We start from the raw sequence: 57,671 nt of genomic DNA, 5'->3' as shown, positions 1-57,671 counted from the left end.
AGTCCTTTTTTCTCATTGACAGGGATTTGTAAGACACCGGGTAACTGATATTCGACGGGATCTTCAATGGTGATGATTTTGTCGGTGCCGTGATTAATCTCAGAAATAATGCCGTACAGCGTGGTGGTTTTACCGCTGCCGGTTGGCCCTGTTACCAACAACATGCCATAAGGTTCTTCGGCTAATAATCGAAACCGGGCCATAATATCGGGAGCAAAACCCAATATTTCTAAACTCAGTCCCTGAGCTTCTTCACTTAATGCTTGTCTGTCTAAAACCCGTAAAACCGCATCTTCACCCAACACACTGGGCATAATCGACACACGTAAATCAATTTCTCTCCCCAATGCCATCACTTTAAAGCGACCATCCTGGGGGATGCGACGCTCAGCGATATCCAGATCAGACATGACTTTGACACGGGAAATCACTTGCTCTGCCTGAGCCAGTCCCTGAATGCCACCAACATGACTCAATACACCATCAATACGGTATTTCACTTTTAGCCCGTTTTGATCCGTTTCCAGATGTACATCACTGGCACCGGCTTTTAACGCATCATATAAAGTCGAGCGTACAAACTTCACAATCGGGCTGGTATCTTCGCTGATTGAGCGTAAGGAGATATCTTCTATACCCTGCTCATCCTCATTATGCTCAGCATGGTGCTCTGATACCTCATCACCTAAAGCACGCATATTGGCTTCATGATGAGAAAGATAGACGTTTAAATCTTCGGTCTGCGCCAAGGCCCAGGTGGCAGGCTCATTCACCAGCAGATCCAGCTTGGAATACAAATTGGCTTCAAATGGATTTGCGTGAACCAGATATAAGGCGTCATGTTTATCACGCACCGCCAGGCAGCCGATTTTCTCCGCCTGCGTAAACGGCACCACATCAAAATCAGGCTGCAAGTGATAGAGCTGAGAAATCGTCAACACCGGATAACGCACCAATAATCCCAGCGCTTGCACAAACACATCAGGTGTTAACTCACTGATCTCTTCCAAGACTTTGAGTAAAGGCTGCTTGCTTTGTTGTGCCAGTTGTTTCGCCTGATTCAGCTGCTCAACGGTCAGTGCTTCCACAACAAGCTCAGTTTGCCCAGGCGTGATGTCATGATAGGCCGTATTCATTGAATACTCCCTGCCAATTCAAAAATCGGCATATACATCAGCACCACGACTAAGCCCACCACCAGACCAATAATGATCATCAAAGCCGGTTCAAGTAATTTAGTAAACCATTCGACCGCACGGGCAATTTCATCATCGTAGAACACGCCAATGCGTTCCATCATGTCGCCCATTTGTCCGGTACGCTCCCCCACCCGTAACATACGGACAGAAATCGAGGTGGTCATGCCATGTAATTCCATGGCGTTAGATAAAGGTTTACCTTCTTTCACATCATTAGCCACCAAGGCTAATTTGCTGCGTAATAAAGGCTGTAATAACGAGGACACCATCTGCATAGCCGTAATCAATGGGATACCACCACGCAGTAACATACTTAATGTTCGGTAAAAACGGGCAAGCTGGTAGATTCGCAGCGTTTCGCCAAGTTTAGGAATTTGCCAGACTTTCGCCATAATAAAACGACGTACAAACGACCGCGTCAGCACATAACTCATTACAGCAATACTGGCGATAAACACCATAAACGCTTCACGTCCATGGCTGTGTAATAACTGGCCCCAGCTCAGTAATAACTGTGATAACCAAGGCAGATCCGCATTGGTGCTTTCATAAATCACACTGAATTTGGGTACGACATACCCCAGTAAAAACAACACCACCAAGCCGCCGACTACCAGTAATAAAACTGGATAAATGGCTGCAGAGACAATTTTCTTTTTCATTGCATCGACTTGGGATTGATACGCCACATGTCGACTTAATGCCGTTGTCATATCCCCCGTACGTTCACTAGAACGAATCAGGGCTATATATAAAGGAGTAAATACCTCTGGCACTTTTTCCAGAGCTGCAGATAAGGGTTGTCCATCAAATAAAGCGGCTTTGATTTGATTTAATACCGCTTTTGATTCGGCATGAGTTTCTTTCTCAGCTAAGGCTTCTATGGCCTCAACCAGACTAAGTCCGGACTCAAGCAATGCCAGTAATTCCTGGCTGAACAGCATCACATTGAATTTGGTTTTTTTTAATTGAGGCAAACCAAGAGACAATGCCCCACTTTTCTGTTGATTGATTGAAAGTACGTGATGGCCTTGTCTTTCTGCCAGATAACGTGCCTGATTAGCATTACCGGCTTCTATCTCTATCAGCCTGACAGCACCATCATGGATGACTTTCATCGTAAAAATCATAAAGTCAGATACCTAACGCCAGCTCACAATGTCTGCCGCCGTGTCTTTACCACCGCTGGCACCATCGCTGCCTAATGACCACAAGTCATAGTCTGCATACTGACTATGTGTACCCGGCATCTGATAAAAATACGGGTTATCCCAAGGATCGTTTGGCACATCTTTTTTAAGATATGGCCCTTGCCATTTACGTTCATTATTGGGTGGTGTATTGAGTGCAGCCAGTCCCTGCTCTGTTGTTGGATAATGGCCAACATCCAAACGATATTGATCCAGAGCTTTACCTAATGCCTCAATCTGAGCACGGGCCGTTTTCACTTCGGACTTACCAATTTGAGCAAAATACTTCGGTCCAACATAACCGGCTAACAAACCGATAATGACCATAACGACTAATAATTCCAGCAAGGTAAATCCGGCTTGATGGTGTTTCTGTTTTAAATAAATAACAACGTCTGGCATAACAATAATCTCAGCGGGTGACCTGTAAGAAAAAAAGAGGATGTACCCAATGGGTACACCCTCTCCATTCACTTTTATGCAAACACTTCAATGTCAGATGCGCTTAATGAAGTCACACCTGTCAAAGTAGCAAATTGCACAGCAGCACCAGAGCCACTGCCATCCGCGTCATAGCTCAATGCACCCGTTGATGTGTCGAATAACAAGAAGTCATTCGCATCACCAGCAGCTGCACCTACGCTACAAACCAGATTATCAGCAGTGAAACTACCTGCTGTTAGAGACGTAAACTGATCGATATTGAGTGCGATTTTATCTACCCCACTCAAGAAATCAGTAATGGTATCGATGCCAGTCAAATTAAATGCAGTATCTACATAAGTTTGAACTTCATCGTCATCGCCAGTCACGACTTGCTCATGGACCTGACCAAACACGAAAGTATCCGCGCCATCACCACCAGTCAGCGTATCGTTACCATCGTTACCGACGAAAACATCATCCTGCGTTGTACCGATAAAGGTATTGTCATTACCATTACCTTCAAAACGCAGACCATTTGCAGTTACACCAGAAGCATCAACAACGACATTATCGATGGTACCGCCATTGTTACCCAGGCTATTGTCTAAGTCATCGACAGTACCGTTGGCAGCAAAATAGTAGTGGTCATTCAACATTTGCAATGCATCATTTTCCACATTCAGTTGGTCAACTGTGCCACCCACTTGAACCACTTCCATTCCTTGGAAATTAGCGTCATTTAAAACGATAGTGCCATTAGCTTTTGTATCTGCACCAACACCCGTGGTAATACGTAATGTATCAACACCATCACCACCCACGATCAGATCGTGTTTAGCACCAGTGGCAATCCATTCTTTATTACCATCGTCAGCCGCAGAGGTTGTACCTGAATTACCTGAACCGAAACCACCGATAAGGAAGATATCATCACCTTCTTCACCGTACAGGCTATCGGCACCACTTTGACCAGCTAAGACATCATTGCCGCCACCGCCATAGTAAGTGTCGTCACCAGAATGCATGGTGCCGTAATCCACACCTTCACTACCGTAAACGGTTTCAGAAGCACCGGCTGTTTCGTTACCACCATCTACACGGGTAAAGCTACCTTCTTCACCTTCGCTAGCATCGTAGATGATGTCGACGTTGTGGAACATATTGGCAACAGAATATTCATCTGCAGAAAATCCTGCATAGTCATATTCCACTTCACTGGCACCAACGATATCGTCTTCTGGTTCGAATTCAGCTTCTTCATATTCAAAAGCAATCGTCACAGATTCAGATTCACCGCCTGCTGTACCGAAGATATGTGTACCTGGATTTATCTCACCTAGGCTTAATGACTCACCGTTTGCTTCCAATTGTTCAGAAGACAAGGTGATATTGACACCATCACTTAACTCAATGCGTTCGATGCCACTGAAGCCAATTGACTCCGAGAAGTCACCACTTTCGGTGAACTCAATCGTGTCAGCTGCGTTATAACCGGCAATTGTAGTTGCAGCTGTATTGATTTCAGATGAACCCGGACGAGTCACAATATTCAGACGAACATCCGTTTCTGTCTGCTCTGCAATCTCATCACTGTCCAATGCGACGAATTGACCCGTTACATTGTCATAAACGATAAAGCCAGCGTCACCATTACCTTCTTCGGCTTCTTGTACATCAGTGTATCTAGCAGTATTACCGTCATTATCAAGTGCAGATGTAGAGCCAGCCATACTTACTGCTGGGGCTTCGTCATCGTCATCGTCATCGTCATCTTCTTCAAGCTCATCAGATTCCTCGACGTCTTCTTCGTCTTCAGCCATATAATCATCAGCATCAGATAATACAAAGGTATCGTTTCCAGCACCGCCTAGTAATAAGTCCTCCGATGTAGCGAAATACACATTACCATCAACTGTTTCATCACCAGCAGTACTCTCGCCACCTTCGATATAATCACTACCTTCACCACCGCTAATAATATCGTCACCAGTACCGGCTATGATGGTGTCATCTCCTAAACCACCCAAAATGATGTCATCACCTGAGCCACCATTAATATTGTCATTCCCAGAACCGCCCAGAATGATATCGTCACCCGCGTCACCGAACAATAGATCATTACCATTGCCACCGAGAAGCACATCATCTCCTGCATTGCCGTGGACAATATCATTGCCATCGCCGGAATAAATGAAATCATTACCACCAGCACCATTTATGATGTTAGTCAGATCATTACCAATAACAACATCATCATCACCGGTACCGGTATACAACACCTCTGTCGAATTAAAAACTTTAATCGCCATAAGAAATATCCTTTTTTATTAATTAACTGAGTAAACAAGGTGGTTAGTAACCACCTTGTTTACATCAAAATTAGCACTCATGAAATTAAGGTATTGTCGCGCCTGGAGGTGCATAACCAGGAATGGCAATTTCTTTAAATGTTGTTTCTTCCTGTGCGGTTTGGCGTAACCGTATTGCTCCGTTTTCAACCCAATCTTCTGGGTTTGTGCTGTCACATGCTGCTTCTATGTAGGTGAAACCAGAGTAGGCATTTGTGGAACCATCATCATCGAAATACACCGTATCGGCTGTAAAATCGACCCAATTACTATTGACCACAGCATCTTGTGTCGCCAAAGTTGTACTTGCGGTATCCGTGGCGTCTATAGATGAATTTTCACCAGTAATAGCCGCTGTGACACTATTTTTAGTCGGTAAATCAAGATAGTTAGTCCCATTCACCGCCTTATTGGCTAAGGTGTCGTACTTTAATGATCTATGTTGAACAGAAGTATAAGTTCGACCTACACGATATACAGGAGATGTATTTCCTGTAGTACTAAAGATGGTATATCCCACATTTACCGTGCCTGAATCAGCAAAACCGCCGCGAGCAATATCATTTACTTCAAAGTATTGAGTACCAGATTTAGTAGAGTCGTGATCAGCATTAGTCATACTGGCGATTTGAGTGCCAAAAATACACATGCTTGATGTCGCGTCATCCCGCCATACCAAGTCAAGAAGCGTTCCGATACTTCCTGTTCCACCCGTAGTTTTAGGAATCGTATTTGAACGATAAGCAACCAAGGTGTACCCAGAGACTGGTGAGACCGTAATATCAACAGGCTTTGTAACAAAACAGGTATTGTTTTTTGACGACGATGGCTGATTAGCGCCTGCGATCGGATATGACCCAAAGTTACCTTTTGCTTCATCAGCAGTAGTCGGTGGTTCGACTCGTCCATCGTTATAACAATTGGTATACGCTGAACTGGCAAACCCAGTATCGGGTAACGCGACCAAACCTAATGCATTCGCCTGCGTAGCAGTAAATCCTAATGCTGCAAGCATAGTGAGTTTTAACGTGCTGTGTTTCATAACTGTCTCCTTACGAGCTACAATAAACAGGCATTTGTGGCTGCCTGTATCACCCCTTCATTTCAAACGTCACTAAATTTGCCAATTTCTACGTTTGAATATGAATCCTTTCTGGCAGTCACAAATGTCTGCCTAATCTATGAAAATCGGTTTTTCTATTTCCTAATCAAACTGCCAATTAAAGCTTAGCCATGCTGCTCTAGGCGCACCCGGAGCGATAAAGTTCGTGCTCAGCCAATCATTCGAATTATGATTGTAATTATCTGGTCCTCTAGCACCATAAACACTCGGCGAAAATGGATTACGTCCCAAACGACCCGCAGAATAATATTCTTTGTCAAAGATATTATTAATCAGCAGGCTTGCCGTCATATTGGGCGTAAACTTATAACTGGTCTGAAAGTTAAACGTAGCAAAGCCGGGTAACTCGCCTTTATTGCTCATTGGGCGGCGCGGCACCTTTTTCCCACCAAGCTCCCGATATTGGACTTGCCCTACTTCATGATCGTTATTTTCATTACCACGCACATAACTGCCTGAGTGCATCACTGCACTAAAACCGACTAACCATTTGGGGGTGACTTCATAATTGATGGTGGCATTAACATTATGACGAGAGACGCCGGGCATGGTATCGCCCTTGTCAACCGTAATAATCGAATTGCCGATACCTGGCTGATAAATGGCTGTGCCATTATCGTCGCTAATCATGATGAACTGATTTTCAAAGGTCGCTTCGGTCAGCGCATAGTTAACGCTAAAGCCCCACTTGCCTTTTTGGCCTGATAAACCAGCTTCAATACCACGACGGCGAGTATCACCAATCGTGTCATAAAAACCCGCCCCCCCCCCTACAGCAACAAAGTAGATGTCGTCTTTTAGGTCTGTTTGGTATGCACCGAGATTCCATTGCAAATTCTCACCGATAATGCCTCTAACCCCAATATCGTAAGACGTGGCTTTGATTTGAGGTAAATACGGATCACCTGACAGCGTATTAGGCAGATAACAAGTTCTTTTTTCTAAGACACTTTTGGGTACTTCATACATACCACCCTGACCATCCTCATAGTAAACACCGGTTGGCGTATGGTCAGATGCACAGCCTAACTCTATGACACTAGGAACACGCGTACCTTGTGACCAGTTGGCATACACATTAAGTGTTTCTTTTGCTTGCCAAGTGGCACCAATCGAAGGGTTAAACGAATAGTAACTAAACTCTTCTGTTTCAGGTTTTTCTACTGTGTCATCCAAACGGTAACGTTTAAAGTTGGTCTCAACGCCCGTGCAATCACCATCAGGGCAGACATTGTATTGATCAGGCTCGCCAATTAAGTCGGTAACGGAATAATTGGCTCCATAACGTCCAAACCGTGTGGCAATCTTATTTTTTGTTTTGGTATCGTTGTAACGCCCTGAGAAATTAAAGTTCCAATTCTCAACGGGATTCCAGGTTTCACTGAAGTAGATACTTTTGGTCGTATTGGTGCCACTGAAATTACTATTCTCCAGCGGATCAAAAGCCGCTAAAAATTGTGGGTGAGCACTATCTGGATCTAAATACGCTTCACGGTTTAAAGTGAAAAAGCCTAATCGTTGGCTATTGCGATATTCGGCACTGGCATCGTCAATCGAGATTCCGACCATAAACTTATGTTTATCGAGGTTCCAGTTAAACTGGATAGAAGCACCATCAGTACTTTGAGTAATTTGATTATCAGTGATAATTGCCGTCGGTGTACCCTTTACATAGCCAGATTGATTTAAGCCAGCACCATCTATAAGAACAGGATTTCCTGTATCAGGGTCGGTGATTTCGTATTTATCAACAGACGCACGAGTTGTCAGACAATCTGTTTCATTTACAGCTGCTGCTAGCATGACGTAGTTTTTATAGACAACACCATTTTCTGTCGTAAAAAAGTAATTTTGATCGGAATTAATAACTCCAGAAGGCTCACTGGTAATGCGTTCTAAATCACTTTTAAAATCAACCCGGTACGAGTTCTCACCATAATATTCAGCGCTTTCCCCACCACTAACATTGTATGACTGGCCATCTCGATTATAAGTATTTGATTCTTTGAAATTTTTGTTTTCCTGGTAAACTCCTTTGTAAGCATTCAGAAAATCATCTGGTAACTCTGTGTTTTTATTATTTGCATATTTTGCTTCAAAATCTGCCTTGCTCAAGGAAAAGGAATCATCGTATAAAAAAATCGAACCATCGTTATCAAAGGTAAATTCATCTCTGACTCCCGGCTCATAATTGTCAATAGAAACGACATAATAATCGGGTAAACCATATTGATTGTCATCGCTGCTATTAAATAAGCAGGTGTAGTTTTCACCATCAGCAGGTAAGCGCTTTGCAACTAGCTCATCATCCCAATCAGTAACCACATCAGATCCGATCTGATGCCTATCACTATTCCGACGATAAACCTGTGCTGTGACACTAAACGTATCATTTACCTGATAAGCACCTGAGAGTTGAAATTGCTGTAAGTCATTATCTGTTTTGTCAGGTGAGGTAAAGACACTTTCACTGTCGTCTTCGTACTCTTCAACAGGGCTTAAGCCATTACCCACCAGTTTTGTTTTGACGATTAAGGTACTGAGGTTCATGTCTAGCTTTTCACCACGATAGCTGGCCTTACCAAAGACTTGGTTGACTTTGCTAGGGGAGTTATCACGCCAACCATTTTCATCATGGAAGCTACCGGCACCATAAAAAGCGATAGTGCCGTTATTCCAGCCTTTATCGACTTGTAATTGTTTTCTATCAAACGAGCCCGCTAAAAGTTGAACATCGCTTTTTGTATAGTTAAAACCGTCTTTGGTTTTAACCGTAAATGCACCACCTAATGTGTTCAAACCAAAGATAGGATTTGAGCCTGGAAACACATCCACACTCGAAATCGCATTCATTGGGATCATGTCCCAGTTGACGACATCACCAAAAGGTTCGTTAACACGGATACCATCAAAAAAGACACTCAATCCCTGAGGCGTACCTATTTGTGGTCCCGCCGTAAAACCACGATATTGGATATCCATCTGAAAGGGATTACCTTGGTAATCATTAACTGTGACACCTTGTAGCTTCTGATTAAACAAATCGGTCATGCTTAAGGCATGGGCTTCTTTGATGTCTTCTGCTGTTAAACTTTGCACATTGCCGGGGATTTCGTCTTTGGTGAGCCCAAGCCCAGGTAGTGGTCCAACTTCATAAAATCGTTGTGCTCTGACTTTAACCGTATCCAGAATTAAGCGGTCATCACCAAGAGCAGGTAATTTCTCCTGACCTGGCACCAGAAAATAGCCACCGTCGGTATCAGGTATAACCATCAGGTCGGAGCCTTTTAATAATTGTTCAAAGCCTTCTTCTAAACTGTAGCTACCTTGTAACCCTTGTGTGGTTTTGCCCTGGGTGAGGCTGGGGTCAAACGAGAATGTAAAGCCGTTGATACCGGTATAAGTCGATAACGCTTTGGAGAGTGGGCCAGCGGGAATATTGTAATCACGGTTAGCTTTTTCTGTTTCATTGCCTTTTTCGTTGTCAGCGAGTTGTGCTGTATCGGCAGAAAGCGGCGGTAGATAGAAAAAGGCCAATATCGCCATGATGATGGTGAATTTAATAAAGCTGTTGTCACTGGAAATTGTACGATTCAACATAGTTAACCTTGGATAATTAAGTGATTCTTAATTACTAGGTCAATTAAGGATTAAAAAGGGGACACGATTTTTTTAATTAATGTTGTTTTTTGCTGATTTTTGCCCAGAAACGAGTTCGCCATTCAATTTCTATTGGTCTTGTTTTTTCTAATACATGCAGGATGTGGTCAGGGTCATTAATTTGAAATGAGCCTGAGACATAAATGTCATCACATGACTCATCACAGGTGATCACACCTGTTCGATAACGTTTTAGATAACTAATAAACTCGCTGAGCGGCATATTGTCGGCGTAGATAACGCCGTGTATCCAGGCATTGGCATTGTCATCTAATGGGGATGGCGCCTCTATACCTGTCGAATCAAAACGCGTTTGTTGACCTTTTTCGATGATCAGGTTTTGCTGTGGGTCATCTTTGGGTAAGACATCAACCGCACTATCAATAACACCTAAATAGCTATAGTCGGCGTGCTGACGTACCACAAACTCAGTACCCAACGCATGAAGTTGCCCCTGTGCAGTTTGAACCAAGAAAGGTCTTTGAGCTGAATCTTTAGCCGTCTTAATATAAATTTCGCCTCGGTATAATTTCACCAAACGCTGAGTATCATTAAAGGCTAAATCGACAGCACTATCCGTGTTAAGCATGAGTTGGCTGCCGTCAGCTAATTGAATTGTTCTTTGCTCACCGGTAGCTGTTTTAATGTCAGCTAAGACGGCTTGCCATGGGGCATATTTATACGTTACGCCACCAATTGGAACGAGCGTGAGCAACAGGCCAAGATGTTTGGCAAATTCACGTCTATCCATTGTTGCTGATCGACCAAGTACCTGTTTGCCCAAATCAGGTGGTATTTTCTGTAAGGTCATACCGAGATTTTCAGCACGCTGCCAAGCAAGTTCGTGCAGATGATTTTCATTTCGCCACGCGAGTAATGTTTGTTGTTCTTGTGTTGTTAAATCGTCGTCTTGTACTTTGACTAGCCACATGACGACTTCTTTAATGACATGTTCTGGAATATTGACTGAATTTGAGGACATCGTTAAACAGCGAAAGTGAGACAGTGGGTGAAGGCAAGTGCCATATAGCGTTTAACGGTACGCTCTGTAACATTTAACTTGGCAGCAATGTCTTTATAACGCATGCCGTCAAGTTGTGACAGTAGAAAAGTCTCTCTGACATGATCTGGCAATGTAGTGAGCATTTCGTCAATTTCTTGCAAGGTTTCTAATAAGAGTAATCGTTCTTCGCTGCTTGGCGTAATAGCCTCAGGCAGTTGGCTGATGGCTTCTATATAGGCCTGTTCTAAAGATTTTCGACGGTAAAAATTAACCATCAAGTCATGGGCAATCTTAGTTAAGTAGGCTCGCGGTTCGATAATATCTTCCGGCATGTCTTTCTGTAATACTTTGACGAACGTATCTTGCGTCAAATCAGCGGCATCATGATGCGAGGCCAATTTTTTACATAGCCAGCTATAGATCCAACTATGGTGATTTTCATAGGTTTGACTAAACGATTGAATAGTTGAGGTAGCCATAATTAACTTGCATCACTCCATATCAAAGCAACACTTAAGATGTGTGCGGTTTCAGAGAGAATATTTACTTGCCTCTTAACACTATTTTTATTTGTTGTATTCAAGTCTCTCTCCAACTTATTTTGATGTGTCAGGCCGGTTTAATCATCACAAAATAGCGGGTATAGCGTTCTATTCGTATTGATAAGACTTCACTGGTGCTGGTTAAGGCGGCATTTATATCATTGACTGGGAACGCGCCAGATATAGTTAAATCAGCAACAGCAGGATCACAACGTATGATGCCTGAGTGGTAACGTGATAGATGATCAACAAAGTCAGCCAATGACATTTTATCGGCGATAATAAACCCGTTTATCCATGCCATCGATGCCCTATCTATGAGCTTCTTCTGCTGAGAAAAGGCCGTATTGAATGTGACCAATTCACCCGCATTGACCACAACGTTATTATCTAAATCATCACAAGGTCTGACTTCTACCGCATCCTGATACACACTGACAGAGCTGTGTTTAGACTTAAGTCGAGTGCTAAATTTAGTGCCTAGTGCTGTTACCGTACCGTGAGCAGTCACTACACTAAAAGGACGATAATTCCGGTCTTGCTCCTGTGCCGTTTCAATGTAGATTTCACCCTGCAGTAACCTGATTGTTCTAGCTCGGTCACTAAAGTCAATAGCTATCTTGGTATCAGTATTTAAAACAACTAGACTGCCATCGTCTAAGGTGATGTGTTTAATTTCACCTACTGCCGTTGAATAATCTGACATTAATAGATTCCAAGGCTTTTGTTTATAGCCATACCACCCTGCCGTTCCAGCAGCCAGCATAAGACTGAGGGTTTTAATGACTTGGCGACGTTCCTGTGATTTGATGTCTTTGGTATCAGTCGGACGATTTAATACGGTGATACTGGTTTTTGAATCGAGCCCCATAAAACAGTTGGTGACCGCTTCAACTTGTTCCCATACGTGTCTGTTTTCTGGGGAGGCATTTAGCCATCTTTGCCATTCTTTCCGGTCTGCATCTGTGGCTTCACCGGAAGTCAGCTCAACAAACCAGTTGGTCGCTTCATAGATAGCATCTTTATTAGAACGGGCCATGAAAAATTTTTTAACTATTCATGTTTAAACAATGCAACAATGCCTTAGCAATGTACTGTCTAACCGAGCTGACTGAAACCGATAATCTCGATGCAATTTCTGCGTGTGAAAGTCCTTCGAGCTGACACCATAAAAAGGCGCTGCGAACCCGATCAGGCAAGCCATCGAGCATTTCATCTATCTTGGCCAGCGTCTCCACCATAATATTGAGTGACTCAGGTGAAGGGACTTCGACTTCTGGCATATTCTCTAAAGCGTCAAGATAGGCTCTTTCAATGTCCCTGCGCCGAACATGATTGACCATCAGCCCATGGGCCACAGTGGTGAGATAGGCACGAGGCTCTTTGATACTGGTTAGATCGTCTTTTTGCAAAATTTTTGAAAAGGTATCTTGCATCAAGTCAGCTGCATCAAAGCTGCAACCGAGTTTTTTTCTCAGCCAACCTAATAACCAGCTATTGTGCACACGATAAAGATCAGTGACGATGGAGTCACGCGTTGCATTAAGATTACCCAGAATACTGACGTCTGATTCGTGGTGTAGGGCTATGTCACTCAATTGCCTGCTCCCCTTTTACATAAGCTGCCGGATTGTGCCTGCCTTATGTTTTGTCGAGGTTTGCAGTAACATGGCTAATCACAAGTTCTGGGTAAACTCTGCGTGCATGTTCACAAAATTTCACATAAGGTAACGTAAATTTACTACGCATTACCTTGAGTAAATATAGGAAAAAATCCTAAATTTACAAAGATTAATCCATTTATAAAAAATGAAAGCCTGCTTAGCCGCATCGGGAGGTTTTTACCCTGACTTTTTAAATATTAACTATTTTTCATTTTTTTAATCTGAATACAAAACTCAAGTATGGAGGTGATGAATGATGCTTTTCGATTTGCGGATAAATACAGCGATGATGAAGCAAACGACTTCTTGTACAATAGCCTCCTTTCATTCTTCAGACATTCAAGCAATCTAGCGAGCCTACTATGAAAATTCAAAGCCACTTTGTCGATCTTGATACACCTACTGGCGTTATGCGTACTTATATTCACCGTCCGGTTGGTGAAGGTAGCTACCCGGTGATTTTGTTCTACTCTGAAATTTTCCAACAGACTGGCCCGATTGAACGTGCAGCAAGACTGATGGCAAGCCATGGTTATGCTGTATTAGTGCCCGAAGTTTTCCATGAGCTGAACCCTATCGGCACCGTATTGGGTTATGACGACGCTGGTCGTGATAAGGGTAATGCGGATAAAGAAGCGAAAGATGTTCAGGGTTATGACTCTGATAATGTCGCCATGATTGAGTTTGTAAAAACCCAACCTTGGTGCAATGGGCATATTGGTGCCATGGGTTATTGCATTGGTGGTCACCTGGCTTTCCGTGCAGCTTTACAACCTGAAGTGAAAGGCACAGCATGTTTCTACGCGACGGATTTACATATCCAAAAAATTCCAAACAAACCCGGCCAACACAGTATGGAGCGCCTTGATGACATTAAAGGCGAGTTATTAATGATTTGGGGTAAACAGGATAATCATGTACCTGCTGATGGTTTGTTAAAAATCTATCAGGAATTAAAAGCGACAGATATTACCTTCACTTGGCATGAGTTTAATGCTGAACATGCCTTTATGCGTGATGAAGGTGATGGTGGTCGTTATGATGCACAAACCGCACAAATCGGCTATCAACTGGCGTTAAATCTGTTCAGCAGAACACTTCGCTAATCAGCTTTTCTATTTAGCCTGAAAGGGAGTCAGTGGCAGCATTGACTCCCTTTTTTTATTGTCCGAAGATTGAGAAAATCATCTGACTGAAATACTGGCAATGCCCCACTCTTGTTATGCTAAGCTCAAATTTTTTTAATTGCATGGGAACGCCTTTGTCATGTCCAACCCTTCAGGTTTAGCCTTTGCCCATTTACTCAACGGTGAGGGTGGAAGTACCCGTCTCAATGTGAATGATCTGCCGCAATGGCAGGCTGAAGACGGCATTCTCTGGCTGCATTTTGACTACACGCATCCTGATGCTGAACGTTGGCTGCTTGAACAATCCGGATTGGATGGTGTGATCGCTAATGCCCTATTAGAAGAAGAAACACGACCACGTACCACCTCCATTAATGATGGTTTGCTGATGTCGTTGCGGGGGATTAATCATTATCAAGATGCCCGCTCGGACGATATGATTTCGATTCGGGTGTGGATTGATCCCCGTATTATCGTTACCACTCGTCGTGAAATGTCCTCTTCGGCTGCGGAATTGGATAAATTACTGAGCAGAGGCATTGGCCCTAAGAACAGTGCAGAGTTTCTCATCAAGTTAGTGGATCTGACCGTTGATGGTATGTCAGAAACCATTGCCGGTTTCGAAGATACGATTGCCGATTATGAAGATGCTGTCTTAGTGGATGATACGGAAAACCTGCACAACGATATTGCCAATTTACGTCGTCAGGTAATTAAAATGCACCGGTATTTAGCCCCGGAAAGAGATGCCCTGGCTCGTCTGACTCTGGAAAAGATATCCTGGTTATCGGATTATGATCGTCTTCAAATCCATGAAATCAGTGATACCCTCATTCGTTATATTGAAAACCTGGATGCGGTGCGTGAACGTGCCGTACTGGTTCAGGAAGAGCTGCACAGTAAAACGTCTGAACAACTTAATTCGCGTATGTATGTGTTATCGGTGATTGCAGCCGTGTTTCTTCCCTTGGGCTTTGTGACGGGATTATTAGGTATTAATGTGGGTGGTATCCCTGGTGCCAATGACAGTCATGCCTTTACTGATGTGATCGTGATTCTCTGTGTAGTGGCCGTATTGTTATTATTTTTGTTTCGTTGGAAAAAATGGTTTTAGATGTGCTTTAAACGGTGAATCAATCACTTATCTGCATTGCTGTTAAAGTCACCAAATAAATATAACAATTTCTTTATTTTTTTCGAGCAAATCTGAAAAAGATGTTGTAGAATGCCACGCTTTCTTGGGGTGCTTAGCTCAGCTGGGAGAGCATCGCCCTTACAAGGCGAGGGTCGGGGGTTCGAACCCCTCAGCACCCACCAAGAAAAATTCCTCTTTGCATAATCAGTACTTGTTTCCCAATAAAATATTGTGCATTGTTAGCGCTTGGCGACTCAATCCAAGGTGCTGAAATGGACTTCACTCCGCTCTACACGTCATTACTGTCTTTCTGGTATTTCATTCCTTTATTTTTCTGTCTGGCTATCCTGCGTTCAGCCTGGTTCAAAGGTCTCATGGGTGAGTTCCTGGTCAATGTCATCGCCCGATGGCAACTCGATAAACAGCATTATCATTTAATCAAAAACGTGACCCTGCCCACCGAAGATGGCACCACTCAGATTGATCACATTATCGTCTCGGTTTATGGCGTTTTTGTGTTGGAAACAAAAAATACTCACGGCTGGATATTCGGTAATGCCTCTCAAAAAAACTGGACTCAGCAAATCTATAAGCAAAAATATACTTTTCAGAATCCACTGCATCAAAATCACAAACACATCAAAACACTTCAGACTTTACTCGACTTAACAGACCAACAAGTCTTTTCTGTGATCGTTTTCATTGGTGACAGTGAGTTTAAAACGCCCATGCCAGACAATGTCACTTATGGTCTGGGTTATGTCCGCTATATCAAGTCTAAAACCAATCCAGTTCTCAACCTGGCAGCGAAACAAAACCTCATATCAAAGATTGAGTCGGGGCGGCTTTCACCCAGCCTGAAAACAAACAGAGAGCATGTGGCCCATGTTAAACAGTTAGTTGAGATTAAGCTGACGGAGCCACCGATATGTTCACGCTGTGGTCATAAGATGGTGAAACGTCAAAGCAAAAAAGGTGACAATGCGAGCCAGTTTTTCTGGGGCTGTAGTCAATATCCGAAATGTCGTAATATCAACGCTATGTAACCCTATTCCCTATTACTAAGGACACGAAAATGAAATGGCGCGGTAACCGAAGAAGTAGTAATATTGATGACCGTCGAAGCCAGCGTGTTTCAGGGATTCGTGGTGGTTCAGGCGGTATTATTCGATTATTACCTGCCGTCTTTAGATTACTCGGCTTCAAAGGCACCGCATTATTGCTAATTGGCATTGTTGTATTAGCGGCATTGACAGGAAATTTACCTGTACTGTTATCCCTTCTCGGTATGCCCTCTTCGGCACCTACTGTCTCCTCATCCGAACCTTTACAGGAAACAGCTGAAGAAAAAGAACGTGTCGAGTTTGTTTCTGTCGTTCTGGCGGATACCGAAGATACCTGGTCAGCTATCTTTAAAGAAAATGCTCAACGTTACACCCCACCCAAACTGATTTTGTTTCGTGGCGAGGTGAACTCGGCTTGTGGTTCTGCACACTCAGCGATGGGGCCGTTTTATTGTCCTGCTGATCAACAGGTTTACATCGATCTGAGTTTTTATGACCAGCTAAAAAATCAGTTCAAAGCCCCTGGCGATTTCGCCCAGGCTTATGTTATTGCCCATGAGGTGGGTCATCACATCCAGACCTTATTAGGCATTTCGCAACAAGTAAACGCCGCTCGTAGCAAAATGAGTCAGGTGGAATGGAATAAGCTCTCTGTCAAACAAGAATTACAGGCCGATTGCTTTGCCGGTATCTGGGCACACTATGCCAATGAATCAAGACAGCTGCTGGAAGCCGGTGATCTGGAGGAAGGCCTAACGGCAGCGAGTGCTATCGGGGATGATACTTTACAAAAACAAGCCACTGGGGTTGTTAGACCCGATGCCTTTACCCATGGTAGCTCGGCACAACGGGTTAAATGGTTTAAAACCGGTTATGACACGGGTAATGTTGAAGCATGTGATACATTTATCAATAGATAAAAACAAGATTAGATCATCACGCTTAGGTTATGATTTATATAAATTTATGAAGCGATTCACTGCTTTTTATTAGTGTATATGTTTCAATTGGAAAAATTTTATAAATGTCTTTAGGGAGAAGCATATTGAAACAACGAATGCTGTTATGGATAGTAGCTACACGTAATAGTTTTGTTTCATTACTGCCGTTGACATTTCTACGGGTGACATTGGATTTACTTATTTATCTGCCATGGCCTGCCTACCAACAATTGATGAGCTCGCTGTTTGGTGCTTCATGGAAAAACCCACTACTCAGTATCAGTGAGCTGACCTTTAGCTTTTTTGCCCTGGCTTTGACAGCCATTATTTCAGTGCAATTGGTTTACAGACTTAATAGTAATAGTAACAGCAACAGCGAAAGCGATATGCCGACACCATTAATGGTCGCTATCAGTGCGGCTATTAATTACATTATCGTGACTAGCTTGCTTGGATATTCTGCTATCGAATTCAGTATGGAGTCGATGCTACTGGCGGTCATTTTAGGAATTGCAACAGCTGAAATGATCTGTTGGTTAACCCATAAACGACTGCTGGATTTATTACACTTATCCGTCGAATCAGACACCGCCTTTTATAACGCCATGCGCCTGACCCCGACCATTGTTATTGTCGGGGTTTTCTTTTTTGTAGTGGCAGCATTTATCAACTTGTTACCTGATTTTCCTGATGTATACGATGGCCTCACGCATTGGGCTCAGGCTGAGGGTTATGGCGCTTGGATATTAAGCACGCTGACGGTATTGGTTAATCAGGGTTTATGGTTTATTGGCGTTCATGGTGGTATCGCTATTCAGTCTTACCATGACGGGGCGTTTTTTATTCATGATGTTACAGCTATCAGTGCTGATTGGGTGACACGGCCTGTTTATGACAGTTTTGTTTTGATAGGTGGCTCAGGTGCAACACTAGGCTTAGTGATTGCTATTTTGATCACGACACGCCGTGGCATGCAAAATAAAGTCGCCAAAATTTCGATCATCCCTAGTCTGTTTAACATCAATGATATTCTCATTTACGGTTTACCCATTGTTCTCAACCCACGCTATTTAATTCCCTTTTTTATGGTGCCTTTGTCTTTAATGGCTATCTCATTACTGGCTTTTCAATCAGGCTTGGTGCATGTAGTGAACCCAGGCAGTGTGACCTGGACGACACCGCCCATTTTGTCTGCGTGGTTACTGACTGAGTCATGGTATGGGGTCGCACTACAATTGTTGACAATCAGTATCAGTACACTGCTCTATTTACCTTTTGTTCGCAAAGCCGAGATATACAGACATCAGCAAGAGCAATTGGCTTTTGAAGAGGCCACTAACACCATTATTCATAATGGCCAAACCAAACAACAAATTATCAGCAGGCAAGACAAGGTTGGAATGATTGCCAGAGATCTGGTCTATGACTTGCGTCAAGCAATTTACCATGATGAATTAACGGTTGTTTACCAACCCAAACATCATCGTGCAGGTCATATTGTTGGGGTTGAAGCACTGGTTCGCTGGACGCATCCAAGATATGGTTTTGTGTCTCCGGCGATGCTAGTCATGTTGGCTGAAGATAGTGGTGATATTAATAAATTAGGTCGTTGGGTATTCGAACACTGCTGTATCGCTAAGGCGAAATGGAATGCTTTAGGCCACCAGAACCTGACAATGGCCATCAATATCTCTCCACTGCAACTGAGTGATAATGCTTTACCGACTTTTTTATCGGGCTGTGTCACTAAATACGGACTTCATCCTGAAGAAATTGAGCTGGAAATTACCGAGTCATCAGAAATTTCTGATTCACAGCAAGTTGAGAAAATATTACAAGAAATCAGTGATATAGGTATTCACCTAGCTATGGATGATTTTGGCATGGGGTATTCCTCACTGTTACATATGCGTCGCTTTAAAGTAAATGCGATTAAGATTGATGGATCGATTACACGTGATGTTTTAACCAATTCAACTAACGCCGATATCATTCGCACCATCAGTGCTTTAGGTAAAGCTCAAAAAGTCTCTGTGGTAGCAGAATACGTGGAAACAAAAGATCAACGTGAAGCCTTGCTTGAGATGGGCTGTGATATCTTTCAAGGCTATTATCATAGTCCACCACTCAAACCTGAAGATTGCCCTGGGTATTTTTTATCTCATCGCCATGAAGGTGCTGAATAAATGACAAATGCTGCTGATACGGTGATGACGCTTTATCACTGGAATATTCTGATTCTGCCAAGTGGTGAGGAAATTTTTGTTGGGCTGCGTCAACGTCCTGAAACCGTGCCTCCATTCAAGCCTGCTGATGAAGAAGATAAGCTGCTTCCGTTTACTTTACGTAACAGCAGTCCGATTACTGAATTTAATCCGGCACGAGGCATAGGTTATACCGAATCTGGCCGACGTTATGTGGTTATCGGACCGGCCAGCGATCCAACCGGCATGATTCGTTTGAGTGTCGATCAAATGATGCCAGCTGAACAAATCAACTGGAAATATCCATTCAGCGACTGACATCCCTGTCAGTCAGAACACTATTAAATCTGCTTTTCTATCGTATAGATCTGCTTTTTATTATCGGTTACTTCTGCTTTCAACAAACCATGCCCTGCTTTCCCGGCTGGCAGCATAAAACGCATGCTGGGATCTTCACTAATCGATATGCCAGTATCAATGGTCATCAACACCTTACCTTCCAGCGTAATCTGCATTTTTTCGACATAATGTGCCGGAATATAACCACGGGTTTTTAAGTCCATTTGCAGGCCGCTATTGTTAGGATGACTGATGACCACCTGAACTGGTTTCGCCTCATCAGGGTCTCCATCACGATAACGAATCTGCATTTTGCCCAGTCTCGCCATGGCTGCGACCTGATCTTTTGCTGCTGGCGCACTACAACCACCCGAAGCTTTTACAAAACGCTTCACCATGTGCAGGCTGCCATCGTTCATCTCTGCTATGGCTCGAATATAGGTGTATTGATCCACGCGCATACGGGTAGAAATATCCACCGTTTCTAATGCAGGCGACAAATGGAAGTTAGCTGAATACGGCATTGGGTTATTATCAATAAATACATGCAGATTTTTGATATAAGAACTGGCGGTTTGCGGTTTCTTTGAATAGAGATGGATTGGCACTATCGCCGCGTCTTCAGCTCTTTTTGGTGCTTCGATCACTAACCAGTCATCGGCATCTTCTAAAATCGTTTTATTTTCAAAATAGATTTCTTTAAGGGTTTGCCATTGCTCCTGAGGCTCATCAGCGGCCATGCACAAAGCTGGCAACAAAAATAAGCTCAATAAAGCAGCAAGCCCGATATTTTTAAATAATGTGTTCATTCGGTTATTCCCATTCCAGTTCAGTAAAAGCGGCTGTGATATTGCGTTTATGATAGTCGTCGAATAACAGCCACTTACCCTTCTCACTCAGGCCGACAGATTCGGTTGCTTCGTTAATGGTTCCCATATCATTAATGATGGCTCTGATTTGCTGACGAATCGTTGAGAAATAATGTTCTTCAACATCAAAAGCGTGTTGCCAGTCCTGATATTGAGCAGGACCATGACCGGGAATAACGGCGTTTAATTGCATGGCTTTCAGCTTTTCGATCGTGGCCAGCCAACCATTAATACTGCCATCAAGGGCAGGAATACGTTTGACGAATAATAGATCGCCGGTCCACAAGGTCTTGGTGTTTTTATCCAGCACGGTCAGGTCATTATCCGTATGTGAGGTGGGATAACTGTTTAGTACCAGTTCTCGCCCACCTAAATCGATGGTGAGAGGTTTATCCACACTGACCAGTCGTGTTGGTTCAATAAACTCTGTGCCTTTGTAATATTCCCCCAGAATGTCGCTGAAGCGTGTTTCATAGAATGCTTTTCGGGCTTCGATAGCGGCTGGCATTTTGTCATTACCAATAAAAGTAGCTCCGGTGTCTTTAAATGCCGCATTGCCGAGAAAATGATCGGGATGGGCATGGGTATTAATGACATAACAGATTGGCAAATCACTTTTTTCACGAATGGCTTCAAATAACGCTTTACCCTCAAGATAACTGCCACCGCTATCCACTACGGCAATACACTTGTCACCGACAATGAAACCGGTATTCGCGATTTCGCCTTTATTATGTTGATTGGCATCCTCTTGTGCTCCCTGATGGTAAAAAATACCATCTGAGACTTGTTTTAACCGATAGTCATCCGCATAAACGTTCACTGCCAGCATGCTGCTGAGTACGATACTGATGCCGCTTATATAAGCTTTTGTTTTGTTTTTCATTTCTCTCCCCTTCAATTAGGGTGCCTTCGTTATCTCAAGATTTGGGTTTTATTGTATTTTTAACTTCTGAGATGACATTTGCTGGGAAACCACCTTGTTCAGCATGACGCAAGATTAAGTCTTTATTTTCTGCCTTGTAAACACAATAGATTTTGTTATCGGTGACATAACTTTCCACCCACTCTATCTCAGGCCCCATTTCTCGCAAAACAGAACAGGATTTATCGCTTATCTGGTCAAGTTCATTGACTGTTAGCTCACCTGCCCCTGGAATCTCGCGTTCGATAATGTACTTATTCATGATTTCACCTCATTAAACATGACCGGTCGTCTTTATTTAGGTTTAAAAAAATTCAACGTTTAGTGTTGAATAAAATAATCATCAAGTAATAGCGTCAAGCAACGTTTTAATGCTTGCGTCGACTTTTCGATTTTCATCTGTAGTAATGCGCCTTGCCATTGATCAAATAACAGTTTTGCCATTACCTCTGGTGTAATATCCTGACGAAGAATACCGCTCTGCTGTGCTTCACCCAAGCCCTGTTCGAGTAATTGGCAATAGTCACTCACCGCAGCTAACAATGTTTGTCGGCATAGTTCACTGGCACTGCTGATTTCCCCCATCATATCGCCTAATAGGCAGCCACCACTGTAATCTGACTGCTCCAGATCCTCGATAAGTGATTCAAAGTAGGCTTTGATAGCCTCGTGACCATTTAAGTCTGTTTTGTTCAGGAAAGATTGTAGGCGTGAAATAAAGGGGGCGATGTAGTGACGAATGGCTTCTGCTGTGAAGTTTTCTTTACTTTCAAAGTAGCTATAGAACGAGCCTTTGGGCACCTGAACGGTATCTAATATCAATTTGATACCGGTGCCGTGATAACCATTTCGCATCAGTAACTCAATCCCCTGATTGAGGATTTGTTCTTTTTTAATCTGTTTTTGTGTGCTCATAACCGCATAATGCGACCGGTCGTCTTTGCTTGTCAATCATTGATTATAGCGATTTACTTTTCGCTTCGGCACTCTCTGGCTTGCAAGCGTGCATAGGCTTCCGCTTCATGATGGATATCACTAATCAAACCGCGATGTAATGCAACCGAAATGGCATCCTGATTATGAAAACGAGCTCCTTGTTTAAACAATAAATCCAGTAAGTCGCGTGCAGGCATATCTAAGTATTTCGATAATTCCTGGGCTTCTTTGGAGAGCTTGTCCAGTACTTCAGGATGTTGCTGTTGCACATTCAGCGTCGCCAGGTTATCAATGATGGCCAACTCTCTTATCGTTTCATCACTGAGCCCGTTATCCTGAACAAATCGCAGGCTGGTTAACCCTGTTAATTGGTGAAATGTATTTTGAACAAGATTTAAATCGGCATTCCTTCCGGCTAACGCGACTTTTAACCATTTCAGGCGATGCCGGGCGAGAACAATCATGCTTTTTTCTGTTTCTCTACTCATGCTAATTGCTCCGAGTCAAAACACACTTCCTTGTTATCACATAAAAGCTGTCTCTGACAAACCTTGATCGTATTTTTTCAGTCACGAAAAACAGCCGGTTTCTCTCATTTTCTATTAGAATCAATAACTCACTATGTGAATAATCATTTAGGGGATAACTCAGATGAAATACGTTTATTGCCTGATAATGTTATGCCTGACCTCATCACTAGCCACAGCGGATGACCTTGAACGAAATACAATCACCAGTTGTGCTTACCAGGCTGGAACAGCCTATGAAATACAAAAAATCAGACAAACTGAGGGCGATGACTGGACCACATTTGAGAATAAAATCAAGTCGATTTATAAAGATACACAAGGACGTGATGATCTTTTAGCGATAGGAAGACGCGTCTATATCTACCCTGTTGAAACCTCTGTCGATAAAGTGCATGAGGAGCTGTTTCAGGCCTGTGTAAAACGCCAGCAAGGCACTGAACCATTAATTTAACTAATGGGGATGTTTGCGTGTAGACCAATACACCATTTTTTCTAATAATTGATCGAGCTTAATAGGCTTTGTCATGTAATCAGTCATACCTGCTCGCAAACATTTTTCATCGTCCCCTTTCATGGCATTAGCCGTTAAAGCAATGATTGGTATATCCTGACAGTGCTTACCCAACTTACCTTCTCGGATTTGTTTACTAGTGGTATAGCCGTCCATCACAGGCATTTGACAGTCCATCAAAATCAACTGTACTGGATTATAAGCGTCAAGTTGAGTGAGTAATTGACTTGCTTGAACACCATTTTCAGCTGAAGTGAATTGCACATTTAACCGAGTCAGGAAAAATTCCAGTACAGATCGGTTAGTAATGTCGTCATCTACAATCAAAACATGGGCACCATCTAGCTCAGATTCTGTGAATGATGCTTGTTGGTGAACTTCTGTTTTTGTTAATGTCGGCGCTGTCTCTTTCAGCCGTTTTAGTTTGATAGTGAAACAAAAACAAGAGCCTTTACCCGGCTCACTTTTAACAGTGATATTGCCACCCATTAATTCACACAGTTTTTTAGAGATCACCAAGCCCAGCCCAGTACCGCCAAAACTTTTTGATGAACTATTGTCAATTTGTTCAAAGGGCTCAAACAGACGATTTATCTGATTGGCATTAATACCAATACCACTATCAATCACCTGGCAGGATAGCGTCATATCATTATCAGATTGCTCAACAAGACTGGCCATGACCTGAATATGACCATGCTGGGTAAATTTATCTGCATTGCTTAATAGATTGCGTAGGATCTGTTCTAGGCGGGTAGCATCACCTTCGACCACTAAATCCTTGTTCCAGTCCAGCGACAGATGATAGTTTTTATCCGTTTTTGTGCTGCGTAAACTAAAGGTTTCAAACACATCTTCAAATAGCTTTGTCAGATTAAATATGTCATCACGAATGTGGACTTTTTTAGCTTCAAGTTTGGAAAAATCAAGAATGTCATTGATGATATTGAGCAACAAGTCGGCACTTTTGCTGGCTAATTCGATGTGCCGTTGCTGAGTTGCCGTAAGCTCACTGTGGGTTAATATATCCAGCATACCAATCACACCGGCTATGGGACTGCGTAACTCATGTGTCATATTCGCCATAAAAGCTGATTTGGCTTTGCTGGCCTGCTCTAGTCGCTGACTGGACAAACGAAGTTCAATAAGCGACTCCACCTGATAGGCAAACATCTGCAGGCGCTTTAATTCTTGTTCACTTAATGTCCTGACTTTGTGATCAATGATACATAGGGTGCCCAGCAGATATTGATGATTATTAAATCTGTATCGCAGTGGAACCCCAGCATAGAAAACAATGTGTGGTGGACCTGTGACCAGAGGATTGTCCCTGAACCGTTCATCTGCATCTGTATTTTCAACGACCAATGGGGTTTTATGATAAATGGCATGGCCACAAAAAGAGATGTCACGTCCCGTTTCGCAAACATCCAGACCTTGTATCGATTTAAACCACTGGCGGGATTCATCAATTAGAGATATCGCCACGATTGGGATGTCAAAAACATCGGCGACCAATCGAGTGAGATTATCAAAAACTGCTTCAGGTTCTGAATCCAGAAGCTCAAGAGAAAATAAAGCGTCTAAACGTTCTCGTTCATCGCCAGGTATTTTCGGTGCTTCCATTGTCTGCGCCCCCGCCAAGTTACCTCCCGCTTTGACACTAAATTACTATAGTAAAATCAATCGGGTAGAAAAACTGATATAGAGCCATCATAGCAGAATCTGTAGGCAAAAAAACCGGCTGATGTGCTGATTCACATTCTGTCATCAGCATAGGCCGTTTTTCAGTGAAGTGAATCGTTTTCTTAGTGAGACTCCGTTACTATGACGTTTGTCATCATTGGGTTGTCAACATGGATATCGTTTACATTTTATTGTTAGTTCTATTGCATGCAGGTCCAGCGGCTTATAGTGTTTTTCATATTTTGCTTTACAAACGTGACAGCCGAGCCGCACTTGGTTGGATAATGTCTTGCTTGTTTATTCCCTATGGTGGTCCCATCGCTTATTTTTTCTTTGGTGTGAACCGGGTTCGCAGCCGTGCCACCAGTATCAAGCGTCGTTTATTCAAAATTCCGTTTGAGTCAGGTTATGCCAAACGTTCAATACGACATATTAACGGCTACGGACTGGATAGCATTGGCGAAAGAATCACCGGTACGAAGCTCAGTGCCGGTAATGATGTCAGCATTTTTCATAATGGTGATAAAGCCTACCCTGTTATGATTGAGGCCATCAACTCAGCTCAACAACGTATTTTATTAACCACCTATATTCTCAAAACTGATAAAACAGGTACCGAATTTATTGACGCGCTTTCTGCTGCCGTCAAACGTGGTGTTGAAGTCAAAGTGATCATTGATGGCATTGGAGAGTGGTATTCCTGGCAAAAACCGTCAAAGCGCTTAAAAGCGTTGGGCATAGAAGTCGCGAAATTCACACCACCCCGTCTTCTGCCCCCCAATATCTATATCAATATGCGTAATCACCGCAAACTGATGATTATTGACAACACTATCGCGTTTGCCGGTGGCATGAATATTAGTGATGATCATCGTCAACTGGCGCTGCAACCCAGACGTATCACCGATATTCACTTTAGTTTTAAAGGTCCCGTTGTAAAAGATTTAATTCGTATTTTTTATGATGACTGGTTAATTGCCAGTGAAACAAAAATGGATTGTCTGTTCCCGACACCGGCTCCTCAGCCAAACAGCTACCACTGTCGCGTGATTCCGGAAGATCCTGATGAAGCGATGGATGCCTTATCGTTAACGATTCAGAGCGTAATTTCAGCGGCAAAAAACACCGTGGATATTATGACGCCCTACTTTATCCCCAGCCGCGAAATCATCGCATCATTACAATCAGCATCGATGCGTGGTGTTCGGGTTCGCATCGTGTTGCCAGCAAAAAATAATCTCATCTATATTCATTGGGCTAACCGAAATATGCTGACTGAGCTATTGTTGTGGAATGTAGAGGTCTTTTATCAACCGGCGCCGTTCTGTCATAGCAAACTGCTATGTGTCGATGATCACTATTCTCTGGTGGGCTCGGCTAATCTGGATCCTCGCAGTCTGCGGCTAAACTACGAATTAGGCATTGAGATTTTCTCGCACACCTTAAATAAAGAATTAAGCCAACACTTTGATAACATCATTGCGAAAAGTGAAGCGGTCAGTGATCAAGATCTGGCAAACCGTAGCGTGCCTGTTAGACTACGCGACTCATTTATGAGCTTGTTATCCCCTTATTTGTAAACGATAACCTAGTGCAACCGTCTGGAGAACCCAATGATTACCTCATTTATTTTAATTCAAACTGAACGTACGAAAATTACCCAAGTTGCTGAAACACTGGCGGATGTGGATGGTATCAGTGAAGTGTATTCTGTCAGCGGCAATTACGACCTGGTCGCCATTGCCCGGGTTAAGGATAATGATGAACTGGCCACCTTAGTCACCAACAAAATTGTCGATATCGAAGCGATTACGAAAACTGAGACCATGTTGGCTTTTCGCGTTTATAGCAAACATGATCTCGACTCAATGTTTTCAATCGGACTCTAGGTTACTTCGCTGACATTGAACCTGTGACGGCAGGCTCAGTGTCAGCTTTATTATTTTTCACGATCACCGTACAAGTCATACCCGCAACTAGCAGCGTCTGTTCGGGAACATCATCTAAAGCGATACGCACCGGTATACGTTGCTCCAGACGAACCCAGTTGAAAGTGGGATTCACATCCGCTACCAGATCACGACTCTCCGGATTATCACTGTCATAAATGCCTCTGGCAATACTCTCAACATGACCACTGAGTATTACCCCATTCATCAGTTCAATATCGACGGGATCATTCACTTTGAGTAAAGCCAGTTTTGTCTCTTCAAAATAGCCGTATACCCAGAAAGAATGTTTGTCGATTAATGCCATCATCGCCTGTCCTGTGTGTGCATAATCACCTACGTAGACATTTAAGTTTGTTATATAACCATCTGTTTTTGCATAAACTTTTGTTCTTTCCAAATCCAGTTTAGCCGCATTCAACTTCGCCACTGCCGAATGGTAATCGGCTAGTGCTGCCGAGGATTGGTGATCCGCATCAATCTTACTTTCACGGGAAACCGTGCGTTTATCCATGGCCTGACGGCGTTTGGCCTGGGCCTGATACATTTCCAGAAGTGTTTTTTTGTTTGCAACCACTGCTTCTGCATTTTTGACGGCTAAGGCATAACGCTCCGCATCTACTGCCATCAGCAAATCCCCTTTTTTCACTTCCTGATTATCTTTGACAGCGACTTCAGTAACGATACCTGACACGTCTGGTGCGACATTAATAATCTCGGCACGCACACGCCCGTCACGTGTCCAGGGTGAATGCATATACTTCTGCCATAAGCTGTAGGCCAGAAAACTGGCGGCCAGAAAAAAACATAAGGTGACAAGATAACTTATAAACTTCTTCATGCTATTGATAGACCATAAAAGCAGTGAAACAAAATAAACAGACAAACACACTCAGTTTAAACAGTGCCGGATGCCAGACATAACGGTAGACACCTAAACGGGCAAACAGCATATCCAATAACCACATCAGCATTAAACTCAAAACAAACAGGCCAGTGATGGCAGGAAAGATCACACCAGAGATACTCCACTCACGCATCACATCCATCATGACTTCACTCCAGCAGGTAAAGGCTCAGCAAACAGGTAGTTATCAAGCAAGACGTTTCTAATAAAGTGCAGATAGCTCAATATCTGTTTAGGAATAGATTCATCAAAATGCACAATGTCTGAGGTATATGGCTGCAACCAGGCCATCATTTTCTCCAGATGCCCTAAAGCACTTATCCTGTGATTGGCAGTAGGTCTTTCAAACACCGTTATCAACGCTTTATTTAATCCCTGTTTATACCATTTCCAATCGTCATTCAGCCCACCTGATGATGAAAGTCGTTGTTCAACATCATCGATCTCCATCAATGCATGGCCGACTATCTGCACTGAGAAGCAGGTTTTTAATAATGTTTTATATTGTTGTGGTGAGTCACCGGCAAAGCCATAGGACTGACTTAATAAGTCCCGTGTCTGGCTCTCAAATTGATGGCGACGTTGAGAACGCTGACGGTTGAATAAAGCCATTATTTGATGACGCATTTCCTTATTCAGTCGTTGCCAGACGAAACGATTATCAGCAGGAATAATAACGGTCAAAATCACAGCCACCATACTCTGAGCCAGTATCAAGGCAATATAGTTATTTAAGGTCGCCGCTGTATCGTAAACCGCTTGGTTGAGCGGAATAGCACCTAAACAAAAGAAGATAAGTAGGCCCATGCCATAACCGGTATATTTTGGTTTAGTGGAAAGATAAAGTCCCACTATCAAGGGAACAGCAAGAGCAAAACACAACAAAGCAAAACCATCCAAATGCGGTAGCAGAAGCAAATTAATAAGTGTGCCACTCAGCGCTGCCAATATGGTTCCCAGGGTGATCTGTTTGGCTGATCTGGCCGGGTTTGGTGTTGTGGTCACAATGGCAGAAATCGCAATGGCGACCATCGCGAATGTACTACCACTTGGCCAAGCAGTTTCAATCCAAAATGTGCCAAATAACAAAACGATAAGACTGGTTCTTAATCCAGTTATCAGTGCACCAACAGGGTTCATTTTGGTACTGAATGTCACACGCTGTCGTTCGTAATGATGTTGCTCAGCCGCCAGCGTGGACTGTGTTTCACAATACAATCGCATTTCATCAAACAAACGAAAAATTAACTCACAGGCCGTGTCAAAATCCCGCTGATCTGCTTCACTGATATGACCAGGAAGAAACTGTCGCTCTTCACGAATTTTCTGTCTCAGTTGTGCTTGACGGGAAAAAATTTCATTTGCCAGATCAGCAGCCTGTTGCGAGGTCAACGTGGCATGACGAACAGGCAGCAATGTCTGTTTGACCGTCTTTAAACAGCGTTCAATAGCCACCATTACCGACGTTGGTGCATCCTGTCTGATACGATTCAAAAGCATATGCAAGCCTGCATAACGGGTCGTTAACTGCATAAACTCCTGGTTTAAACGCGCCAACCTTTGTTTACGTAACTTGGTAGAATAATCTTCTATACTACTGACATACCTAAGGTTTTCCAAACCTACAGACTGCGTTGCAAACAGCATCATTTTGTTTTCATACATTGTCTGCTGCTCGGGGTTTTCCAGACTGGTAACAATAAAATCAGCAAAGTCACCAAAACGCTGGCTGACCGCTTTTTGAATTGCCTGACCCGATGTTTGTGGAAATAGGGTGGCACTGATCACCGTGGCAATGAATATACCAAGGCTAATTTCCAGTACTCGCCACACCGCTAACATAAAGGCCATATCTGGGCTTTGTATGGCCGGAATGCCAATCAATGTGGCTGTATAGCCCGCCAGCACAAAAGCATAGGAACGATAATCCCGAAATGCCATTGCCCCAGCAGCACAAAGACCAATCCACACAGCTACAGCTAACAGAAACAACACACGCTCCTGAGCGACTAATGCAACCAGAATGAGCATCACAACACAACCAATCAAGGTGCCTAGAAAGCGAAATAATCCCTTGACCAGCACCTGCCCGCTCTGTGGCTGCATGACAATAACCACGGTGATACAGGCCACGGCAGGTTGTGGTAACTCCAGTCGCATGGCAAGCCATAAAGTCAGAAATAAAGCGACCAAACCCTGAATAATAAAATTCCAGGTCAGTCCATCTTCATTTAACCACTGTTTTGCTGCCTGTTTTAGCGTCAACACGCTGCTGGAAGCCATTAAGGTTTTTCCTGATACCGAAGTGCAGCTTGTTTTGGACCATCATCCTCTGTGGTCAGCCCTCCGCCTAATGCAATAATGAGGTCAGCCCGATATTGCAGCACCTGCGCATTTATTTGTTGAGAAAAAAGCTGTTGCTGTAACCAGGCCAGTTTGGCCTCCAGTACGGGTAAATAATCCGTCAGCCCCACTTCATAGGCGTCATTTGCATGTAGATATGCCTGATGTGATGCCTTAACAGCAGAGGCCAGTGTTGCTGATTGTGTCAGCGAACTTTTCAGTGAGACGGCACTATCTGCAATTTGCTGCATCGCCTCAGTTAAGGTTTTTTTATACAAAGCCACTGTCATATCATAACTGGCCGTTGCTTCAGATAACTCACCTCTAATTCTGCCTGCATCAAAAATCGGCAGAGAGATGGCTGGTCCTGCATCGTAGGTCAGTTTGTCATGACTAAAAACACTTAATACGCTTCCGTTAACAGCCATGAAACCGATAGCAGCGGAAAGATTAATATTCGGATAAAAGGCAGTATGAGCAATATCAATATGTTTATTCGCACTGAACACTAACCAGCGGCTTGCCACCACATCCGGCCTATGCCCAAGTAATTCAGCTGGTATATGACTGGGTAAAGACACCTCTTCTGTTCTCTTTAAGTGTGGTGGTTTTAGACTGTCAGCAAACGCTGGACCTTTACCTAATAAGGCCGCAATTGCATGTTTGGCTATCACAATATGATCCTTAACTGCTTCAAGTTTTGCCTCGGCGTCAGCAAGCTGCGTTTCAGCCTGATGTACCGCAACTTCGGTATTCAAGCCCATTTTCAGCTGTGCTTTTATCACATCAAGCTTCTCTTGATAGGTGTTCACAGCCTGCTGAGCCAGTTCCAGCTCATCGTGATTCAGTGACAGTTGAATATATGAAGACATTAATGCGGATTCGATATTCAGCTTCGCTATCTGGCTTTTTGCCGTTTGCTTTTTAATCTCACTTAATGCCACTTCACTTTGCAGTGAGTTTTTATTCCAAATATCAGGATCATAGTGGAGGCTGAGTAAGCCTGTATTATTCCAACTGGTGGTACCGCCCAACTCGCCCGGACCATAGAAATAATCCGTCGGCCAACGTTTACGGTTAATTTGAGCTTCAGCATCCATTGTTGGCGATAAAGCAGCATCGGTCTGTGCCGCTAATGACGTCGCCAGCCGAATCCTTGCCTGTGCTTCCTGCACCGATGGGCTCTGGCTGACGGCAAGCTGCATTAACTGATTAAGTTGTTCATCCTGAAAACATTGCCACCACTGATCTGTCGGCCACGCCGCATCTTCTTGTATTTCTTGCACATGTTCGCTTAATTGGAAGGTGTTATCTACCGGCACGTCACTCTGCGGCACAATACCCTCAGAGCTGATGCAAGCAGACAAAAGTAGCAACATCGTGTAAGGGAAAAGAAGAAATAACGTTTTCACAATCGACTCAAAATACGCTTTAAATGACAAATGGTTGGCTATTTTATTTCTTATCAAACTACCAATAAACAGTATTTAATGTTAATAATTGTTACAAAATTCGTAACAATAGGTGATAAATGGATACCATTGAATCAATGAAAACCTTTTTACAGGTAAATGAAAGCGGCAGTTTTACTAAGGCAGCAGAAAGACTGGAAACCAGCTCAGCTAACGTGTCACGTGCCATATCTGCCTTAGAACAGCACCTTAGCACTCGTTTATTACACAGAACTACGCGTCGAATCGCATTAACTGAAGCCGGCCAACGCTACCTGCTGCGATGTGAACAGATATTAGCGAATGTGGAAGAAGCGGAAGCGGAAGCACGGGATGCTCAGATGAATCCGGTTGGACGACTTAGACTTCATGCAATGCCGGCCTTGGCAAACAAATATCTTGTTAAAGCCGTTAGCGCGTATAGAGAGCTTTATCCGGCTGTTTCCTTTGATATCACACTGGCAAACCGTATTCCTGAGTTGATTGAGGAAGGTATTGATGTCTCGATCATCATGGCGCCACAACTGCCTGACTCCAGTCTGATAGCAAAAGTGATTGGTCAGACCTACAGCATATTGTGTGCCTCCCCAGCGTATTTAGCCGAGCACGGCATGCCTACAAACCCGGCTGACTTAGAGCAACATCAGGGTATAAAAATGGCTTCTAGCGTGCTGCCATTAGATTACTGGGAACTAACCTCAGCCATTGGCGACGCCAGCGTTGATATTAAAAATTCGCCCTTTCAAGTCAATGTAGGCAGCACCGTCAAACAAGCGATTATGCATGGTATGGGAATAGGGATGATTCCTATATTCAGTGTCGTTGATGAGTTAGCATCAGGTTCATTGATACGGGTATTACCTGACTATCGAGGCACGTTATTTAATGTCTATGCTCTCTACCCATCGCGGGCTTATCTGGATGCAAAAACCAGTAGTTGGGTCGATTTTTTAAGTCTTCACTTGCCCGATGAGCTCGCCAGGGATTCTGAACGTCTGACAGAATGAAAAGACGGCTCCAGTTTGAAACCGTCCTCACTCAAATTTATGCTGCTTTCAATAAGCTCGATTTCAGTTGCTGACACCACTGATTGAGTCGACTTTCCGTCAGTTCTGGCTGACAGTCTTCATCCAAAGCTAAGCCAACAAAAAACTGCTTATCAGCCGTCAAGGCTTTTGAGGCATTAAACTCATACCCCTCCACAGGCCAGTGACCAATAACTTTAGCCCCTCTAGCCAGCACTTTATCGTGCAACATACCCATTGCGTCCTGAAACCACTCGGCGTAGGCAAATTGATCACCCATTCCGAGAAAGGCCACGGTTTTACTGGAGAAGTCGACTTCATCAATCTCGTCCCAGACATCCTGCCAGTCTGCCTGCACCTCACCATAATCCCAGGTAGGGATAGCAAAGATGATATTGTCAAAAAACTCCAGCGCAGCCAGTCCGACATCTTTTACATCAAATAGCTCAACCTGATCTTCACCCAGGATTTTGGCTATTTTTACTGCTGCGTCTGAGGTATTGCCTGTGGTTGAACCATAAATAACTGCAATCATTACTCACCTATTTGTATTTAATTAACATATGCAAATGATATTCATTATTATTTAATAATTCAACTGACAATGTCACACTGGTAAGATGAATGCCTCACAAGACCTATAATTGTGGACTTGTTTTTCCCGCATTACGTTTATCAAGCGCTTCCTGCTTTAACTCGCCTACCCACTCCATAGCAGCCTCATACGCCTCAACCCAGCCTGGCACATCAACCATCGTTGCTGTGATATTGGTAGCGGGTTGGTCATCGATTGTGCCAAATTGAAAGCTCATCCAGCTTGCACACTCATCCAGACTTTTTACTTCAGGGTTTCTGAAATCATTCACTTGATAACGGCTACCCTCTTTGTTGAATACCAGCCCCATAATGGTGTCTGCATTCAATGTTCGTGGTGGGGTGATTTGTGAACTGGATGCGCCCAAACAATTGAGTTTGCCCTGCGGAAAAATCCAGTCCAGTGGTCCGGCATTATCAAATGGCTGCCCATATTGCTCAATAAGTGATTGACGATAATCAGCGACCGTGACGGGATTAACATGATTTTCAGAGACACGATAAATGGCAACTAAACGACCTGCTTTTGGTAAGGGCGTAAATATCAACTTAAAGCTATCTGCACGACGCTGACCTTGCTCGGTTTCCTCAATATTGGCAGATAAGCTATGAATAAAACTTGGTGTTTTATATGTCTTCGCGCCATCACTGTAGGTGTAATACTGCTTTTCTTCTTCAATCGCACTGGCATTGACACCGTAATTGAGCAGAGCACTTTTTGCATCATCAAGCGTCATGCCAAGCTGTAAGCCGGCCATATCGACATCATCTGCCAATGCAGAACAGCTAAACAATATAGCTGCAAAATACGGGATGAAGGTTTTCATATTCTTTTCCTCTATGGGATCTATAAGACTGGGCTGACGATATAAAGCAATTTATTGTTAAACACAATATCCCTTGTATCATAACCCTGTTATAGGCATAAAACGTTACAGTGATGAAGCAGATTATTGTGCCTGATACAAACCTTGAAATTCAGTCATGGTGAAGACAGCCAGGATATTGTGCTCATCATCGATGATTTTCATACATTGGCCCTTCTGTACCACGTATGCTCAATAAAACAACCGTATCCTCATCGCACCACACGTTCTATGCCGCTCAGGCTAGCTAATCTTATATACAAACAATGTTGACTCTGAACGACAAAAGTATGGTTAACCGCACAATGGCTTTTAGTACAGTAGGATCGTTGGCTTTGTAAAGTCGGTACTTTTACTCATAATAAACATCAGGGCTGCCATCACAACCCTGATTTTATTTTTATCTAGTTTTTACGATGATGTACCAGCAGATATAAAGCCGGTAATACGATCAGGGTAAGTAAGGTGGATGACACAATACCGCCTATGACCACCGTTGCTAATGGTCGTTGTATCTCTGCACCGGTACCCGTATTCAGTGCCATAGGAACAAAACCAAGACTAGCGACTAAAGCAGTCATCATGACCGGACGCAATCGTAACATCGCCCCCTCCACAATCGCTTTATAGAGATCGCCGTTTTGGTGCCAATGATCACGAATAAATGACAACATCACCAAACCATTTAATACCGCAATACCGGACAGGGCAATAAAACCGACAGCCGCTGAAATCGATAGAGGCATATCCCTTAACAATAAAGCCACAATGCCACCGGTTAAGGCCAACGGTACTCCGGTGAAGATAATAGCGGCATCCTTAACAGAACCCAGCATGGTCACCAATAACAATAAAATGCCAAATAAGGTGACAGGTACTACGATAGCCAGCCGTTGACTGGCTGAGGCTAGCTGTTCAAAGGTACCACCAAACTCCAGCCAATAACCATCAGGTAATGTCAGTTGCTGCTCAAGTTTTTGCTGAGCTTCCTGCACAAAAGACCCCAGATCACGATCTCTGACATTAGCTGTGACCACAACACGACGTTTCGCATTTTCACGCGAGATTTGGCTTGGCACATCAACAAGTTTAATGGTTGCTATCTCCGATAGCGGCACATAACGACCAGAAGGCAAAGACACGGGTAACTCAGAGAGTGCCCCCATATCCTGTCGTCGTTCATCAGCTAATCGAATAACCAGTTTAAAGCGTCGATCGCCTTCATAGATTAACCCCGCATCCTGACCACCAATCGCGGTGGACAGCATAGTCTGCAAGTCATCCACACTGAGGCCATAACGCGATAGCGCCAGGCGTTTGGGTTCTACTGAGACCATGGGTAAACCACTGACTTGTTCCAGTCTGGCATCCGCTTGGCCTGGTATCTCTTTGATAATAGTTAAAATCGATTGTGCTGATTGTTTAAGCTGTTCCAGATCATCACCAAACACTTTTATGGCCACATCCGCCCTGACACCTGAGATCAACTCGTTAAAACGCATCTCAATGGGTTGGGTGAATTCATAGTTATTGCCAGGCAAGTCCTTCGCAGCTGTCTCGATTTGCTTGATAAGCGCTGACTTTGGCAATGCCGGATTAGGCCAGTCTTTTCTTGGCTTTAATATTAGAAAGGTATCAGCCACATTCGGTGGCATAGGGTCGGTCGCTACTTCAGGCGTACCGATTTTGGCGTAGACCTTATCCACCTGTGGAAACTGTTTCAGCCGATGTTCCAGTACTTCCTGCATGTCTATCGATTGCTGCAGACTGGTACCGGTGGTGCGTAAGGCATGTAAGGCAATATCGCCTTCATTGAGCTGAGGAATAAACTCTGTACCCATTTTTGATGCCAACATCAGTGAACAGGCTACCAACACAAACGCAGCAACTATCACCAACCAACGTAACTTCAGACTCCATATCAACAGCGGCCGGTAAATCGATTTGCTGGCAGAAATAATCAGACTTTCACTTTCTTTGACTTTGCCTTTCATAAACACAGCCACAGCGGCAGGCACAATGGTCAGTGACATCATCATTGCTGCCAGCAAAGCCAGCACGACTGTCGCTGCCATGGGTTCAAACATCTTGCCTTCCACCCCAGTCAAGGTGAATAAAGGGATGTAAACCAGTGTAATAATCAACATGCCAAATAAGCTGGGTCGAATTACTTCATTGCTCGCATCAAACACAACCGCCAGCCGTTCATTTAATGGTAAAACTGCATCACGACCAGACTGAGCCAGTGATAAACGCCGCACACTGTTTTCCACAATAATCACTGCACCATCGACAATCAGGCCAAAATCCAGTGCGCCCAGACTCATCAGGTTGGCAGAAATACCAGCCTGAACCATGCCAGTTATGGTTGCCAACATGGCAAGTGGAATCACGGCGGCAGTGATAAATGCAGCGCGAATGTTACCCAGTAATAAAAACAACACCACAATGACCAATAATGCGCCTTCCAATAAATTTTTCTGAACGGTGGCAATCGCTTTATCGACTAGTGTAGTTCTGTCATATACCGCTTCGGCAATAACGCCGTCAGGTAGCGTCAACTGAATCTGGTTTAACTCAGCAGCAACCCGTTTGGCGACCTCACGTGAGTTCTCCCCTATCAGCATCATCGCCGTGCCCATCACCGTTTCCTGACCATTCTGGGTAGCAGCCCCTGTTCTTAGCGTTTTACCGATAGCGACATCAGCAATATCCATAATCTTGATTGGCGTGCCTGACATCTGCTTCACCACGACCTGCTCGATATCATCGATGGTTTGTAACTGTCCTGGAGAACGCACCAGTAATTGCTGTCCATAACGCTCGATATAACCGGCACCACGATTACTATTGTTTGCTTTTAATGCCTGTTGGATGTCGCCAAAGCTGATACCAAACTCCAGCATTTTTTGTGGATCAGGTTGGATATGGTATTGCTTAGCATAGCCGCCTATCGTATTGACCTCGGTAATCCCTGGTACACGCGTTAACCGGGGCTGAATAATCCAGTCCTGTATTTCACGTAACGCCGTCATATCATAGGGTTGACCATTGGCTTGTCGGGCTTTTGGTTGAGCAGAAACGGTATAAACAAAAATCTCACCCAATCCGGAGGCAATCGGCCCCATTTCGGGCTCCAAGCCATCAGGCAGTTCACTTTTGATACTAGCCAGACGGTTATTTAGCAGATTTCGGGCGAAATATAAATCCGTCCCCTCTTTAAATACGACGGTGACCTGCGATAGACCATAACGAGAAATCGATCGTGTATACGACAACTGAGGAATACCCGCCAGCGCACGCTCAACGGGGTAGGTAATACGCTGCTCGGTTTCTAACGGCGAATACCCCTCAGCTTTGGTATTAATCTGTACCTGCACATTGGTGATATCCGGTACCGCATCAATAGGTAAATGCTGGTAACTCCAAGCACCAGCTGCCATTAGTAAGATAATTAATGACAACATAAGACCACGTCGCTCAATAGAGAAACGTAAAATTGAAGCAATCATAACGTCTCCTTGAGTTTAGTGACTGTGCTCAGCGCCGTCTTTTTCAAGATCGGCTTTTATCAGATAACTGTTTTCAGTCACTATTTCTTGACCCGCATTCAAACCTTCCAGCACTTCGGCATACTGATTGTCCTGAATCCCCAGCGCTACTGGGAGTGGTTTATAAACGTCCCCTTCTTTAATGAAAACAACGGTTTTATTTTCATATTGCTGCAAAGCGGATAGCGGTACCCTTAGATTCACTTCACGTTTATCAATGAGGACTTGAGCACCGACCAGCAAGCCCGGAAACCAGTTGTCATCAGGATTTTTGAATTTCACCCTGGCAATTCTGAATGGCTCGCCACTGGTATTGGGCAAAAGCTGGGAAATGACAGAACGGGTTTGCATATCATCACTCTGTAAAACAACCGTCTGCTTTGAGTTAATCAGACTCGCCTGAGAAGGAAACACTTTGAGCTCAGCCCATAAAGTGGACGTATCAGTAATCGTAAACAGTGTCTGCTCAGAAACGACTTCACCGGCATTGGCATGTTTTGCTATTACGCTGCCAGACAATGGTGCGGTGACATTATAGGTTTGCAAGCTGCTATTGGATTCTACACTGGCTAATACCTGACCTTTTTTCACCGTATCCCCATACTCAACATACACACGGGTAATACGACCGGCAAATCGCGCCGTCACATGGCTGGTGTGTTCAGGAGACAGGGTCACGATACCGTATAGGGTCATTGTTTTACTGATATCACCGCCACTGGCAACTGCGGTGGAGATGGAATTTAATGACGCCATGTCCTCGTCAATATGTGCAACTTCTTCCTCATGATGATTCGGATGTTCATGCTCATCATCGGCAACAACGGCCTTAACAGATAGCATGTTCACTATAAAAAATACGATTAACATTAAAAAATAAGGAAGGCTTATATCTCGCTTATTCATGATTTCTTCCCTCAAAATTTTGTCCAATTAACAACGGCTCTGCAGTCAGTTGTTCAATTTCTGCCGTGAGCAATAAAGCATCGGCTGACGTCTCTATCAGCGCACGCTTGGCATTGAGTAGCTCTTGTCTTGCGGTGAGGAAATCGAGATAGCTGTATAGGCCTCGCTGGTAAGCTGTTTTGGTCTGAGTTAAGGCATCGGTCAGTTGTGGAATGATGGATTGCTGCAAGGTCGTTGCCGCATTAATCGCCTGCTCCCGGGCCGTATATGCCTGATACAGTTGTGAATGTATGCGCAGCAGAAAGTCTTGTTGGTGATAAGTTATTTCATTTCTTGCTGCCAGAGCTGATTTCACTGCTGACTCAGCACGTTTTTCTGCAAATAACGGCATAGAAAATCCGGCTACCAAGGCAGATTCATCCATATCAGCACTGCGCCGAAGCCCAACGGACCAATCGATATCAGCCTGCTGTTGCGTTTTTGCCAGCCGGATTTCAGACTCTTTTAAGCGAGTTTCAGCAGCAAAAAATTCCAGCGAGGGATTATTTTTGACCAGCTCAAACAGAGACTCAAATGACCTGCTGCTACCGTAATCAAACAGAGAGCCGGAAACTTGATTAAAGTCTGGCTGCATCTGCCCCCATAAATTGGCTAAAGCCATTTTGTGGGCATGCATGCGTTGCTCGACGCGTCTGACATTTAACCTCGCCTGCTCAACCGCTGCCACCGCTCGGGCATAATCGGCCTTAGGCGCAATCGCTGTCCTGACACGTTTATTCACTTCGTCAGCCGTGGCTTGAGCAAGTGAGACTTCTTCTTCAGCCAGCTGTATCCGCTGTTTATCAATCAGTAACTGAATATAGTTTTTGGTGACTGTACTCAGTAAGTCAAGCGAAGCAATCTGCTGTTTAATACGACTCAATGCCAGCTTTTGATCAACGACGCTGACTCTGGCTTGTTTTTTTCCACCAAGCTCCAGTACAGAAGATAAAGACACCGTCAGTTCTGCTGATTGAGTGCCACTTAGCTGACCTGTACCAGCGACGTTTTCCAGTTCAGCCCCTACACGATAAGCTGGTGATAGCTGCGCTGTTTCACGTTCCGCCTGCAAGCCTTGTTCACGAAGTGGAAAGACGTTAAGTGACGGATTTTGATTTAAGGTTTTTTTAATTGCTTCAGCTAGTGTCAATGTAGTGTTTGTTGCAGCATGGGCCTGAAACGACACAATAAACAGACTGAAAGCACAATAGAGGCACACCCGCAGTAGAGGCGTTTGCCCATATGTATAAATGAGTTTCATGATATAGATCCTGAAATAAATACTCTTTCATCACGAATAGGTGATGAGCGAAAGTGCTAAATCAGAATCAGGCTTTTGGAGGGCGGTACATCGAGCTGATGGAACCCGATATGGGTGTATATTGGTAACGACTGAAGAAAGCGTCTTTAAATGAAGACACGGCTAAGTTCACCATATGTGGCACAGCAACAAAGTGTACACAGTGGCTATGACCACATTGATGATGGTCGGCATCGATATGCACAAAATCCGGACTATCATCGGCGATGGGATCGATAAGACTATGATTATCTTGCTCGTCGAAAATAATATGATGCACATCAGCAGCGACAATGCTGGACTGCAGCACCATCATCATAATTAAGCTGTATAAAAACATTTTGATGTTCATCATGATTGATAGGATAACGGAAAGCCGGGTTCAGATGAAACAAGTTTAATGAATTAAACGCTGAAAAATGTGATGAAGGATAAGATAATGAGATTGAACACTCTGCTTGGATTTGTTGTTTTGCTTGTGAACTGTGCTGCGTTATCCGCAGACAATTCCATCAAGATGATTCGAGATATGTCATATGGTGACTCACCAGTGCAAACCATGGATATCTATTTACCTACAGATGCTCACAATGCACCCATTTTATTTTTAATTCATGGTGGTGCCTGGCAGTTTGGCGATAAACGAGCCACTGGTTTAATTAAAACTAAGATGGATCGCTGGCTCAAACAAGGATTTATTATTGTTTCGGCTAATTATCGTTTAGTCCCTGAGGTAGACCCCGTCACACAGACCAACGATCTGGCTTTGGCATTAAAAACCATACAAAAGCAGGCCGGCGCATGGGGTGGCGATGTGGATAAATGTATCTTGCTGGGTCATTCCGCTGGCGCGCATCTGCTCGCCTTACTGACAACCAACCAAGCCTTTAGTCAACAAAATTCACTTCGTCCCTGGTTAGGTAGTTTGATTATTGATAGTCAGGTGCTGGATTTGGTCTGGCTAATGCAACATAAGCATGTTGAGTTTTACGATAAAGCGTTTGGAGAACAGGCAAGCTACTGGCAAAAGGCGTCACCGATAAATTATGTGGATGCTAATGACCTGCCCATGCTTGTTGTGTGTTCACTGCAGCGTCCCTATGCCTGTGATAATTCAGCACGCTTTGTTGATAAAGTGAATGATGCTGGCAGTAAAGCTGAATTGCTTAAGATGGATATGACCCACAATGAAACCTTAGAAGAAATTGGCAGGGACAATGCATATACCAAGAGCATCGAGAAATTTATGTCTGGACTGGATCCTGTTGTGGCTGATCATCTAAGCCGACCTAATGATAAAAAATAGTAAACACCGCCGTCAGCTTTGACCACGATGTTTACCATTGGACGTATATCTATTTACCTTTGATTTTGAGATTTAATTCACGCTCAATCTCGTCTTCATCTGCTGCAAATAAAGCGACTTTCTGAATATCTTCAATCGTCATCGGTGTTTTTGGAGTCAGTGCTATCTTGAATTCATGGCGATCATCAACAAAGTCTTCAACCGCACTGTAAAACATTTTCTCAATAGCTTGATGGCTATATTCGATGTCCTTCTTCAGCTCATCAGTCAGCTGCTCTTCAAACTGTTTTTCGCTCATATTCATCTGCTTTGCCATATTCTCTATTAGCAGATCCGTTGTTTTACCTTTATCTTTTACCACCAGTTCAAAGTGATGAATGAGGGCTCGTTGCATGCCACCGAACATCAACACAACAGGATCGAGCGGCATATTTTCTATTTCCGCCTTCACTTCCATCCCTGCCACCTTGTTCAGTTCGGATTTTAACTTGATGTCGACAAATGGCAGTGAATTACCTTTTGCTGGTGAATAGTCATATTCCAGATAAAAATCCGTCGTCGGCTTGCCATCTGTTAAGGTGTTTATGGTCTGATAGACCACCTTCTCAGCTGGTTTAACGCTATTCTCAGCTAAGAGTTTGAAATCCACTTCTGTTGCTATACCGCTTAAGGTTACTTCGAGCTGACTAGGTAATTTGGATGATTCCAGTGAGGATAATCCCACCTCACTATCGACTGTCACTGATTCAATACTCACCACATTAGCGGCATTATTGCCCGCTAAATTTTGCAGACCAGACATGTCTATCGTGACATTTTTTAATGTCACTGCATTTGAAAACAAAGAGGTTTGAAGTGCGCCATACTTCACCGGACTGGTGCCATCCATCATGGTTAGCTCGGTATCAATACGTTCTTTCACAAACTCATGTTTGGCATGATCGGCGTAAAAATAGCCGGAGACAACGGCCAGCCCAACCAGGCCGCCAATAATAAGTTGTTTTTGTTTCATTAAAATCCTTGTGTGAGGTTTAATTTGTGGCTTATGACACTAGATATTTCACTGTAGCGCTTGATAGCACAACAATAGAAATATCGGTGTGAAATCTCTGAATCGATTTGCTGCAGTAAGGGTAAAGCAGAACACGATGCGCGGTTTAGTAATTAATCCAGCGACATAGTAGTGGAACGATCATCAACATAAAACTGATATTGGTTCCGACCTGCCGCTTTTGCTGCATACATGGCCTGATCGGCTTTTTTCAATAAATCTGAAATCTCATCAGCATCATTTGGATACTGCACAATTCCGATACTTACCGACAAACGACAATCAACACCATTAATAGGATATGGCACATTAAGTTTACTGATTAATCTGTCCATGAAGCGTTTGAGATCTTTTTGTGGAAACTCACCAGACAGCAATATAATAAATTCATCACCGGCATAGCGAGCGATCAAGTCAGCATTACGACATGTTTTGGTTAAAACATCTGCAGCATGGCGCAATACCTCATCGCCAAAATCATGACCATAGTTATCATTAAAGTCTTTAAAGTTATCCAAATCAAGGAATAACAACACTAAATTATCACGGGAAATAGACTCTTTGACCATTTCCATTTCATGGCAGAGTGATTTCAAAAATAAATCTCTATTAGCTAAGCCAGTTAGATTATCGTAGTTAGCTTGTTTCCAGATAAGCTGCTGTGCTTGTATATCATGCGTAATATTTCTGGCAATGATAGAACCACCGATAACTGTGCCAGTTTGATCTTGTAAGGGTGAAACCGTCTCAGACACATTAATCACTGAACCATCTCTATTTTTCCTAGTGGTTTTGTAGTGCTCGAGACTTTCGTGATGCTTAATTTTTCTGAGAATATGATCTGCCTGTTGATCGTCATCATCAAAAAGTAGAGATATTGACTTACCGAGAATATCACTCGCGCTAAAACCAAAGATATGTTCAGCACCGTTATTCCAACTGGTAATTGTGCCGTCGAGCGAGACACTGTAAATGGCATCTTCAGATGATTCAACGATAGCTCGATATTCATGACTTAATCGAACAGCTTCAACTTGCTCGGTGATATCACGAGCAATTTTTGATGCGGCTACGATAGTACCGTGTGCATCAAACACAGGCGAAATGGTGACTGAAATATCAATCAACCGACCCGTTTTATGTTTTCTAACCGTCTGAAAATGTTCAACCACTTCACCACGTCTTAACTTTTCTAGTATCTCAGCCTCTTCACGAAGTTTATTTTCAGGAAAAATTTTGAGCATACTTTCGCCGATCATTTCATCAGCGGTATAACCAAAAATCCTCTCAGCCGCTGGATTCCAGCTCAATACAATGCCATCTAATGTTTTACAGATAATGGCATCAAAACTTGAATCAATGATGGACTGATAAATATTTTCCTTGAACAAGCTGATACTGTGATCTTGACGTTTTTGGTTCACGGGTATACATCCAATGTTATCTTTGCCCTATTCTATGACTTATTAGTATGTGATATCTATGCTTATCAGAATTATTGTTCTGTTTTTGTAGTCTTACAATGTGAATTTTATTGGCGTCTTCACACTTTTCTTATGACAGGAATACACCCATGGCTACCTCATCCAATTTTTTTATACATACTTTCTTAATATCTTCCCTCACCTTTTTTCCTCTATCCCCAAGCCTTGCAGATGATGACACTGATAAACCAGTCGTTGAACAACTGGTTGATACATTAAGTACAATTGCCGGTCCACATCCAGGCATCAGAAAGAACCATGCTAAAGGAATTGTCGTTTTAGGCGAGTTTACACCCAGCGCTGAAGCTTCATCAGTCTCCAGCGCTGAACATTTGCAATCCGCATCCACACCAGTGACTATCCGGTTTTCTAACACCACCGGTATTCCTGATATTGCCGATACCAATCCGAGCTCATTTCCAAAAGGTATCGCCATACGTTTTCAGCTTGCTGATAATAGCTATACAGATATTGTCAGTATCTCTGTTAATCGCTTCCCTGTAGCCACGCCTGAAGATTTTTTAGGCTTACTCAATGCCGTTGCTGCATCAGGTCCAGATACGCCTGCCCCCAAACCGATTACACAGTTTCTTGCCAGTCATCCTGCAGCTAAAACCTTTGTAGAAATAGAAAAACCAGCCCCCGTTAGCTTTGCGACCCAACCCTTTTATGGGGTCAATGCGTTTAAGTTCATTAATAAAGAAGGTGAGGTTAACTATGGGCGTTATCAGATTATTCCCGTCAATGGCCCTGAATATTTAACCGATGAACAACGTGCTGCAGCCGGTAATAATTACCTATTTGAGGAATTACCTAAACGTCTGAAACAAAATAAAGCGGAATTCATTCTCGCGTTACAACTCGCTGAAAAAGGCGATGAGGTGAATGATCCAACCATGGTTTGGCCAGAGACACGTCAACTTGTCAAATTGGGCACACTCACCATTGAGTCAATCGATCCCAACGGTGAACAGTTTGCCAAACAAACAATGTTTAACCCATTAGCATTAACGGATGGGATAGAAGCCAGTAAAGACCCTATTTTACTTGCCCGTCCTTCAGCCTACGCTATTAGTTATGGCCGTCGGCTTTCTGGCCAATAAGCAAATACATTCTAAAAACAAAGGATAAGCTGATGGCCGAAGAATTTGAAGAAATCACACACTGCCAGATGTGTGATGCTGAATTTCGGGTGGGCAGGCAAGGTAATGAGGGAAACTATATTCCCCGCTACCATTTATCTGTTTGCCAACGTTGCTATGACTGTAATCAGGTGGGATGGTCACCGTTGTATGAACAAAAGCTCATTAAACACTGTGATGAACATCATATAACCTTGCCGGATAGGAACCAGTCCGGCTTGTTACCGGTTGAATGACTACAAACAAAAAAGCCAGACGTTTGTCTGGCTTTTTATTATGACCGCTGGTCACTTACCACTGAGACTCGCCCGTTTCAGGATCATACATTTCATGATGGATACTGTTGCGGTTAGCAATCAATTCATCAATGGTTGGGGAGCCTGACATTGCGCGTTTAATCGCTAACTTCATTGCTTCATAGTTAGTACGGTATAAATCTTTACGATCCACATCTGGATTTGCAGCCGCATCGGGTGAAATCCAGATCATGGCAACGATACATAATTCTTCTGCATGCTCTTTTGGAATCACGCCTTCAATTACGCTATCCAATACGGCATCAGCCACTGCAGATTGCACCGGACCACCGAACAACTCAACATATGAGCTAGATTTGATAGTGACTTTCGGCACGATCATTGTTGCTGGTTTTACTTGTTGATTGGTCGCACGAATCGCAAACATTCGCGTGTGGCCTTCTGTTTGCCCCATTAAATTAGCAAAGGCATGACCTGCAGGACCTTTGACGCTCCCAATCAAAATTTCAGGCATCGCATCTGTGCCTTGATCTTCACTGGCAAAAACGGTGGCTTCGGCGGTTTTAAACCAAACGGGTTCTGACATGTTATTAACTCCATTGATGATAATTTGTGCGCCATTTTAGGCTGATGCCAGAACAAGCCACAAGCGTTTTTTATACCCTGGGTAACATAAAAAAATAAGCCTGCTCAAAAAACATCTGAACAGGCTTATTTCAACAAATGTGAATGAGTGGGACTCACTCAATATTCCAACACAATCCGATAACGCACATCACCCTCACGAAGCTTTTCGATCGCCTCATTAATTTTTTCAAACGGATAGCGTTCAATAACCGGTTTTACACCATGACGCTGAGCGAACTCGAGCATCATACTGCTGGTTTGCATGCTGCCAGTATCTGAACCAGAGACACTGCGCTGCGCTTCTGTAAGATTAAACACCTTCAAATCTAATGGCTCAAGCGTGGCACCAACAAAGTGAAGTCGGCCTTTGGGTTTTAATTTACTGAGATATAGATTCCAATCTAATTTCACATTCACCGTCGATAAGATCATATCGAACTTTCTCGGCAATAAAGACATCGCTGTCTCGTCCCGTGAATCCACGCTGAAATGTGCCCCCATATCCAAGGCTTCCTGTAATTTAGTTTCACTGGTGAAAGCAGTGACTTCGCAGCCCCAGGCATTAAGGAACTGTAAAGCAATGTGACCAAGACCGCCGATACCGATAACCGCCACTTTATCCGTCGGTTTAATGCCAAATTGAACCAGTGGATTGAAGACAGTAACGCCACCGCACAGTAAAGGCCCAACAGACTCCAGATCCATACTCTCAGGTAAGGCAATCACACTGTTAGCATTAGCTCTGACTTTATCGGCAAAACCACCGTGATGACTGACAATCGTACCGGTCAAGTTAGAACAGAGGTTTTCATCGCCGTTATGACACTGTTCACAGGATTCACAATAATCGGCATACCAACCTAAGCCGACCGATTGCCCAACGCTGAATTGTGTGACTTCGCTGCCAACAGCATTAATCACGCCTACCACTTCATGGCCGGCGACTAATGGGTATGAAGACATTCCCCAATCATTATCAATCATGCTGATATCACTATGACAAATACCACAGTACTTCACAGTAATTTCTACTTCATTTTCTCCCAATTTGCCGGGGTCAAATGTATAAGGTTTTAGCGCTTCACCCGCGCTCATAGCGGCGTATGCATTGATCATCAATCGGTCCTTTTCTCAGAAATGTAATACAACATCGCTATAGTCTAAAAGTTTATCGGGCAATACTTATCCCATAATGGCAATATTTTGTGGGCTATAAGATTTCTTTAACTTTGATTAAACCTCAACTAAATCGCGCCGATATCTTGTATGGCTCTGTCGTTACTAGGTAGAAAAAAATGAATATAAACCTGCAAAGCATTAGAACAAAAAGCTCCATACCCGTAGTCGTGATGGGGTTAACGATCGTTGTCGTCATTGCCATGTTTTTATGGATGATGAGTAAACAAAATCACGCAATAGAATTACAGACTGAATTATTTATGCCTGCAAATGAGAAGATTCTTAATGCAGACAGGGACTTACATCAAGCAAAAATCGCCTCAATTAATATTCTTACCGATAGGGGTGATAAAGCGGTAGAAACTAAAGTCTGGCAGGATAATATTCAACAAGCTCGTCAACGATACGAACAGTTTTTAGATTACACAAAAATCTATCCTGATGTTTCTAATGGTAAGGAAGCCTTCGAAGAAGCCTTTAAAAACTGGAACATCGCCACTGAAAAAATGGTGAACGAATCAACAGCATCCAATCAACAAGAATTAGCTCAGCAGGAAGAAGAAGCATTCCAGAACCTGCGTTCAATCCTTGATAAAAAAGGTGAAGTGTTACTCAACAAATTTCATACTCTGGATAAAGAGCTAAAGAGTGACTTGAAGCGAAGTATGACTGTTACCATCATCGTGGTGCTGGCTATCATTGTTGTGGCACTTTACTTCAGTTACACCGTCCCTAAAAAACTCACTTCTGACATTAATGATCTCATCAAACGTATTGATATGATCGCCTCAGGTGATGGCGATTTAACTGCGCGGCTGGATGTCAATTCAAAAGATGAGTTTGGCGAGTTGGCGCAATCCTTCAACCGCTTTGTTGAAAAGTTACAGGATTTAATCAAAACCACATTGGATAACGTCAAAGGACTCAGCTCTCTCACAGTGCAATTGGCCGATTCGTCTAACAAAACAAAAAGTATTAATGAAACCTTGAATTTATCTACTGAGTCGATTGTCAGTGCTGTGCATGAAATGACGCTGGCTAATAAAGAAATGTCGAATGTGGCGACCAACTCAGCCTCAGAAGCCGATCAAACATCACAACTGGCTGTAAAAGGCATACATGTTGTTGAAGAATCGAATAAATGTATTTCAGAGCTTATCAAAGACATGGATATTGTCCTCAACTGCTCTCAACAACTCGAACAAAACTCCACCAGTATTTTATCGGTATTAGAAGTCATTAGCTCAGTTGCTGAGCAAACGAATCTATTAGCATTGAATGCAGCCATTGAAGCTGCACGCGCGGGTGATCATGGTCGTGGTTTTGCCGTTGTTGCTGATGAAGTACGTTCTTTGGCAACGAGAACCCAGCAAAGCACAGACGATATCAGCCAGATTATTACGCAGTTGCAAAACTCGGTCAGCCAATCCTCTTCGGCCATTACACAGGGTAAAACCGATGTTGATAAAACCGCTAGTACCTTCCAGGAAGCGTCTACTGTGTTTGATGAAATCAGGGCATCATCTCGCCGAGTTAACGATATGGCAATTCAAACGGCTGCAGCAACAGAAGAACAAACTGCTGTTGCTGAAGATATCAGTAAAAACCTACATGGCTTGAATCAACAAACTGAATCTGCCCAACAAGTCTCAAAAACAGGTGATGAGATATCGAAAAAAATCACCAACTTCTCTGAAAATATGATGAATCTTATGGGACGTTTTAAAGTATAGGCCCGTTCTAAAGAGTCGGATCGCTATCGAACCGGCTCTTTTTTTAATGCAAAAACAGCACAATTTCCAATGCGATCAGGATAATAATTATCCACTCTAAGGTCGATGAATGTTTATGATTCTGCTCATTGGCCAGCATATCCAGTAACTCATGAATGCTTTCCAGCTTTTTATTTAACACATTAATTCGGGCAACCACGTCCAGATAGCGTGAAACCATAGTATATAAAGGTTCAAGCTCAGGATAATCCCAGAAAAATTCCGGTGTATCCAATAAACTATAGTTCAACAGAATATCGCCACGTGCACCAAACAACACCCCGCGTGACTTGGCAATGGCTTTTCTACTCATCGCCACTTTTCCGGTTTTGGCTAATGACACAGGAATATGAGCATGAGCTTGAATCACTTCCTGTGCCAGCCGTTCAAATTCGGCCAATTTGACAGACTGTGCTAGTGCATGTGACACGGCCAAGCGTTCCATACTGTCTTCGTTTGCAAAACTGATTTTATCAGCATGCATTTTGATCGTGTCAGTATGACTGTCAAAAGCATATTGCTCAAAGTCGGGGATAACTTTTGAATCAAGAACAAATGTCTGAATTTTTGTCAGTAAGGATTGCTTGGTATTTTCAGTAACGCCCCAAAACACCACCACACCATAATCAAATAGAAAGGCTTCGCCGGAGTCAAGCTCAAGTTGCATCGCATCATGCAGGCGAATACAGCGGTAATTGTCATTAACAAACTGCTCTAAATCCGGTAAAACAAATGACCGACCAATCGCTAAAGACTCAATCAATGTTGTGGCAAACTGCGTCATCATTCTACCCCTAAAAAAGTTAGGCGTACTCTACGCTGAAACGCTTGTTTTGGGTAGTAAAAACTGTGTGTTAATTAACGAAAAATCACATCGTTATCGCCACTTTTAATACCCCATCCCGCTGATGAGAAAACAGGTCATAAGCATCAACGATATCATCCAGTTTGTAACGGTGTGTCACCATATCCTGTAAGTTAACCCGATTTGATTCAATCACACTCATCAAGCGTCGCATACGCTCTTTACCGCCAGGACATAAACTGGTGATGATTTTATGATCGCCCAGGCCCGCACTAAAGGCATCAAGTGGAATCGTTAAATCGGTTGAATACACACCTAAACTGGACAATGTCCCGCCTGGTTTTAATACGCGTAAGGCTGATTCAAATGTTTGTTGTGTACCCAGGGCTTCAATCACCGCATCCACACCTCGCCCACCCGTAATTTTCATGATTTCTGAGATGATATCGACTTTACGGTAGTCCAGAGTGATATCTGCTCCTAACTGTCTGGCATAAGATAATCGTTCATCAATGCCATCAATCGCGATTATCAAGCTGGCCCCTTTTAATTTTGCTCCTGCTGTCGCACACAAACCAATCGGTCCTTGGGCAAACACCGCCACAATATCGCCAATTTTTATGTTTGCTGATTCAGCCCCTGCAAAGCCTGTCGACATGATGTCAGGACACATCAGAACTTGTTCATCTGTTAAGCCATTGGGCACGGGTGCTAAATTCGCCTGTGCATCTGGCACCACTAAAAACTCAGCTTGTGCGCCATCAATAGTATTACCAAAGCGCCAACCACCCATGGGTTTATAACCATGACCATGGCAACCGCCATCCTGAGCTGGCAATCCGTCCTGACAGGCGTAAGAGTGGAAACTCGGACATATTGCCCCAGCAATAACACGTTGACCTTCTTTGTAGCCTTGTACATTTTTGCCTAGTTTCTCGATAACACCTACTGGTTCATGACCAATAGTTAATCCCTGTTCGACGGGATATTCCCCTTTCAAAATGTGAACATCAGTACCACAGATTGTGGTCGTGGTGATGCGAATTAAGGCATCATTGTCACCAATATCAGGGATCGGTTTCTCAACAATTTCAATACGGCCTTTTTCAATAAAGGCAGCTGCTTTCATCATTCCAGTCATATCAACGCTCCTTACATTCGCTGCACTATGATTATTGAGTCATTAATACAGTAACATTTTGAAATACATTGAGTTATGACCTAGATCAAGTCAGCTTTAGTTAAATACAAGCTAGGAGAAATACATGTTTTGTTGCTCGGTATGGTGGAAATATGGTCAAGGAAAACAAAAAAACGTGTCAATTGAGCCGGTTACTATTGCATCACAGCTGACGGCATTCCGTGTTTTGCTTTTATGTATCGTTAGCATGACCACTTAAGGTGTGCAGCTTGGTAACAGCTAATGAGGCGGCAGCCGTTCGGGTCTCAACGCCCAGCTTCACAAACACATGTTCCATATGTTTATTCACTGTTCTGGGACTGGTACCAAGAATCTCACCAATACTTTTATCGGTTTTCCCTAAAATGACCCAGTGTAATACCTCAGCTTCACGCTTGGTCAGATTAAATACGGCTTTTAAGGCTTCGACCTGAGCGGCTTCTGATTCTTCGCGTAACAAGATAAGCCATTGTTCATCATTACGAATATCGGCTGGGGTAAAAATTAACCGCCCTGTTGGATGGTTAATCATCAGTGGCCTTAAACGTTTTTTACCACCTTCACTTAATTGTTGAATCCATTGCTGTAATTGTCCAGCGTGAGTTCCGCCATCCTCTTCATCATTAAGATATTTTTCTACCAGATCACGGGCCAACGGCGTTTGCCAGATAATTTTATCGGTACCCGGAAGCACAGCAATAGCAGCCTGACCAAAGGCATCAAGCGCCCCTTGGGTATGACTCATCATTCTTGAATTTTTCAGGTGGGTATTTAACCGTGCAATGACTTCAATTGGGCTTAAGGGTTTGGTGACATAGTCAATACCACCGGCAGAAAATCCGGCGACGACATCTTCAGACTCTGTCAGACCGGTCATAAAAATCACCGGGATATGACGGGTATTGATTTCCTGCTTTAGTCGGCGACACACATCGAATCCGCCGAGTTCAGGCATAACGGCATCAAGTAGCACAATATCCGGATAGGCCTCATTACAGATTCGAATCGCATCTTTTCCGTTATTGGCTACCAGTACGGTATAACCGGACTCCACAAGAGAAGCATGTAAAAGTGCTAGTGTTTCAGGCGCATCATCTACGACCAGCACCACAGCATTTTGGTTTGCTTCAGTCATTTTGCAGTTTCTCTTTAATAAATTGTTTCATATTCTCCAGTTGGAATGATTCTGCCATTCGACGCATTTCACTAATAAACGATTTACTTACCGTCCCTTGAGATTCAAGATCATCAATGATTTCTTTTATCCCCATGATATAGCCGAGATTCAGCATTTCAAGGAGGGATTCCAGCACCTGTTTGTCAGGCAGTAGTTGTTGGTTGTCTGTGACCTGTTTTATCTCAGACCGCTCATCTTCTACTTGTATCCACTCTAAATTCAATCGTTCACCAATCCAGTTGATGAGCTCCATTAAATTTACTGGTTTGAGGACAAAGTCACTCGGTAAAATTCCAGATGAATTCTCCAGATTGCGATCAAACGCATTAGCAGAAATGATACATATATGAACGTCAGACTGGTGCACATTTCGAATCAGATGACAGGTCTCCCATCCATCCATTTCCGGCATCGCCAGATCCATGAAAATAATATCAGGTTTAAAATCAGGATAGATACGTAAGCATTCAGGGCCTGACGCCACTTCTCTGACTTCAAAGCCTAGAGGTTCCAGCACATTGATTAACAATTCTCTGTCGATAGGTTCATTATCGACCACGAGCAGTTTACGTCGACGTCCCTTGTAGCCTACAGGCATACGCATTGCCAGCGATGGTAAGGCTTCATCAAGACGCACAGAAGGTAAAAACAAACGGATGTAAAATGTGGTGCCCTCACCCACTTTACTTTCCAGATCTAACACGCCGCCCATCAGTTGGGTGAGCAGTTTACAAATCGTCAGCCCCAAACCGGTTCCACCGACACCGGTAGCAGTATTGCCTCTGACAAAGGGCTGGAAGATATTTTCAATATCTTTTTCGTCAATACCGGGCCCTGTATCCGCCACTTCAATTGACAAGAATTCACGGGCATAACGAAAACGGATATCAATACCACCCTCACGCGTATATTTCACCGCATTACCGATAATATTAATCAAAATCTGGCTTAAACGTTTGTGATCGGCACGTACCACTGGTGGTAAATCCGCTGGAATATGGTAGTTAAAATACAATCCTTTATTCTTCGCCTGAATTTCAAACATGCTGACAATCTGTTGAATATATTCAGGAAACCGTAAGGATTTAATATCAAACTGCAACTTACCACTTTCAATACGGGCAATATCAAGCGTGCCTTCAATCAATGACAATAAATGCTCACCACTGCGTAGAATCACTTTTGTAGCGTGCTTGTTACTGTCCACAATATCGGCATTATTATCAAGTAACTGGGCATAGCCCAAAATGCTATTCAGCGGTGTCCGTAACTCATGACTGATACCCGTGATATAACGACTTTTTGCCTGGTTGGCCTGCTCAGCCACCACGCGTGCCTGTTGTAGCTCGGCGTCCGTTTGTTTATGCAGAATAATCTCACGCTGTAATAAGTTATTCTGATTATTCGATTCCTGCTGGGCCACGTTCCGGCTTTGTGATGTCAGCACCAGCCACCACACAATAATGCCACTGACTAATACCAAGGCGGAAAACGCTTTGATAAAACCAAGCTGTATTGCTGGCATGATATGCGCTGAATATTCAGTGACCGTCAGTGAGATATGTACGTAGATCAAGCCGAAGATTGAGGCCAAGATCAGTACCGTCAGTGACATCAATAATAAATAGTGCCCAACACCACTATGAATATTGCCTGACAACGCTTTTGGCAACACTTTACTGATAATGGCTTCCCATTGTGACGTCAAACGTCCATGCGGTTTACAAGCATCATTACAGCGTGCATCCAGACAGCAGCATAGGGAGCAAATCGGCCCTTGATAGGCAGGACAATAAGCAACGTCCTGAATTTCATAATCACGGCCACAAATGCTGCAGGTTTCTTTGGTTTTGCTTGGGTGAAATTTAAAAGGTTGTCGGGCGAGATAATATTTTCCCTTGGTAAACCAGGCAATCAATGGTGAAGCAACCAAGGCAGTAAACATGGCGATAAATGAAGAAAACGCCTGCGCTTCCAGCCCAAACACACCCAGAAAAGCGGTTACCGAAAGCAGTGAGGCAATGCCCATCGCCCCAACGCCTACTGGATTGATGTCATATAAATAAGCACGACGGAACTCGACACCTTTCGGGCTTAATCCAAGCGGTTTATTAATGACCAGATCAGCCACCACGGCGGTAATCCATGAAATGGCAATATTCGAATACAAGCCCAAAATCTGTTCCAGCGCCTGGAATACATCCAGCAACATCAGCATGGTGGCAATCAATACATTAAATAATAACCACACCACACGACCGGGATGACTATGGGTTAACCGTGCAAAAAAATTGGACCAGGCTAATGAGCCAGCATAGGCATTAGTGATATTGATTTTAATTTGTGACAGCACCACAAAAAACACGGTAACGGCCAGCAGCACATCCGGATTAGAGAAAACATAACTAAAGCCCACGTAATACATATGGGTTGGATTGATGGCTTGCTCAATGCTCATCCCCGCCATTAATGCCAGATAAGCCAATAATGCGCCGATGAACATTTTTGCCATGCCCATGGAAATCCAGCCAGGCCCCGCCATTAGTACGCCCAAATGCCATTTCAGATTATTTTTACTGGTACGTTCTGGCATAAAACGTAAGAAGTCGACTTGCTCACCAACTTGTGGGATTAATGCCATAGCAATCGCCACAGCCGTGCCAAACATATAGATATTAAAGTCACTGTCATAGCCGGATTCACCGGCAAAATTAATCAGACCGCTAAACGCATCGGGTTGTTTAATAAAGATAAACACCAATGGCAATATCATCATAAACAGCCACAAGGGCTGGGTCAGCATCTGAATACGACTGATTAAGGTCACCCCATGTGTGACTAATGGGATCACCACCACAGCACAAATGAGATAACTGACATAGAGCGGTATGGTGAAATATAAACTCAGCGCATACGCCATGATCACCGCTTCGAGCGCAAACAATATAAAGGTGAACGTGGCATAGACAAACGAAGAAATCGTCGATCCAATATAACCAAAGCCTGCACCACGCGTTAGCAAATCCATATCAAGACCGTATTTAGCGGCATAGTGGCTAATCGGCAGGCTGGTTAAAAAGATAATTAAGCTAACGGTTAAGATCGCCCAAAAGGCATTGGTAAATCCGTAGTTGACGGCGATAGTGCCGCCTATAGCTTCTAAAACCAGAAACGATATTGCGCCCAAAGCGGTATTGGAGACACGAAAAATCGGCCATTTTCTAAATGAATTTGGCGTAAATCTTAAGGCGTAGTCTTCCAGTGTTTCATTGGCAACCCAGGTATTGTAATCCCGACGTATTTTGACAATACGTTGTGGTGCTTCACTTTCAGAAGAAGGAGTTATGGCATCATTCGGTGTCAAATTCTTATCCTGACGTTGGGAAGATGCTTTTGCCTGTCCGTTAAACAAACAGCAACTTGGTACAACAAACGATTCAACATCTTAACTGATGCTCTTAGTGATTTTATCTACGTAATTCTACGTATAAAAAAATGTCCTGATCAGACTCAGGACATTTTTTATATACTGACCAGCAAGGACTTTATGCGATAAGGAAAAATGCTCCTGCTACCGTTAGCACGGATACTAACAGGCTTTGCAGACAACGTCCCACGCTATCTTTCTGGTTACCCAGAACAAAGCCAATAAACAATAAGACTGACGTTGTCAGTACTAATCCGATGATCGCCTGCAAACCATTATTCGCCAGAATGAGTTCTTGACCATGAACAAAACCATGCATCAATCCAAATACGCTGGTTAAGGCAATCTGCCAGACAACATTGATTTTGGCACTCAATAGCAACACAACGCCCATAGCGATGACACTAACGGCAATGCCCATCTCAACTATATTGGACTGTCCCATAAAGGCGCCCATTGTCAGGCCTACAAGCAGAAAACTAATAAATAACGCTGGTATCTGAAAGCGATTCTGTGTCGGTGCCCGCGCTGCCCAGAAACCAATAGCCAACATCACTAATAAGTGATCAAGCCCTGTCAGCGGATGTAAAACACCACTCATAAATCCCACTGCATCATGTCCTGGATGTGCCATCGCAGACAGTGGCAATCCCATCAATGTCATGAATATCAAAAGGCTTTTTTTCATAATCAATTCCTCGTCATTTAGTTAGTGGAGCATTAAGCCTTGTTTTTCAATAAACAAGATAATCTCATCCAGACCTTGTTCATCTTTTAGATTGGTAAAAAAGAAAGGTCGCTCACCACGCATACGTTTCGCGTCCTCATCCATCACTTCTAATGATGCACCGACTAAAGGTGCCAGATCTGTTTTGTTAATAATGAGCAAATCAGATTTGGTGATGCCCGGCCCCCCCTTACGCGGTATTTTTTCACCGGCCGATACGTCAATCACGTATAAGGTCAAATCTGAAAGCTCCGGGCTGAAAGTCGCTGCCAGATTATCGCCACCACTCTCTATAAACACGATATCCAATGGCTCGAAACGTTTACTGAGCTGTGCCACCGCTTCCAGATTCATCGATGCATCTTCACGAATCGCGGTATGTGGACAACCACCGGTTTCCACACCAATAATTCGGTCGGCAGACAGGGCTTCATTTCGGGTCAGAAACTGAGCATCTTCTTTGGTATAAATATCGTTGGTAACAACGGCAATATTATAGGTATCACGCAAACGCTTACATAAGGCCAGGGTTAATGCCGTTTTGCCTGAGCCAACCGGCCCGCCAATACCTACCCGTAATGGTTCTTTCATTCATACCTCACTTTAAGAACGGAATAATCTTGAATATTGTGTTTCATGTCGGCAACTGGCGATACTCAGAGCCGGACAGAAGTTACTGATATCATCATCAGCACATTGCATGGCCTGCTCTATGACTATCGTTATTTGTTCGCTGACAGCAACCAGAATTTGCTGCCCTGCCACCTGGCCTAAAGGAATCGCTTTCATCGCTGCACTGACCTGATTTTCTATCCATGACCAGGCATAAACATGCAGCATTTCATGCAAGCTTATCTGCCAGTTCACTGCCGTAGCCGCATACACCGTAGGGAAACTTGGCTCATCAATTGAAGCGACAACATCTAACATCGCTTGTGGCCAGGCATCTAAATCCTGTTGCAGACGTAATAAGGAATAGCCCATCTGTCTCGATTCAAGCCAGGTTTCAGCAGTATCCCTACCCGCTTTATAATAACTATCCCAATGGTTTATGGCCATTTCATCCATGCTCTGCCAGGCCATAAACAAACGTTTAATCACAGGCAATTCGAAGTGTGCATAATAGGTCAGCAACACATCGCTAATCCAACGCTGTGCCGATGTTTTATCTGTGACATCACCCG

At 43.5% G+C, this 57,671-nt stretch carries 51 protein-coding genes and 1 tRNA gene (2 of these 52 cut by a window edge); 15 read left to right on the top strand and 37 right to left on the bottom strand.

Features of this window, described 5'->3' with window-relative positions:
- The 10 genes from QQL60_RS04620 to QQL60_RS04575 all read right to left on the bottom strand — a co-directional run.
- Nucleotides 1–1,136, bottom strand: partial view of a GspE/PulE family protein gene (locus tag QQL60_RS04620; RefSeq protein ID WP_284722565.1) — the 5' portion only. The gene continues 583 nt to the left of window position 1, outside the view; 1,136 of the gene's 1,719 nt are visible here — the first part of the coding sequence; the start codon lies at nt 1,134–1,136; its stop codon lies beyond the left edge, outside the window.
- On the bottom strand, nt 1,133–2,329 hold the full coding sequence (locus tag QQL60_RS04615) for a type II secretion system F family protein (RefSeq protein WP_284722564.1): 1,197 nt from the start codon (nt 2,327–2,329) through the stop codon (nt 1,133–1,135). Before QQL60_RS04615 ends, QQL60_RS04620 begins: the two co-directional genes overlap by 4 nt.
- Before the next feature lie 12 nt (nt 2,330–2,341).
- Complete coding sequence (gspG, locus tag QQL60_RS04610) at nt 2,342–2,791, bottom strand: type II secretion system major pseudopilin GspG (RefSeq protein ID WP_284451920.1); 450 nt, start codon at nt 2,789–2,791, stop codon at nt 2,342–2,344.
- A 74-nt stretch (nt 2,792–2,865) separates the two neighbouring features.
- Nucleotides 2,866–5,124 (bottom strand): calcium-binding protein, encoded by a 2,259-nt coding sequence (locus tag QQL60_RS04605; protein ID WP_284722563.1) that lies wholly within the window; start codon nt 5,122–5,124, stop codon nt 2,866–2,868.
- Nucleotides 5,125–5,209: 85 nt separating this feature from the next.
- A complete protein-coding gene (locus QQL60_RS04600; protein ID WP_284722562.1) occupies nt 5,210–6,205 on the bottom strand; it encodes a hypothetical protein in 996 nt (331 codons plus the stop codon).
- Between the two features lie 162 nt (nt 6,206–6,367).
- A complete protein-coding gene (locus QQL60_RS04595) occupies nt 6,368–9,886 on the bottom strand; it encodes a TonB-dependent receptor (RefSeq protein WP_284722561.1) in 3,519 nt (1,172 codons plus the stop codon).
- 76 nt (nt 9,887–9,962) lie between these two features.
- Nucleotides 9,963–10,928 carry a FecR domain-containing protein gene (locus tag QQL60_RS04590; RefSeq protein ID WP_284722560.1) on the bottom strand — a complete coding sequence of 322 codons (966 nt, stop codon included), beginning with the start codon at nt 10,926–10,928 and terminating at the stop codon, nt 9,963–9,965.
- Between the two features lie 2 nt (nt 10,929–10,930).
- Nucleotides 10,931–11,428, bottom strand: a complete 498-nt coding sequence (locus QQL60_RS04585; RefSeq protein WP_284722559.1) for a sigma-70 family RNA polymerase sigma factor — start codon at nt 11,426–11,428, stop codon at nt 10,931–10,933.
- 130 nt (nt 11,429–11,558) lie between these two features.
- Complete coding sequence (locus QQL60_RS04580; RefSeq protein ID WP_284722558.1) at nt 11,559–12,530, bottom strand: FecR domain-containing protein; 972 nt, start codon at nt 12,528–12,530, stop codon at nt 11,559–11,561.
- Between the two features lie 10 nt (nt 12,531–12,540).
- Entirely contained in the window at nt 12,541–13,089 is a 549-nt protein-coding gene (locus tag QQL60_RS04575; protein ID WP_379008170.1) for a sigma-70 family RNA polymerase sigma factor, read from the bottom strand.
- Between the two features lie 428 nt (nt 13,090–13,517).
- On the opposite strand from QQL60_RS04575, the gene QQL60_RS04570 reads away from it, so the two are divergent.
- The 7 genes from QQL60_RS04570 (at nt 13,518) to QQL60_RS04540 (ending at nt 19,944) form a co-directional block, all read left to right on the top strand.
- Nucleotides 13,518–14,261, top strand: coding sequence for a dienelactone hydrolase family protein (locus tag QQL60_RS04570; RefSeq protein ID WP_007145253.1), 744 nt, complete (start codon nt 13,518–13,520; stop codon nt 14,259–14,261).
- Nucleotides 14,262–14,421: 160 nt separating this feature from the next.
- The gene (locus QQL60_RS04565) at nt 14,422–15,396 is read left to right on the top strand and encodes a zinc transporter ZntB (RefSeq protein ID WP_284722557.1); all 975 of its coding nucleotides are present in this window, start codon (nt 14,422–14,424) and stop codon (nt 15,394–15,396) included.
- 127 nt (nt 15,397–15,523) lie between these two features.
- Nucleotides 15,524–15,599, top strand: a tRNA-Val gene (locus QQL60_RS04560).
- A gap of 90 nt (nt 15,600–15,689) precedes the next feature.
- Nucleotides 15,690–16,463 (top strand): nuclease-related domain-containing protein, encoded by a 774-nt coding sequence (locus QQL60_RS04555; RefSeq protein WP_284722556.1) that lies wholly within the window; start codon nt 15,690–15,692, stop codon nt 16,461–16,463.
- Between the two features lie 29 nt (nt 16,464–16,492).
- Nucleotides 16,493–17,401, top strand: coding sequence for a KPN_02809 family neutral zinc metallopeptidase (ypfJ, locus tag QQL60_RS04550; RefSeq protein ID WP_284722555.1), 909 nt, complete (start codon nt 16,493–16,495; stop codon nt 17,399–17,401).
- 125 nt (nt 17,402–17,526) lie between these two features.
- Entirely contained in the window at nt 17,527–19,608 is a 2,082-nt protein-coding gene (locus QQL60_RS04545; RefSeq protein ID WP_284722554.1) for an EAL domain-containing protein, read from the top strand.
- On the top strand, nt 19,609–19,944 hold the full coding sequence (locus QQL60_RS04540) for a hypothetical protein (RefSeq protein ID WP_284722553.1): 336 nt from the start codon (nt 19,609–19,611) through the stop codon (nt 19,942–19,944).
- 23 nt (nt 19,945–19,967) lie between these two features.
- Here the strand turns inward: QQL60_RS04540 and QQL60_RS04535 are convergent, their stop codons facing one another.
- From QQL60_RS04535 to QQL60_RS04515, 5 genes are read right to left on the bottom strand one after another with little or no spacing between them, the layout of a single operon-like run.
- Entirely contained in the window at nt 19,968–20,774 is an 807-nt protein-coding gene (locus tag QQL60_RS04535) for a quinoprotein dehydrogenase-associated SoxYZ-like carrier (protein ID WP_284722552.1), read from the bottom strand.
- Nucleotides 20,775–20,778: 4 nt separating this feature from the next.
- Nucleotides 20,779–21,720, bottom strand: coding sequence for a quinoprotein relay system zinc metallohydrolase 2 (locus QQL60_RS04530; protein WP_284722551.1), 942 nt, complete (start codon nt 21,718–21,720; stop codon nt 20,779–20,781).
- Between the two features lie 34 nt (nt 21,721–21,754).
- Entirely contained in the window at nt 21,755–22,021 is a 267-nt protein-coding gene (locus QQL60_RS04525) for a DUF4242 domain-containing protein (protein ID WP_007145261.1), read from the bottom strand.
- Between the two features lie 59 nt (nt 22,022–22,080).
- The gene (locus tag QQL60_RS04520) at nt 22,081–22,674 is read right to left on the bottom strand and encodes a TetR/AcrR family transcriptional regulator (protein WP_284722550.1); all 594 of its coding nucleotides are present in this window, start codon (nt 22,672–22,674) and stop codon (nt 22,081–22,083) included.
- A gap of 53 nt (nt 22,675–22,727) precedes the next feature.
- The gene (locus QQL60_RS04515) at nt 22,728–23,183 is read right to left on the bottom strand and encodes a hypothetical protein (protein ID WP_007145263.1); all 456 of its coding nucleotides are present in this window, start codon (nt 23,181–23,183) and stop codon (nt 22,728–22,730) included.
- A gap of 163 nt (nt 23,184–23,346) precedes the next feature.
- On the opposite strand from QQL60_RS04515, the gene QQL60_RS04510 reads away from it, so the two are divergent.
- Nucleotides 23,347–23,676: a hypothetical protein gene (locus QQL60_RS04510; RefSeq protein ID WP_284722549.1), complete on the top strand. Its 330-nt coding sequence runs from the start codon at nt 23,347–23,349 to the stop codon at nt 23,674–23,676.
- Here QQL60_RS04510 and QQL60_RS04505 read toward each other — a convergent pair whose 3' ends face one another.
- A complete protein-coding gene (locus QQL60_RS04505; protein WP_284722548.1) occupies nt 23,677–25,362 on the bottom strand; it encodes a GAF domain-containing hybrid sensor histidine kinase/response regulator in 1,686 nt (561 codons plus the stop codon). It lies immediately after the preceding gene.
- A gap of 230 nt (nt 25,363–25,592) precedes the next feature.
- Between QQL60_RS04505 and QQL60_RS04500 the strand changes: the two genes are divergently transcribed.
- Both QQL60_RS04500 and QQL60_RS04495 read left to right on the top strand, forming a co-directional pair.
- Nucleotides 25,593–27,002 (top strand): phospholipase D-like domain-containing protein, encoded by a 1,410-nt coding sequence (locus QQL60_RS04500; RefSeq protein ID WP_284722547.1) that lies wholly within the window; start codon nt 25,593–25,595, stop codon nt 27,000–27,002.
- A 33-nt stretch (nt 27,003–27,035) separates the two neighbouring features.
- Nucleotides 27,036–27,311 (top strand): Lrp/AsnC family transcriptional regulator, encoded by a 276-nt coding sequence (locus tag QQL60_RS04495; protein WP_007145268.1) that lies wholly within the window; start codon nt 27,036–27,038, stop codon nt 27,309–27,311.
- A gap of 1 nt (nt 27,312) precedes the next feature.
- Here QQL60_RS04495 and QQL60_RS04490 read toward each other — a convergent pair whose 3' ends face one another.
- Genes QQL60_RS04490 through QQL60_RS04475 form a run of 4 tightly spaced genes read right to left on the bottom strand, consistent with a single transcriptional unit; the run spans nt 27,313 to nt 32,033 of the window.
- Nucleotides 27,313–28,212 (bottom strand): efflux RND transporter periplasmic adaptor subunit, encoded by a 900-nt coding sequence (locus QQL60_RS04490; protein ID WP_284722546.1) that lies wholly within the window; start codon nt 28,210–28,212, stop codon nt 27,313–27,315.
- A gap of 1 nt (nt 28,213) precedes the next feature.
- Nucleotides 28,214–28,423, bottom strand: a complete 210-nt coding sequence (locus tag QQL60_RS04485) for a DUF1656 domain-containing protein (RefSeq protein WP_007145270.1) — start codon at nt 28,421–28,423, stop codon at nt 28,214–28,216.
- Nucleotides 28,420–30,561, bottom strand: a complete 2,142-nt coding sequence (locus QQL60_RS04480; RefSeq protein WP_284722545.1) for an FUSC family protein — start codon at nt 30,559–30,561, stop codon at nt 28,420–28,422. The genes QQL60_RS04485 and QQL60_RS04480 overlap by 4 nt, the downstream gene beginning before the upstream one ends.
- Nucleotides 30,561–32,033, bottom strand: a complete 1,473-nt coding sequence (locus QQL60_RS04475; protein WP_284722544.1) for an efflux transporter outer membrane subunit — start codon at nt 32,031–32,033, stop codon at nt 30,561–30,563. Before QQL60_RS04475 ends, QQL60_RS04480 begins: the two co-directional genes overlap by 1 nt.
- 119 nt (nt 32,034–32,152) lie before the next feature.
- On the opposite strand from QQL60_RS04475, the gene QQL60_RS04470 reads away from it, so the two are divergent.
- Complete coding sequence (locus QQL60_RS04470; RefSeq protein WP_007145273.1) at nt 32,153–33,079, top strand: LysR family transcriptional regulator; 927 nt, start codon at nt 32,153–32,155, stop codon at nt 33,077–33,079.
- A gap of 37 nt (nt 33,080–33,116) precedes the next feature.
- On the opposite strand, the gene fldB is transcribed toward QQL60_RS04470, so the two are convergent.
- From fldB to QQL60_RS04440, 6 genes are all read right to left on the bottom strand, one after another.
- Nucleotides 33,117–33,632: a flavodoxin FldB gene (fldB, locus tag QQL60_RS04465; RefSeq protein WP_284722543.1), complete on the bottom strand. Its 516-nt coding sequence runs from the start codon at nt 33,630–33,632 to the stop codon at nt 33,117–33,119.
- A 103-nt stretch (nt 33,633–33,735) separates the two neighbouring features.
- On the bottom strand, nt 33,736–34,518 hold the full coding sequence (locus QQL60_RS04460) for a hypothetical protein (RefSeq protein WP_284722542.1): 783 nt from the start codon (nt 34,516–34,518) through the stop codon (nt 33,736–33,738).
- Between the two features lie 443 nt (nt 34,519–34,961).
- Nucleotides 34,962–38,069 (bottom strand): efflux RND transporter permease subunit, encoded by a 3,108-nt coding sequence (locus tag QQL60_RS04455; protein ID WP_284722541.1) that lies wholly within the window; start codon nt 38,067–38,069, stop codon nt 34,962–34,964.
- Between the two features lie 15 nt (nt 38,070–38,084).
- Nucleotides 38,085–39,014 carry an efflux RND transporter periplasmic adaptor subunit gene (locus QQL60_RS04450; protein WP_284722540.1) on the bottom strand — a complete coding sequence of 310 codons (930 nt, stop codon included), beginning with the start codon at nt 39,012–39,014 and terminating at the stop codon, nt 38,085–38,087.
- On the bottom strand, nt 39,007–40,314 hold the full coding sequence (locus QQL60_RS04445) for a TolC family protein (protein WP_284722539.1): 1,308 nt from the start codon (nt 40,312–40,314) through the stop codon (nt 39,007–39,009). The genes QQL60_RS04450 and QQL60_RS04445 overlap by 8 nt, the downstream gene beginning before the upstream one ends.
- A gap of 67 nt (nt 40,315–40,381) precedes the next feature.
- On the bottom strand, nt 40,382–40,693 hold the full coding sequence (locus tag QQL60_RS04440; RefSeq protein WP_284722538.1) for a hypothetical protein: 312 nt from the start codon (nt 40,691–40,693) through the stop codon (nt 40,382–40,384).
- Nucleotides 40,694–40,792: 99 nt separating this feature from the next.
- Here QQL60_RS04440 and QQL60_RS04435 point away from each other — a divergent pair, with 99 nt between their 5' ends.
- Nucleotides 40,793–41,659, top strand: a complete 867-nt coding sequence (locus QQL60_RS04435; protein ID WP_284722537.1) for an alpha/beta hydrolase — start codon at nt 40,793–40,795, stop codon at nt 41,657–41,659.
- Nucleotides 41,660–41,708: 49 nt separating this feature from the next.
- On the opposite strand, the gene QQL60_RS04430 is transcribed toward QQL60_RS04435, so the two are convergent.
- Together QQL60_RS04430 and QQL60_RS04425 are read right to left on the bottom strand one after the other, a co-directional pair.
- Nucleotides 41,709–42,671, bottom strand: coding sequence for a hypothetical protein (locus tag QQL60_RS04430; RefSeq protein WP_007145282.1), 963 nt, complete (start codon nt 42,669–42,671; stop codon nt 41,709–41,711).
- A gap of 152 nt (nt 42,672–42,823) precedes the next feature.
- On the bottom strand, nt 42,824–44,134 hold the full coding sequence (locus QQL60_RS04425) for a sensor domain-containing protein (RefSeq protein WP_284722536.1): 1,311 nt from the start codon (nt 44,132–44,134) through the stop codon (nt 42,824–42,826).
- Nucleotides 44,135–44,283: 149 nt separating this feature from the next.
- Here QQL60_RS04425 and QQL60_RS04420 point away from each other — a divergent pair, with 149 nt between their 5' ends.
- Both QQL60_RS04420 and QQL60_RS04415 read left to right on the top strand, forming a co-directional pair.
- On the top strand, nt 44,284–45,297 hold the full coding sequence (locus tag QQL60_RS04420) for a catalase family peroxidase (protein ID WP_007145284.1): 1,014 nt from the start codon (nt 44,284–44,286) through the stop codon (nt 45,295–45,297).
- A 32-nt stretch (nt 45,298–45,329) separates the two neighbouring features.
- Nucleotides 45,330–45,572: a hypothetical protein gene (locus tag QQL60_RS04415; protein WP_007145285.1), complete on the top strand. Its 243-nt coding sequence runs from the start codon at nt 45,330–45,332 to the stop codon at nt 45,570–45,572.
- Between the two features lie 55 nt (nt 45,573–45,627).
- Here the strand turns inward: QQL60_RS04415 and fae are convergent, their stop codons facing one another.
- Nucleotides 45,628–46,179 (bottom strand): formaldehyde-activating enzyme, encoded by a 552-nt coding sequence (gene fae, locus QQL60_RS04410; protein WP_273181526.1) that lies wholly within the window; start codon nt 46,177–46,179, stop codon nt 45,628–45,630.
- Between the two features lie 158 nt (nt 46,180–46,337).
- Nucleotides 46,338–47,336, bottom strand: a complete 999-nt coding sequence (gene ahr, locus QQL60_RS04405) for an NADPH-dependent aldehyde reductase Ahr (protein ID WP_284722535.1) — start codon at nt 47,334–47,336, stop codon at nt 46,338–46,340.
- A gap of 179 nt (nt 47,337–47,515) precedes the next feature.
- Here ahr and QQL60_RS04400 point away from each other — a divergent pair, with 179 nt between their 5' ends.
- On the top strand, nt 47,516–49,132 hold the full coding sequence (locus QQL60_RS04400; RefSeq protein WP_284722534.1) for a methyl-accepting chemotaxis protein: 1,617 nt from the start codon (nt 47,516–47,518) through the stop codon (nt 49,130–49,132).
- A gap of 43 nt (nt 49,133–49,175) precedes the next feature.
- On the opposite strand, the gene QQL60_RS04395 is transcribed toward QQL60_RS04400, so the two are convergent.
- From QQL60_RS04395 to QQL60_RS04365, 7 genes are all read right to left on the bottom strand, one after another.
- A complete protein-coding gene (locus QQL60_RS04395; RefSeq protein WP_284722533.1) occupies nt 49,176–49,958 on the bottom strand; it encodes an RMD1 family protein in 783 nt (260 codons plus the stop codon).
- Between the two features lie 82 nt (nt 49,959–50,040).
- The gene (locus QQL60_RS04390) at nt 50,041–51,117 is read right to left on the bottom strand and encodes an NAD(P)-dependent alcohol dehydrogenase (RefSeq protein WP_284722532.1); all 1,077 of its coding nucleotides are present in this window, start codon (nt 51,115–51,117) and stop codon (nt 50,041–50,043) included.
- 232 nt (nt 51,118–51,349) lie between these two features.
- Entirely contained in the window at nt 51,350–52,291 is a 942-nt protein-coding gene (locus tag QQL60_RS04385; protein ID WP_284722531.1) for a response regulator transcription factor, read from the bottom strand.
- Nucleotides 52,284–55,697, bottom strand: coding sequence for a hybrid sensor histidine kinase/response regulator (locus QQL60_RS04380; RefSeq protein WP_284722530.1), 3,414 nt, complete (start codon nt 55,695–55,697; stop codon nt 52,284–52,286). The genes QQL60_RS04385 and QQL60_RS04380 overlap by 8 nt, the downstream gene beginning before the upstream one ends.
- A 181-nt stretch (nt 55,698–55,878) precedes the next feature.
- Nucleotides 55,879–56,448 (bottom strand): HupE/UreJ family protein, encoded by a 570-nt coding sequence (locus QQL60_RS04375; RefSeq protein WP_284451951.1) that lies wholly within the window; start codon nt 56,446–56,448, stop codon nt 55,879–55,881.
- Between the two features lie 21 nt (nt 56,449–56,469).
- Nucleotides 56,470–57,078 carry an urease accessory protein UreG gene (gene ureG / locus QQL60_RS04370; protein ID WP_007145294.1) on the bottom strand — a complete coding sequence of 203 codons (609 nt, stop codon included), beginning with the start codon at nt 57,076–57,078 and terminating at the stop codon, nt 56,470–56,472.
- A gap of 12 nt (nt 57,079–57,090) precedes the next feature.
- Nucleotides 57,091–57,671, bottom strand: the 3' portion of a protein-coding gene (locus QQL60_RS04365; protein ID WP_284722529.1) for an urease accessory protein UreF. 103 nt of this gene lie beyond the right edge of the window; the window shows 581 of its 684 coding nt (coding positions 104–684); the start codon falls outside the window, past its right edge; the stop codon is at nt 57,091–57,093.

Source organism: Methylophaga thalassica (genome assembly GCF_030159795.1).
Lineage (GTDB): Bacteria > Pseudomonadota > Gammaproteobacteria > Nitrosococcales > Methylophagaceae > Methylophaga > Methylophaga thalassica.
The sequence above is the reverse complement of the archived record's forward strand: the minus strand, read 5'-3'. Positions and strand labels throughout refer to the sequence as shown.

Bases quoted from the DNA above. Each gene is read 5' to 3' on its own strand.
- QQL60_RS04570 (WP_007145253.1), top strand. From the start codon at position 13,518: ATGAAAATTCAAAGCCACTTTGTCGATCTTGATACACCTACTGGCGTT.
- QQL60_RS04385 (WP_284722531.1), bottom strand. From the start codon at position 52,291: ATGACTGAAGCAAACCAAAATGCTGTGGTGCTGGTCGTAGATGATGCG.
- QQL60_RS04615 (WP_284722564.1), bottom strand. From the start codon at position 2,329: ATGATTTTTACGATGAAAGTCATCCATGATGGTGCTGTCAGGCTGATA.
- QQL60_RS04530 (WP_284722551.1), bottom strand. From the start codon at position 21,720: ATGAAAAACAAAACAAAAGCTTATATAAGCGGCATCAGTATCGTACTC.
- QQL60_RS04590 (WP_284722560.1), bottom strand. From the start codon at position 10,928: ATGTCCTCAAATTCAGTCAATATTCCAGAACATGTCATTAAAGAAGTC.
- fldB (WP_284722543.1), bottom strand. From the start codon at position 33,632: ATGATTGCAGTTATTTATGGTTCAACCACAGGCAATACCTCAGACGCA.
- QQL60_RS04600 (WP_284722562.1), bottom strand. From the start codon at position 6,205: ATGAAACACAGCACGTTAAAACTCACTATGCTTGCAGCATTAGGATTT.
- ahr (WP_284722535.1), bottom strand. From the start codon at position 47,336: ATGATCAATGCATACGCCGCTATGAGCGCGGGTGAAGCGCTAAAACCT.
- QQL60_RS04605 (WP_284722563.1), bottom strand. From the start codon at position 5,124: ATGGCGATTAAAGTTTTTAATTCGACAGAGGTGTTGTATACCGGTACC.
- gspG (WP_284451920.1), bottom strand. From the start codon at position 2,791: ATGCCAGACGTTGTTATTTATTTAAAACAGAAACACCATCAAGCCGGA.
- QQL60_RS04455 (WP_284722541.1), bottom strand. From the start codon at position 38,069: ATGATTGCTTCAATTTTACGTTTCTCTATTGAGCGACGTGGTCTTATG.
- ureG (WP_007145294.1), bottom strand. From the start codon at position 57,078: ATGAAAGAACCATTACGGGTAGGTATTGGCGGGCCGGTTGGCTCAGGC.
- QQL60_RS04400 (WP_284722534.1), top strand. From the start codon at position 47,516: ATGAATATAAACCTGCAAAGCATTAGAACAAAAAGCTCCATACCCGTA.
- QQL60_RS04565 (WP_284722557.1), top strand. From the start codon at position 14,422: ATGTCCAACCCTTCAGGTTTAGCCTTTGCCCATTTACTCAACGGTGAG.
- QQL60_RS04495 (WP_007145268.1), top strand. From the start codon at position 27,036: ATGATTACCTCATTTATTTTAATTCAAACTGAACGTACGAAAATTACC.
- QQL60_RS04445 (WP_284722539.1), bottom strand. From the start codon at position 40,314: ATGAAACTCATTTATACATATGGGCAAACGCCTCTACTGCGGGTGTGC.
- QQL60_RS04555 (WP_284722556.1), top strand. From the start codon at position 15,690: ATGGACTTCACTCCGCTCTACACGTCATTACTGTCTTTCTGGTATTTC.
- QQL60_RS04375 (WP_284451951.1), bottom strand. From the start codon at position 56,448: ATGAAAAAAAGCCTTTTGATATTCATGACATTGATGGGATTGCCACTG.
- QQL60_RS04460 (WP_284722542.1), bottom strand. From the start codon at position 34,518: ATGAAAACCTTCATCCCGTATTTTGCAGCTATATTGTTTAGCTGTTCT.
- QQL60_RS04390 (WP_284722532.1), bottom strand. From the start codon at position 51,117: ATGACTGGAATGATGAAAGCAGCTGCCTTTATTGAAAAAGGCCGTATT.
- ypfJ (WP_284722555.1), top strand. From the start codon at position 16,493: ATGAAATGGCGCGGTAACCGAAGAAGTAGTAATATTGATGACCGTCGA.
- fae (WP_273181526.1), bottom strand. From the start codon at position 46,179: ATGTCAGAACCCGTTTGGTTTAAAACCGCCGAAGCCACCGTTTTTGCC.
- QQL60_RS04440 (WP_284722538.1), bottom strand. From the start codon at position 40,693: ATGTTTTTATACAGCTTAATTATGATGATGGTGCTGCAGTCCAGCATT.
- QQL60_RS04420 (WP_007145284.1), top strand. From the start codon at position 44,284: ATGGCTACCTCATCCAATTTTTTTATACATACTTTCTTAATATCTTCC.
- QQL60_RS04525 (WP_007145261.1), bottom strand. From the start codon at position 22,021: ATGAATAAGTACATTATCGAACGCGAGATTCCAGGGGCAGGTGAGCTA.
- QQL60_RS04490 (WP_284722546.1), bottom strand. From the start codon at position 28,212: ATGAAGAAGTTTATAAGTTATCTTGTCACCTTATGTTTTTTTCTGGCC.
- QQL60_RS04505 (WP_284722548.1), bottom strand. From the start codon at position 25,362: ATGGAAGCACCGAAAATACCTGGCGATGAACGAGAACGTTTAGACGCT.
- QQL60_RS04435 (WP_284722537.1), top strand. From the start codon at position 40,793: ATGAGATTGAACACTCTGCTTGGATTTGTTGTTTTGCTTGTGAACTGT.
- QQL60_RS04520 (WP_284722550.1), bottom strand. From the start codon at position 22,674: ATGAGCACACAAAAACAGATTAAAAAAGAACAAATCCTCAATCAGGGG.
- QQL60_RS04415 (WP_007145285.1), top strand. From the start codon at position 45,330: ATGGCCGAAGAATTTGAAGAAATCACACACTGCCAGATGTGTGATGCT.
- QQL60_RS04430 (WP_007145282.1), bottom strand. From the start codon at position 42,671: ATGAAACAAAAACAACTTATTATTGGCGGCCTGGTTGGGCTGGCCGTT.
- QQL60_RS04515 (WP_007145263.1), bottom strand. From the start codon at position 23,183: ATGAGTAGAGAAACAGAAAAAAGCATGATTGTTCTCGCCCGGCATCGC.
- QQL60_RS04480 (WP_284722545.1), bottom strand. From the start codon at position 30,561: ATGGCTTCCAGCAGCGTGTTGACGCTAAAACAGGCAGCAAAACAGTGG.
- QQL60_RS04540 (WP_284722553.1), top strand. From the start codon at position 19,609: ATGACAAATGCTGCTGATACGGTGATGACGCTTTATCACTGGAATATT.
- QQL60_RS04535 (WP_284722552.1), bottom strand. From the start codon at position 20,774: ATGAACACATTATTTAAAAATATCGGGCTTGCTGCTTTATTGAGCTTA.
- QQL60_RS04585 (WP_284722559.1), bottom strand. From the start codon at position 11,428: ATGGCTACCTCAACTATTCAATCGTTTAGTCAAACCTATGAAAATCAC.
- QQL60_RS04510 (WP_284722549.1), top strand. From the start codon at position 23,347: ATGAAATACGTTTATTGCCTGATAATGTTATGCCTGACCTCATCACTA.
- QQL60_RS04500 (WP_284722547.1), top strand. From the start codon at position 25,593: ATGGATATCGTTTACATTTTATTGTTAGTTCTATTGCATGCAGGTCCA.
- QQL60_RS04450 (WP_284722540.1), bottom strand. From the start codon at position 39,014: ATGAATAAGCGAGATATAAGCCTTCCTTATTTTTTAATGTTAATCGTA.
- QQL60_RS04485 (WP_007145270.1), bottom strand. From the start codon at position 28,423: ATGATGGATGTGATGCGTGAGTGGAGTATCTCTGGTGTGATCTTTCCT.
- QQL60_RS04395 (WP_284722533.1), bottom strand. From the start codon at position 49,958: ATGATGACGCAGTTTGCCACAACATTGATTGAGTCTTTAGCGATTGGT.
- QQL60_RS04470 (WP_007145273.1), top strand. From the start codon at position 32,153: ATGGATACCATTGAATCAATGAAAACCTTTTTACAGGTAAATGAAAGC.
- QQL60_RS04580 (WP_284722558.1), bottom strand. From the start codon at position 12,530: ATGGCCCGTTCTAATAAAGATGCTATCTATGAAGCGACCAACTGGTTT.
- QQL60_RS04595 (WP_284722561.1), bottom strand. From the start codon at position 9,886: ATGTTGAATCGTACAATTTCCAGTGACAACAGCTTTATTAAATTCACC.